The sequence below is a fragment of the Chloroflexota bacterium genome (genome assembly GCA_018648225.1).
In the GTDB taxonomy this organism is placed as follows: Bacteria; Chloroflexota; Anaerolineae; order Anaerolineales; family UBA11858; genus NIOZ-UU35.
Window position 1 is genome coordinate 1 of the sequence record JABGRQ010000077.1, and the last position, 57671, is coordinate 57671.

45 protein-coding genes and 1 pseudogene are annotated in these 57671 nt (G+C 53.0%); 33 read left to right on the top strand and 13 right to left on the bottom strand.

All coding sequences use genetic code 11. From position 1 onward, the window contains the following. The 6 genes from HN413_06475 to HN413_06500 form a co-directional block, all read left to right on the top strand. A partial coding sequence (locus HN413_06475; GenBank protein MBT3390039.1) for a helix-turn-helix transcriptional regulator occupies nucleotides 1-218 on the top strand: 218 nt, incomplete at its 5' end. 242 nt (nucleotides 219-460) lie between these two features. Further along, entirely contained in the window at nucleotides 461-844 is a 384-nt protein-coding gene (locus tag HN413_06480) for a response regulator transcription factor (protein MBT3390040.1), read from the top strand. A gap of 29 nt (nucleotides 845-873) precedes the next feature. Next, nucleotides 874-6027 (top strand): GAF domain-containing protein, encoded by a 5154-nt coding sequence (locus tag HN413_06485; GenBank protein ID MBT3390041.1) that lies wholly within the window; start codon nucleotides 874-876, stop codon nucleotides 6025-6027. Nucleotides 6028-6191: 164 nt separating this feature from the next. After that, nucleotides 6192-7175, top strand: a complete 984-nt coding sequence (locus HN413_06490) for an ABC transporter substrate-binding protein (GenBank protein MBT3390042.1) — start codon at nucleotides 6192-6194, stop codon at nucleotides 7173-7175. A gap of 52 nt (nucleotides 7176-7227) precedes the next feature. Next, on the top strand, nucleotides 7228-9813 hold the full coding sequence (locus tag HN413_06495) for a PAS domain S-box protein (protein ID MBT3390043.1): 2586 nt from the start codon (nucleotides 7228-7230) through the stop codon (nucleotides 9811-9813). A 202-nt stretch (nucleotides 9814-10015) separates the two neighbouring features. Then, the gene (locus HN413_06500) at nucleotides 10016-10471 is read left to right on the top strand and encodes a response regulator (GenBank protein ID MBT3390044.1); all 456 of its coding nucleotides are present in this window, start codon (nucleotides 10016-10018) and stop codon (nucleotides 10469-10471) included. Nucleotides 10472-10474: 3 nt separating this feature from the next. Here HN413_06500 and HN413_06505 read toward each other — a convergent pair whose 3' ends face one another. Beyond that, nucleotides 10475-11392, bottom strand: coding sequence for an adenine nucleotide alpha hydrolase family protein (locus tag HN413_06505; GenBank protein MBT3390045.1), 918 nt, complete (start codon nucleotides 11390-11392; stop codon nucleotides 10475-10477). Nucleotides 11393-11394: 2 nt separating this feature from the next. Continuing rightward, nucleotides 11395-11589 carry a thiamine biosynthesis protein ThiS gene (locus HN413_06510; GenBank protein MBT3390046.1) on the bottom strand — a complete coding sequence of 65 codons (195 nt, stop codon included), beginning with the start codon at nucleotides 11587-11589 and terminating at the stop codon, nucleotides 11395-11397. A 76-nt stretch (nucleotides 11590-11665) separates the two neighbouring features. On the opposite strand from HN413_06510, the gene HN413_06515 reads away from it, so the two are divergent. Further along, nucleotides 11666-12085, top strand: coding sequence for a YjbQ family protein (locus HN413_06515; protein MBT3390047.1), 420 nt, complete (start codon nucleotides 11666-11668; stop codon nucleotides 12083-12085). A 62-nt stretch (nucleotides 12086-12147) separates the two neighbouring features. Here HN413_06515 and HN413_06520 read toward each other — a convergent pair whose 3' ends face one another. The 5 genes and pseudogenes from HN413_06520 to HN413_06540 form a co-directional block, all read right to left on the bottom strand. Beyond that, nucleotides 12148-13026: a phosphodiester glycosidase family protein gene (locus tag HN413_06520; protein MBT3390048.1), complete on the bottom strand. Its 879-nt coding sequence runs from the start codon at nucleotides 13024-13026 to the stop codon at nucleotides 12148-12150. A gap of 138 nt (nucleotides 13027-13164) precedes the next feature. Continuing rightward, a complete protein-coding gene (locus HN413_06525; GenBank protein ID MBT3390049.1) occupies nucleotides 13165-14202 on the bottom strand; it encodes a hypothetical protein in 1038 nt (345 codons plus the stop codon). A 251-nt stretch (nucleotides 14203-14453) separates the two neighbouring features. Continuing rightward, nucleotides 14454-15335: a DUF1385 domain-containing protein gene (locus HN413_06530; GenBank protein ID MBT3390050.1), complete on the bottom strand. Its 882-nt coding sequence runs from the start codon at nucleotides 15333-15335 to the stop codon at nucleotides 14454-14456. After that, complete coding sequence (locus HN413_06535) at nucleotides 15332-16714, bottom strand: dipeptidase (protein MBT3390051.1); 1383 nt, start codon at nucleotides 16712-16714, stop codon at nucleotides 15332-15334. Before HN413_06535 ends, HN413_06530 begins: the two co-directional genes overlap by 4 nt. Nucleotides 16715-17307: 593 nt before the next feature. Continuing rightward, nucleotides 17308-17400, bottom strand: a pseudogene (locus HN413_06540) (peptidoglycan-binding protein). A gap of 391 nt (nucleotides 17401-17791) precedes the next feature. Between HN413_06540 and HN413_06545 the strand changes: the two are divergent. The 26 genes from HN413_06545 to HN413_06670 all read left to right on the top strand — a co-directional run bounded on the left by HN413_06545 (nucleotide 17792) and on the right by HN413_06670 (nucleotide 50452). After that, a complete protein-coding gene (locus HN413_06545; GenBank protein MBT3390052.1) occupies nucleotides 17792-18676 on the top strand; it encodes a xanthine dehydrogenase family protein subunit M in 885 nt (294 codons plus the stop codon). A gap of 1 nt (nucleotide 18677) precedes the next feature. After that, the gene (locus HN413_06550) at nucleotides 18678-21515 is read left to right on the top strand and encodes a molybdopterin-dependent oxidoreductase (GenBank protein ID MBT3390053.1); all 2838 of its coding nucleotides are present in this window, start codon (nucleotides 18678-18680) and stop codon (nucleotides 21513-21515) included. 75 nt (nucleotides 21516-21590) lie between these two features. After that, nucleotides 21591-22076 (top strand): hypothetical protein, encoded by a 486-nt coding sequence (locus HN413_06555; protein MBT3390054.1) that lies wholly within the window; start codon nucleotides 21591-21593, stop codon nucleotides 22074-22076. Between the two features lie 59 nt (nucleotides 22077-22135). Next, entirely contained in the window at nucleotides 22136-23491 is a 1356-nt protein-coding gene (gene ssnA / locus HN413_06560) for a putative aminohydrolase SsnA (protein MBT3390055.1), read from the top strand. Nucleotides 23492-23577: 86 nt separating this feature from the next. Further along, entirely contained in the window at nucleotides 23578-24240 is a 663-nt protein-coding gene (gene npdG, locus HN413_06565) for an NADPH-dependent F420 reductase (GenBank protein MBT3390056.1), read from the top strand. 9 nt (nucleotides 24241-24249) lie between these two features. Then, nucleotides 24250-25038, top strand: coding sequence for a coenzyme F420-0:L-glutamate ligase (cofE, locus tag HN413_06570; GenBank protein MBT3390057.1), 789 nt, complete (start codon nucleotides 24250-24252; stop codon nucleotides 25036-25038). Between the two features lie 23 nt (nucleotides 25039-25061). Then, entirely contained in the window at nucleotides 25062-25445 is a 384-nt protein-coding gene (locus HN413_06575) for a PPOX class F420-dependent oxidoreductase (GenBank protein MBT3390058.1), read from the top strand. Nucleotide 25446: 1 nt separating this feature from the next. Then, nucleotides 25447-26049, top strand: coding sequence for a nitroreductase family protein (locus HN413_06580; protein MBT3390059.1), 603 nt, complete (start codon nucleotides 25447-25449; stop codon nucleotides 26047-26049). Beyond that, the gene (locus tag HN413_06585) at nucleotides 26046-26996 is read left to right on the top strand and encodes a 2-phospho-L-lactate transferase (protein ID MBT3390060.1); all 951 of its coding nucleotides are present in this window, start codon (nucleotides 26046-26048) and stop codon (nucleotides 26994-26996) included. Before HN413_06580 ends, HN413_06585 begins: the two co-directional genes overlap by 4 nt. A 52-nt stretch (nucleotides 26997-27048) precedes the next feature. Continuing rightward, entirely contained in the window at nucleotides 27049-27660 is a 612-nt protein-coding gene (gene cofC / locus HN413_06590) for a 2-phospho-L-lactate guanylyltransferase (protein MBT3390061.1), read from the top strand. An 18-nt stretch (nucleotides 27661-27678) separates the two neighbouring features. After that, entirely contained in the window at nucleotides 27679-28677 is a 999-nt protein-coding gene (locus tag HN413_06595; GenBank protein ID MBT3390062.1) for an LLM class flavin-dependent oxidoreductase, read from the top strand. Continuing rightward, on the top strand, nucleotides 28674-29141 hold the full coding sequence (locus HN413_06600; GenBank protein ID MBT3390063.1) for a PaaI family thioesterase: 468 nt from the start codon (nucleotides 28674-28676) through the stop codon (nucleotides 29139-29141). The genes HN413_06595 and HN413_06600 overlap by 4 nt, the downstream gene beginning before the upstream one ends. Before the next feature lie 19 nt (nucleotides 29142-29160). Continuing rightward, a complete protein-coding gene (locus tag HN413_06605; GenBank protein ID MBT3390064.1) occupies nucleotides 29161-29934 on the top strand; it encodes a hypothetical protein in 774 nt (257 codons plus the stop codon). Between the two features lie 76 nt (nucleotides 29935-30010). After that, on the top strand, nucleotides 30011-33040 hold the full coding sequence (locus HN413_06610; GenBank protein MBT3390065.1) for a molybdopterin-dependent oxidoreductase: 3030 nt from the start codon (nucleotides 30011-30013) through the stop codon (nucleotides 33038-33040). 302 nt (nucleotides 33041-33342) lie between these two features. After that, nucleotides 33343-34689: a hypothetical protein gene (locus HN413_06615; GenBank protein MBT3390066.1), complete on the top strand. Its 1347-nt coding sequence runs from the start codon at nucleotides 33343-33345 to the stop codon at nucleotides 34687-34689. Between the two features lie 44 nt (nucleotides 34690-34733). Then, nucleotides 34734-35534, top strand: coding sequence for an XdhC family protein (locus tag HN413_06620; GenBank protein MBT3390067.1), 801 nt, complete (start codon nucleotides 34734-34736; stop codon nucleotides 35532-35534). A 73-nt stretch (nucleotides 35535-35607) separates the two neighbouring features. Beyond that, nucleotides 35608-37026, top strand: coding sequence for a 2Fe-2S iron-sulfur cluster binding domain-containing protein (locus HN413_06625; GenBank protein MBT3390068.1), 1419 nt, complete (start codon nucleotides 35608-35610; stop codon nucleotides 37024-37026). Between the two features lie 89 nt (nucleotides 37027-37115). Then, the gene (locus HN413_06630) at nucleotides 37116-37406 is read left to right on the top strand and encodes a hypothetical protein (GenBank protein MBT3390069.1); all 291 of its coding nucleotides are present in this window, start codon (nucleotides 37116-37118) and stop codon (nucleotides 37404-37406) included. A 15-nt stretch (nucleotides 37407-37421) separates the two neighbouring features. Then, the gene (locus HN413_06635) at nucleotides 37422-37838 is read left to right on the top strand and encodes a hypothetical protein (protein ID MBT3390070.1); all 417 of its coding nucleotides are present in this window, start codon (nucleotides 37422-37424) and stop codon (nucleotides 37836-37838) included. 18 nt (nucleotides 37839-37856) lie between these two features. Continuing rightward, nucleotides 37857-38774, top strand: a complete 918-nt coding sequence (locus tag HN413_06640; GenBank protein MBT3390071.1) for a DMT family transporter — start codon at nucleotides 37857-37859, stop codon at nucleotides 38772-38774. Continuing rightward, on the top strand, nucleotides 38774-40486 hold the full coding sequence (locus tag HN413_06645) for a hypothetical protein (protein ID MBT3390072.1): 1713 nt from the start codon (nucleotides 38774-38776) through the stop codon (nucleotides 40484-40486). The genes HN413_06640 and HN413_06645 overlap by 1 nt, the downstream gene beginning before the upstream one ends. A gap of 107 nt (nucleotides 40487-40593) precedes the next feature. After that, a complete protein-coding gene (locus HN413_06650; protein ID MBT3390073.1) occupies nucleotides 40594-42786 on the top strand; it encodes a molybdopterin-dependent oxidoreductase in 2193 nt (730 codons plus the stop codon). A 67-nt stretch (nucleotides 42787-42853) separates the two neighbouring features. Further along, a complete protein-coding gene (locus HN413_06655) occupies nucleotides 42854-43738 on the top strand; it encodes an alpha/beta hydrolase (protein ID MBT3390074.1) in 885 nt (294 codons plus the stop codon). 96 nt (nucleotides 43739-43834) lie between these two features. Beyond that, nucleotides 43835-46951, top strand: coding sequence for a glycine cleavage system aminomethyltransferase GcvT (gcvT, locus tag HN413_06660; protein ID MBT3390075.1), 3117 nt, complete (start codon nucleotides 43835-43837; stop codon nucleotides 46949-46951). 83 nt (nucleotides 46952-47034) lie between these two features. After that, nucleotides 47035-49197, top strand: coding sequence for a hypothetical protein (locus HN413_06665; protein ID MBT3390076.1), 2163 nt, complete (start codon nucleotides 47035-47037; stop codon nucleotides 49195-49197). A 34-nt stretch (nucleotides 49198-49231) separates the two neighbouring features. Next, complete coding sequence (locus HN413_06670; protein ID MBT3390077.1) at nucleotides 49232-50452, top strand: PLP-dependent aminotransferase family protein; 1221 nt, start codon at nucleotides 49232-49234, stop codon at nucleotides 50450-50452. A gap of 80 nt (nucleotides 50453-50532) precedes the next feature. On the opposite strand, the gene HN413_06675 is transcribed toward HN413_06670, so the two are convergent. From HN413_06675 to gcvH, 6 genes are all read right to left on the bottom strand, one after another. Then, nucleotides 50533-50874: an FKBP-type peptidyl-prolyl cis-trans isomerase gene (locus HN413_06675; GenBank protein MBT3390078.1), complete on the bottom strand. Its 342-nt coding sequence runs from the start codon at nucleotides 50872-50874 to the stop codon at nucleotides 50533-50535. Nucleotides 50875-51036: 162 nt separating this feature from the next. Continuing rightward, nucleotides 51037-52386, bottom strand: coding sequence for an NAD-dependent malic enzyme (locus tag HN413_06680; GenBank protein ID MBT3390079.1), 1350 nt, complete (start codon nucleotides 52384-52386; stop codon nucleotides 51037-51039). 23 nt (nucleotides 52387-52409) lie between these two features. Next, the gene (locus HN413_06685; GenBank protein MBT3390080.1) at nucleotides 52410-54122 is read right to left on the bottom strand and encodes a nucleoside kinase; all 1713 of its coding nucleotides are present in this window, start codon (nucleotides 54120-54122) and stop codon (nucleotides 52410-52412) included. Nucleotides 54123-54243: 121 nt separating this feature from the next. Next, nucleotides 54244-55710, bottom strand: a complete 1467-nt coding sequence (gene gcvPB / locus HN413_06690) for an aminomethyl-transferring glycine dehydrogenase subunit GcvPB (GenBank protein ID MBT3390081.1) — start codon at nucleotides 55708-55710, stop codon at nucleotides 54244-54246. Next, complete coding sequence (gene gcvPA, locus HN413_06695; GenBank protein MBT3390082.1) at nucleotides 55703-57046, bottom strand: aminomethyl-transferring glycine dehydrogenase subunit GcvPA; 1344 nt, start codon at nucleotides 57044-57046, stop codon at nucleotides 55703-55705. Before gcvPA ends, gcvPB begins: the two co-directional genes overlap by 8 nt. Before the next feature lie 86 nt (nucleotides 57047-57132). After that, nucleotides 57133-57516: a glycine cleavage system protein GcvH gene (gene gcvH / locus HN413_06700; GenBank protein ID MBT3390083.1), complete on the bottom strand. Its 384-nt coding sequence runs from the start codon at nucleotides 57514-57516 to the stop codon at nucleotides 57133-57135. Between the last annotated feature and the right edge of the window lie 155 nt (nucleotides 57517-57671).

Here is a 57671-nt window from a genome sequence, read left to right on the forward strand (position 1 = left end):
CGGTGGTTTCGCCTTTGGAACAACTCAGTGCGCGTGAACGTGAAGTGATGCACCTGGCTATCGAGGGGAAATCCAGCGCCGAAATCGCGACACTCTTGCATATATCGCTGAGCACAGTGAATACCTATCGCAGCCGCCTGATGGGGAAATTGGGCGTATCGGATATTGCCAGTCTGGTGCGCTATGCGGCAGAGCATGGTTTGATGTCAGTGAGCTGATCTCACCCATACAAACGAAAGCGAAAGCCCAAAAAACAGGGTGTGAGGATGCGGCCGCATTCTCACACCCTGTTTTTTGGGTTCGGTTGCCAGAGTCAAACTTTTACTACATCCAGCGTCATCCTTTCGTGACAGACAAAAATTCCCGCTTGTTCTATAGTTGGCTTATAAAGATAGCTTTCTAATTCAGCTAATTCTCTCTGCGAAGGCGTTAGCCTGAGCAGTTATATGTGGAAAATAATATGAATCCAGCCTCTATCTTGATAGCCGACGATCATTTCATCATTCGCAAAACAATTCGTGAATGGTTGAGCAAGAAATACCCCTGGATTGTGATGCTTGAAGCCCGCAATGGGGAAGAAGCTACCCGGATTTTGGATGCGGTTACGGTTGATTTAATCTTGATGGATATCCATTTTCCTGGCATGAACGGCCTGGATACCACAAAAATGATCAAGGAAAAATACCCTGAGGTTCCGATTGTGATTGTGACCGTACAGGAGGACGACCATTATCGCATCGGTGCAGCCGCTGCTGGTGCAGATGGTTATGTTATCAAGCGGAATATGTATTCTGATCTTATTCCGGTAATTAAACCTTTTCTTGAGAAAACAGCCACTCCATAAACGCTGTCGCGCAAAACTACGCCACAATCATGATGAAAAAACCAAAAACCTGTATTTGCCTGATTGATGATAATCCAGGAGACGTGCGTTTCATTCAGGAAACCATGCAAGGTGAGCGCACAGCGAATTATGATGTGCTTGTTTTTTCGTGTTTAGCCGATGGAATTGCTCAATACGAACAGCAAAGATTTGATATTTTGCTGCTTGATCTGAACCTTCCAGATAGCCGGGGATTAGACACACTGATTTCAGCGCGTGAGGCATTGCCACAAGTGCCCGTTATCGTGTTGACCGGCCTCGAAGACGAAGCGCTGGCGTTGCAGGCTGTACAGAGCGGGGCGCAAGATTATCTGGTCAAAGGCGAATTTGACGCCAAATTTCTTGCCAGAGCCATCAGCTATGCGCACGAGCGGCACCAGTTAAAACAACGCTTGCTGGAAATCTCAATTACGGATGACCTGACCGGCCTGAATAATCGCCGGGGTTTCACGACATTATCTGAACAGCAGATTCGGGTTGCGCGCCGCGCACAAACCGATCTGTTGTTCTTCTTCATTGATGTGGATGGTCTCAAGAAGATCAACGACCTGCATGGGCATTCGATGGGTGACCGTGCCCTCTTGGCAACCGCTCAGATTTTGCGAAAAACCTTCCGCCAGGCCGATATTATTGGGCGTTTGGCGGGGGATGAATTTGCAGTTTTGGCGATTCATTCTCATGAAAATCATAAAGACCTGCTTCTGGATCGCCTGGAGCAGGAGCGGCAAGCCTACCATGTTGATTGTCGGGAACCTTTTCAATTGAGTTTTAGCATTGGCATTGCCGAGTGGTCGGTTTTGCTGCCGCGTTCCCTGGAAGTATTGATGGGTGAAGCCGATGCCGCCATGTACGCCCACAAGGGCGAGAAGAAACTGCGTTCAAATTTGGGGATCGATGGAAGTTTACTTGACCTGGCTGTTCAAGTGGAATCTGCCAGCGGAGCAACCCCCGCTGATGCCGAACCGTCCTCCAAGTTGATTCTGTTGGTGGAAGATAATCCCGCCGATGCGCGCCTGCTCCAGGTGTATCTGGAAGAAATTGCAGACAACGACTATCAACTGCACCATGCGGTCCGTCTGGCAGATGCCCGAGAGCTGCTTCAGCAGCATCATTATGCCATCATCTTGCTCGATTTATCGCTCCCCGATAGCCGCGGGCTGGAAACCATTGAAATAATGATTTCTGCCGCCGGAAATGTGCCCATCGTTGTGATGACAGGTCTGGACGACCAACAACTGGCGACGAGCGCTTTACAATTGGGCGCGCAAGATTATTTGCTCAAAGGCGGCTATGACGAAATATCGCTCAGCCGTTCGCTCACGTTTGCGATGGAACGCAACAGCTTGCGCACCCAAAACCTGAAATATGCGCGCCAGTTGCGGCAAAGTGAGGCACGTTTTCGCCGCATCATTACCGAGAGCGGCGATGGCATTCTGATACTCGACCAGCAGAAGACTGTTCTTTTCGCCAACCCCTCAGCTGAAAAAATATTCGGCACAAACGGCAGCAGTTTACAGGGCACATTGCTTGATGTCAGCTTGGAGGAAGGCGACATCATTGAGCTGGCGCATAACGGCGGCGCTCAACCGCCATTCTTTGTTGATGCCCGGTATGTAGACATTCCCTGGCAGGGTCAGCCGGCAATTCTGGCGACAGTGCGCGATATCACGGAATCCGTGTTAGCCCAAAAGGCTATTCAGTTGCAGGCGGAAGATTTAGGGCTAATTAATGATATTAACCACGCCCTCAATCAGGGCGCCACGATTGAAAACCTCCTGGGGGTGTTGAATGAAGGTACAAAGCGCATTTTCCAGGGCTATAGCGCCACAATATATTTACTGAGTGAAGATCGGCAATATCTTTGTCCGCAGCATTTTGCCCTTCCGGGGAAGATTGCCGAACGTATTTCCAGGTTCCTGGGCATCGACATTCCGGAAGTGCGGATTCCAATTCGCGAGGGTAGTTTGGTCGAAAAAATGCTCTATGGCAAGAAAATCAGTGTGCTGGATGGCGAAGATGATCTGCTCACTTACTTGAAAGAATATCTGAATACGCCAACGCTACCGGAGAGTGCGCGGGCATTGATTGGTAAACGGCTCCCGAAAATATTGAAACTCCTGGACTTGAAGGTTGCCGTCTTCGCGCCAATGATTTCGGACGGCGAAGTGATTGGCGCGCTGGATATTGGCGCGGCGCAACCGTTTTCAGCCGAAGAGATTGAGCGTGTCGCCATGATAGCGCGCCAAATTACTTCGGCGATCGCGCGCGTGCTGGCAGATGATCGCTTAAAAGAACTCAGCCAGCGTCACCATTTGATTCTCAATTCGGCTGGCGAGGGCATTATTGGCGTAAACCTGGAGAATACGATCACCTTTGCAAACGCCTCCGCAGCTCAACTTCTGGGGTACGCTCCTGAAGAACTGGTTGGGCAAAATCTGCATACGATCGTGCATCCTGCTTTGGCCGCTGGTGATACTTTTCCAGTATCCGCCCCCATCTGCATTTCAACTTTAAACGGGCGGCCAGTTTCCGACGAACAGGATGTCTTTTGGCGCAGCGACGGCAGCTCGTTTTTGGTAGCCTATGCCAGCAATCCGATCATTTTCAATCAGCAGATTTTGGGCGCCGTGCTCACCTTCAGCGATATCACCGAAAAACTGCATTCTGAAGAGCAATTGCGTTTGCAGGCGGCAGCTTTAAATTCGGCAGCCAACGCCGTTCTGATCGCAGACGCCCAAGGGGAAGTGATTTGGGCCAATCCAGCGTTCTCAGATCTAACGGGGTATGATGTGGCTGAAGTGCTGGGCCAAAATCCGCGTGTTCTGAAATCAGGCGAACACGACGAGTCGTTCTACCAGCAAATGTGGTCAACGATTACCGGCGGCAATGTTTGGGCGGGCGAAATTATCAACCAGAACAAGAGCGGAAATCACTACCATGAAGAAATGACAATTACGCCGCTTACCGATGAGCGTGGTGAAATTACGCATTTTATTGCCATCAAACAAGATATTACCGCCCGCAAGCGAACCGAGAGTACATTGCAGCAGCAATTGAATGAGTTGAGCGTTATGCACAAGATCGCCATAGCAGGTATGGAAGCCAACAGCGAAGAAAATTTAATTGCTCAGTTCGTGAATATTCTGGGAGAGAAAGTTTATTCGGATCATTTTACAGTGCTGCTCATGGAACCCGATCAGCAGCGTTTGCGAGTGTATGCGACGTATTGTGAGGGAGTTCTGACACAGGATGATGAAATATTTGTCAGTATAGGGAATGGCGTGGTAGGGACGGTGGCGCAAAATGGCAAACCCGGCCGCATTGATGATGTGCGTGAGTGTGAAAATTATATTGAGCTGAATCCCGATATTCGTTCAGAGCTATGCGTGCCCATGCTGGTGGGTGAACGTGTATTCGGCGTGTTGAACGCCGAGAGCGAAAAGGAAAGCGCATTTACGGCAGCGGATGAACGGTTTTTAATGACGACAGCCAGCCAACTGGCAATCGTTTTACAGAATTTGCGCCTGAACGCTGAAACCCAAAAACGGGCCTTCGAAATGGAGCGTTTGTATCGGGCATCAGGATCATTATTTACTACGGCGCCGAATGACCTGGAAAGTATAAGTCTGACGATTGTGGAAACACTGCGCTCGGAGTTTGGGCAATCGAATTGCAGTTTGTTGTTGATTGAACCCAAAACGAGAGCGCTAAAACGCCTGGCAGCCGTTGGCCCTTATGCGAAAGAAGTCTCGAGTGGCAAAGCGTTGTATTTAGATGGCCCTGGGCTGGCTCCGACCGCGGCTCGGGAACAGCGAATTATCAATATCGGCGATGTGACTCAGCAACCCAATTATGTGCCCAATTGGGCGGCGGCGCGTTCCGAAATGGCAATTCCGTTAATCGTCAACGGTGAAGTTATCGGGATAATTGATATTCAAAGCGCAGAGATCAATGCCTTTCAAAAAGACGATGAACGCCTGGTTTCTGTTTTTGCAGAGCGTGCTGCACTGGCGCTGGAAAATACACGTCTTTATGATGGACAACAACAGCAACTGGCTTTCCTGAACGCGTTGCACCAAATCGACCTGGCGATCACCGGCAGCATGGATTTGCAAGTTGTATTGGGCGTTGTTTTGCGCCACGTAAAAACAGAACTCGCCGCCGACGCGGCCAATATCATTCTGCTCGATTCGGCTACAGCTTCCTTTAAATTGGTTGCGCACGAGGGCTATCGGGAACGAAATTCTCACCTGCAAAATATTCGTTACACCAATAGCCTGGGTGCCGATATTGTCATGCAGGGAAAATCAATGCACTCAAAAGATATCCAGCAAGCGTGTGTAAACCCTGAGCGCAAAGCCATTTTTGAGCGAGAAGGTTTGCATGGTTATTATGGTACGCCCCTGATTGCAAAAGGTGAAATCAAAGGCGTGTTGGAATTGTTGTTTAAACAACAGGATTTTGAGCTTGACCATCAATGGCAGTATTTTGCTGATACGATCGCGACTCAGGCGGCGATTGCGGTAGATAATGCGAATCTTTTTGAAAAGCTGGAACATTCCAATATGGAACTTTCTTTGGCATACGATACTACCCTGGAGGGTTGGGCCAAAGCCCTGGAACTACGCGATCAGGAAACCGAAGGTCATTCCCGCAGAGTGACCGAATTGGCTGTGAAATTGGGACGCGCGATGAATGTGCAAGGTGCCGATATGATCCAACTGCGGCGGGGAGCGATCCTGCACGATATTGGCAAAATGGGTGTTCCCGACCATATCCTTCAAAAACCCGGCCCGCTGACAGATGAAGAATGGGAAATTATGCGTTTGCACCCCGTATATGCTTACGAATGGTTGCGTTCGATTCGCTATTTGCAGCCTGCCCTGGATATTCCTCATTACCATCACGAACGCTGGGATGGCAGCGGGTATCCGGAAGGGCTGCGCGGCGAGCAAATTCCTAAGGCGGCGCGCCTCTTTGCCATTGTGGATGTCTGGGACGCGCTGCGCTCCGACAGACCCTATCGCAAAGCCTGGACGCATCAAAAAGCGATTGAACATTTGAAAAAACAATCCGGTTCTCATTTTGATCCAGCGGTTGTCGTATCCTTTCTCGCGATCATTGATTCTCAACCTGAGATTTAAATGGTTCTCAGGGAATCCATCCGAGAATCATTTTGGAAAAAGCTCAAAAAAGGTCATTCTGACGAGTGCAGCGAGGAAGAATCCCTGAAAATGTACGAAAAGCTGGGTGGCGGATGTCATCCAACTCGAAGTTTTTCTATATACAGATGGATTTGGAGGAAGTTATGTCGAAATATTTTGTCGCTTCTTTGCTTGTGCTCTTGTTGGTTTTTGGGCTTGCGGCTTGCTCCGTTTTTTCACCCCCACGCTCAATTACCGTTGGTATGGTCAATTCCATTGAATCCGCAGACCCGGCCATTGAAGGATTTATGGCCGGGATGGAAAACCTGGGATTTACCAGCGGTGAAAATATAACCTACATCTACGCCGGGGTAATGGGCGAACCGGATGAAATGGCAGCTCAGGTTGAGGAATTCATCGCCGCAGATGTCGATATGATTTTTTCGGTGACCACAGATGCTTCGACAGCGGTGATGGAAGCGAACCAGGCCGCCCAAATCCCTGTGGTTTTTGCTGCCGTGCGAGACCCGGTCGAGGCTGGTTTTGTGGAAAGCCTGATCCAGCCGGGAGGCAATATGACCGGTGTGCTGGCCAGTGGCGACGCGATCGAAAGTGGTAGGCGTCGCCTCGATTGGCTGGTGACGATGGTTCCAATTGCCCAAAAAATTTGGGTTCCCTATGAAGATTCAGATACGCTGGCTCCCACCGTGGAAGCGCTGGGAATCACAGCCGCCGACCTGGGCGTGGAACTTGTTTTATCGGCTGTTAGCACCCCCGAGCAGGTACTGGCTTTACTTGAAAATATTCCCGAAGATGTGGATGGCATCTACTATGTGGGTGGGCGCGCCTTTGTAGGTCTGACAGACCTGTACATCGAGAAAGCTCTGGCCGCGGGGTTGCCCATATCGGTCAATTATTGTAATGGTGCAAGGAATGGCGCGTTGACGGCCTTTTGTTCCGATTTTTATTCATCGGGCGTTCAGGCCGCGCGTATCGCCAGCCAGATTCTGGATGATATCGCGCCCTCGTCGATCCCGGTTGAACAACCGGAACTGCTGATGTTGATTAATTTGAATACAGCCAATCAAATTGGTTTGGATATCTCTGACGAAATCATCCAAATGGCAGACGAGATTATCCGCGAGTAGCGGATTGTGCGAGTCATTCCTGGTGAAAGTCACCGGATTGAGGAGTCTCCTTGTGAAAAAAAACATTCGCTTACGGCTGACATTTTCTTTTCTGATATATTCCATCGTTCCTTTGCTCATTGCAGGCGGGTTGATCGCGCTGTATAGTTACTCGTTCCAACTGGATCAGGCTATAGAGCACCAGGGCCATCGCGCCGAGGTCGTCGCGATCCGAACAACAGCTTTTCTTGAAGCATTGGAAATGCAATCGCATTTAGCCTTAAAGCTGGACTATTTCCCAACGATGAGCAATGAGGAGATTACCCAAAAGCTGCGCCTTTTACAGGCTGGTGAAGATGCCTTTGTGGAACTTAGCTTGTTGTCAGCCAACGGAGAAGAGCGAGTGCGTGTGGCGAATAACGATGTGCGGCTCGAATCTGATCTGCGCGATTTTTCACAGGATGAAATATTTCTGACGCCGCTCCAAACCGGGGAAACGTATTATGGGATGGTACATTTTCATTCTGAAACCGGCGAACCTTTTATGAATATCGCCATACCGATCCAGAACGTGCGCACGGGGCTGGTGGATGGCGTGCTCAGCGCGGAGGTGCGTATTCGCGCTATCTGGGACATGATCGCCGAAATGAATGTTTCGCCGGATAATAATTTCTATCTTGTGGGGCGCACGGGTGAAATGATTGCTCATCGCAACCCATCCATCGTTTTGCGGGGCACAACAATTGCTTTACCCGAAGACGATGGGATTACCACCGACCTGGATGGCTCCAGAGTGGTGAGAGGGCGCGCAAAGGTTATTTTGGGGGAGTCTGCCTGGACGGCGGTCTCGGAAAGCCCACTTTCATACGCGTTAAATCTAACCATTCGATTGGTGCTGGGTGTGGCTTTGCTCATGCTGATTGCCTTGTTAACATCAGCGTATTTGGGTTTTTCCATCGTGCGCCAGATCATTCGCCCGATTGAAAAATTTTCGCTGGCCGCGCAGCAGATTTCGGCTGGCAATTTCTCGCAGCGTGTTGATATTCATGGGGAAGATGAAATTGCCTCATTGGGCGTTTCTTTTAACAAAATGGCGACGGAGTTGTTAGGTTTATTTGGCTCGTTGGAAGAAAAAGTCGCCGAACGCACGCAGGCGTTGAAGGCCTCTCAACTGGCCGCCTTGCAAGTCAACGATGCGCTCAGGGCCAGTGAAGCGCGCCTGCAAGCGATTATGGATCATTCGCCCGCGCTGATATCGATTAAAGACCTGGATGGCAATATCATCCTGGCGAACCGCAAATTAGCCGATTTTGATATCCCGGCGCTGGATGATTATACCGGGCAAAATCTCTATGATCTATTTCATTTTGATACCGCCGAAGTGTTATGGCACAACGCCCTGGCCGCGCTGCAAGCCGGGGAGGTCGTTCAGGCTGAGGAGCGAATCCTTCATCGAGATAGCAGCGAGCATATTTATCTGACCACGAATTTCCCGCTGTTCCTCGAGCCGGATCAACCCTTTGGCGTTGGGGGTATTTCCACCGACATCACAGATCGAAAAAAGATGGAGCAGCGCATTGCCGCGACTCTGGCATTTAATCAAAAGTTGATCTCATCTTCACCTTTGGGAATTTCAGTTTATGATGCCACCGGCCAGTGCATTACGGCGAATGAAGCGGCTTCAACGATCGTTGGCGCAACGCTGGAGCAAATCTTACAACAGAATATATATCACATCCAATCCTGGAAAAAATCAGGCTTGTTAGAGACTGCGAAAGCCGCCTTGCAAACCGGTTCGGATACCCGGCAGGAAGTTCATACCGCAAGCTCTTTTGATCAACAAGTCTGGCTGGACTGCCGTTTTATACCTTTCGATCAGGAAGATAACCGGCAATTGATGCTCATCATGGATGATATTTCGGATCGAAAGCAGGCCGCCCAAAAATTAGCTGAAAAAGCCCAGGAACTTTCTCGCTCGAACGCCGAACTGGAACAATTCGCCTATGTGGCCTCCCACGATCTTCAGGAACCCCTGCGTATGGTCTCCAGTTATTTGCAACTGATTGAACGCCGCTATACCGATAAACTGGATGAGGCGGGTCTTGAATTTATTGCTTTTGCTGTGGATGGGGCGGCGCGCATGAAACAGCTTATCAATGATTTACTCGCCTTCTCGCGCGTTGGAACGCGCGGGGCACCACTAAAGAAAACACATCTGGATGATGTTTTAGGGAAAGTGCATATTAATTTGCAGCCGTTACTGGAAGAACACCGCGGCATTATTTTAGTAGAAGAATTGCCCATAGTTTATGCCGATGAAAACCAGATGACGCAACTTTTCCAGAATATGATTGGGAATGCACTCAAGTTTCATGACAGCACCCCCCCACGCATTGAAATTGGCGCTGAAAGGAAGGCCGATCACTGGCAGATTCATATCAGGGATAATGGCATTGGGATTGATCCCCAGTATCAGGAACGCATTTTTGCCATTTTCGAGCGATTGCATACCGCGCAAGAATACAAAGGAACGGGCATCGGACTCGCCATTTGTAAGCGTATCGTTGAACGGCATAATGGGCGCATCTGGGTAGAGTCGAACCTCGGAGAAGGGGCTACGTTTTATTTCACCCTGCCCATATTGCAGGAAACTGAATAAATGATGTCATTTCGAGCCGCTTTGCGGCGAGAAATCCCTGCACAACTGGTTGCTAAATCAGGTTCTCGGGGATTCTTCGGCCGCTGCGGGGTCTCACACCGTCCCGAGGCCGTCTCGCACCGGCGTGCTCGCGGCACGAACGGTGTCCTTCGGGAGCATGACAGTTTGAGCATACATTGTCAAGTTATGAAAAGGAGTAAAGATGAGCGAGAAATCTAATGGCCGTCCTGTAGAATTATTATTAGTCGAAGACAACCCCGGTGATGTGCGCCTGACCATCGAGGCCCTCAAAGAAGGCAAGGTGCGCAATAATTTACACGTTGTCGGTGATGGCACCGAAGCTCTGGCTTTTTTGCGCCACGAGGATAAATTTCAGAATTCAACTCGACCCGATCTGATTTTGCTGGATCTAAATTTGCCCCGCATGGATGGTCGTGAAGTGTTGGCGATCATTAAAGAAGACCCGCATCTCAAACAAATTCCCGTCGTGATCCTGACCACATCCAAGGCCGAGGAAGATATCGTTAAATCCTATAACCTGCACGCCAACTGCTATATTGCCAAGCCCGTTGATCTTAACCAATTTCTGGAAGTTATCAAAGCCATTGAAGGTTTCTGGATGACGATTGTGAAATTACCCCCGGAAACTGACAGTTAGGTTTTATGCAGCCACCATGCGGCAGAATGCACACAGATCAGGCGATGCGGTGGGCTGGCCGCAGTTGGGGCAGGCAGCCAATTCGCTGGTAGTGCGCTGGGGTTCTGCGAAGAGCCCCAGCTCGCGGGCGCGCAAAAAAGAAAGGTAGAAAATTAATTTCGCGCCAGGGCGGTCCGCCTCCATGCGGTTGAGAATTTCTTTATAGTAAATGCTCTTTGCGCCAATCGAAAAGGGGCATTCCTCGTAAATATAGTTGATGCCGCGCAAAAGTGCATAGGCAGCGGTTTCGCGTTCGTAAAAACGAAACAGGGGTTTTACCTTGCGCACCAATCCTGGATGCGCGGCCTCCAGCACCGGGCCTTGCCGTTGCAGATAATTTCCCAGCCAGAGCATCGTATTGCTGAATAAAATCGCGGCTTCATCATCCAGATTGTGGCCGGTTGCCAGTACATCGTAACCATGCTGGCGCGCCACGCGGTTCATAATATTGCGCTTGCTCACGCCACAGACAGCACAAGGTTTTTCAACCCCTTTCGGAGTGCGCTCGGCGATCTCGGGGATGCTGCTGCCGTATTCGTGTTGAATATCCACGGTGTGCAATTTGAGGCCGCGCGCCTCGGCAAATTTTTGGCTGAAGCGCAGGGATTTCCCCGAATAATTCAGACCACCATCAATGCCGAGTCCGATATACAGCCCATCGGCCTGATAGCCTGCCTCGTTGAGAATATCCCACAAGGCCAGCGAATCCTTACCCCCCGAAACCGCCACCAATATTTTATCCGCACGGCTGAACATTTTGTACTTGGTAATAAAACGCTCGGTTTGTTGCGGCAGCCATTGCAGAAAATGCGTTTTGCACAACCCCAATTTGTGCTGGCGCATATTGATCACGGCTTTTTGGTCACACTTGCGACAGTTCATATTTACCCGCCAGAGATTACCGAGATCAATTTAATCACATCGTTTCGCTCGATGATTTCATCATCCGTAAGTAGTTCGCCCTGGCGTGTCGCCAGCACGGCCTCATTGGGAATCTCAAGTTTTCTGAGCGCCGAGCGCACGGTTTGCCCGGCTTTGATTTCAAATTCCTGATCGCGTAATATAATCGTTGCAGACATAGACATACGCCCATTCTACCGCGGAATGGGATGATTATTTCGGCGAAGGCATAAGCCTGAGCCGTGAGGAGAGATGATGGCGGTTGAAACGATTGTGTTGAAATTGGAAACGCGGGGAGATGCCGATATTTTGGATATTACCCCCGAAGTGGGAGAAGCGGTGCGTCGCTCGGGGTTGGCGCGTGGAACCGTGACCGTGTTCTGCCCCTCGGCCACCAGCGCCCTGACGACCATCGAGTACGAATCGGGCTGTGTTAGCGATTTGCGCCGCCTCTTCGATGAAATTGTGAATCCCGAGCGCCAGTATCAGCATAATGAAAAATGGCACGATGGGAACGGTCACTCGCATGTGCGCGCCGCGCTGCTTGGCCCCTCGCTGACGATTCCCTTTGTTGAGCAACGCCTGACGCTGGGAACCTGGCAACAAATCATCTATGTTGATTTTGATAACCGGCCCCGGCGGCGCGAATTGATTGTACAAGTTTTGGGGGAGTGAAGCCACAGAGAATACAGAGCGCCAAAAAAAGAAAAAAAACTCTGAGCTCTCTGTGGCTATTTTTACTTCAACAGCCTGGCGTAGACCCCCAGATGATTGCCCACCGGACGCTCGCGCCCCGGGATGCTGTTGTTAATTGGAGAATTGAGTACATCCGCACCGAGCGCGCCTTCCACCACCATTGTGGACGAGCCCCCCCCATCCAGATTCATGGCTGTCCAGCCGCCGTGGTAGGCGATGATTTCAGCCAGTTCCAGCAATGTGGCTCCTTCGGAATAACCCGGTTGGCGTCCATCCACAACCACGAAGATCAAGTAGCGATTGGCGCGATCCAGTGCCACGGCTGTGCGCGGCTCGGGGGAACCTTCCAGCCCGGCGATAGGCTCACCTTTATTGAGCAGCATTAAATTGCCCGAGATGGCATTATAGATTTTGCTGGTAGGGGCATTGAAGCGCGCCCCGTTGTTGATCGCCAGATACAGGGTTGGTTCTTTATCAGTATCTTGCGAATAGGTGATTTCCTCAGAAGCCGCAAAACCAATTGGGGCCACGCGGTCGCCCACATGGGGGTAGTAGTCTAAAAAAGTGCGTGAATGCCAGGGTTCAAAACCATCGCCGTTGATGGCGATTTGCAGATCAAAATTATTCAGAAATTGGGAGGTGGTGCGTGCCTTGAGGGGTAATTCTTCCTCGGGATTTCCCGGCGTAACCAGCAGGCGAATGCCCTCGGCGCGCAAGTCGATTTTGATAACGTGGATCACCATGCGCCGCGGCGAACTGCGAATATCACGGATATATTCCACGCCTTGATAGAGCATTTTCTGTGTGGGTTGCGGGCGCACGCGCCGCACGTACCACATCCCGCCGATGATGGCTAAAATAACAAACCCTAGCGCAAATATCGCGCAACAGGGCGTAAAAACTCTCTTGACTTTATTCATAACACTCTCTAATTATGTCATACTGAGATCGCAGGCCGAAGCATCTAGCGCAGCGAAAAACTCAATACTTTGGCAATTTTGCGCTTTGCAGGACCCTTCGCGATCGCTCAGGGTGACGACTTATCCTTGTTGTCTTTGCTACTGTTCCCACTCCAGAAACGCTTCAAGAATGCGGAAATTTTGTTCGAAATCCGTATCGCGGTGATTGGTGAGTTCAATATCCACCGCGGGGATGCCCGCATTTGAAGCCCAGTCGATCAGTTGCCCAGTGAATGTGCAGCTCGTATCGATGGGTGGATACGGGTAATTGCTCACTGCGGCAAGGGATTCTGCCAGGCGGATTGAGTCTGAATCTGGGGGTTGTCCGCCTGCAAAGATGCCTAACGCTGCGCTGTGATAACTGATAAGCGCTTCGATTCGATGTGTGAGCATAAAATCCATCAGGGCAGTGGTTTCTGGCTCCGAAGCGGCGCGTGGCCCGGCGCTGATCGGTCCATAATCCCAACAGCCGTTGCGTGACCATTCGGCTTGCCAAAGGGCGGGGAAGTTGCGATTGAGGTCAACCCCATTGGCATTGGCGCGGCCATCGACATTGTGGGAACGCGCTTCGCCATCCGGGTTGAAGGCGCGTAATATATAGAGCCGCATGTCCGCAGGGATGATTTCGGGATGCTGCCCGATATAGGCGATTAACTCATCCGCCAGCGCAACGGTATTCCATTCGTAGCCGCCATGAATCCCGGCAATAATCAAATGCTCGCGGGAGCCAGAGCCAAAGGCAAAGATTTCCAGCGGACGGCCATTGACAGAGTGCCCGATCACGGTTGGCAAAGTTGTGCGCGGCGTGGCCGATGGGTTGCGCGTACGCGTGGGAAAATTCAGGGTTGCGCTGGGTTGCGGGGTACTGCTGGGAAGTGGCGTTGGGCTGGGAACGACGGTATCGCTTGGAACGGGAGTAGGGCTGGGTTCAAGCGTTACAGATGCAACGACTGGGGTAATTTCTACGTTATTCTGTGTGGAAGATAGCTGCATTGGCTGTTGCGATAAGACTGCATTGGTTCCGTTTTGCCACCAAATCGCCGCGCCTAGGCCAACGAATAATATCAGCACCAGCCCCCAAATTGAGGACACAATCACACGCAGGGAGCGGTTTTTGTCGTTTCTGCGTTTTTGCATTAGCACTTCAATATTGGTAACTGCTCAGGCTAACGCCTTCGCAGATAGAATTCCAAAAAAGGGGGTGTGCCTGGGGGCGTACGCCCCCAGGCACACCCCCTTTTTTGGCCTCTTTTTGTTTGAGGCTGAGCAGTCACAAATAGTGACCCTAAAAGTTTTCGGCTGAGGACCCATCCGTTCAGCAAATTTGGGGCCGTATGAACAGAGTAGCACGGCTCTCTTTGCAAACCTTTGGGCTCGACTTCAGGGAGTCAGACGACAATATCCAGTTCTTTAGCGCGCATCGCCTCAAAGGCTGCGATACCTACTTCAATAATCTCCAGCGAAGGCTCGCGCGTGGTCAGGCGTTGCAAGGCCAGATTGGGTTTTATCATCCAGCGCACGAACGCCGAATCGAGGTGATTGGCTGTCCAGCGGATATATTCATAGGCAATACCTGCCAAAACCGGAATCAACGCCACACGGCTCAAAAGCCGCGCTGCCAGGGTCTGATTGCCGAGCAACGAGTAAATCAGCACCGAGAGCAGCATGAGCGTGAGTAAAAAGGCGGTGCCGCAACGCGGGTGCTCAATCGATTGTTGGGCGACATTTTCTGGCGTTAGTTCAATATTACATTCAAAGGCGTTGATGGTTTTGTGTTCAGCGCCGTGATACATGAAGACGCGTTTGATATCCGGCATCAGGCCAATGAGACCAACATAACCGATCAATAGCGCCAGCCGCACAAACCCTTCGGCCAAATTGCTCACCCAGGGTTGCACGCCCCACCACCGCTCTACCAAATTCCCCACCGTGGCCGGGGCGATGAAGAAGAGCACGATCGAAAACGTCAGCGAGAAAGCCAGAGTCAGGTACAACGCCGGGCCTTCGAGTTGTTCATCCTCCCCGGTTTGGGCGTTTGCCGAAATCGTCAGGGCGCGCATGCCCAATCCCAGCGCATCCCAGAGCAATATCAGGCCGCGCAGAAAGGGGATTTTTGAGATTTTACTTTTATAGATGCCGCCAAGCTCTTCGGTATGGATGATGATTTTCTGATCGGGATCGCGCATGGCAATCGCCACTGAGCTTGCTCCGCGCATCATCACGCCTTCAATAACGGCCTGGCCCCCGTAGCTGGGTAATTTATCGCTCATGATCCCGCCAGATTGAAGAAAAAGTGAATGAGTGCATTAATGCCGGTGTACCAAGTAGGCAAGTGCAACTTTTCGTTGGGGCCGTGCATATTGTCGGAAGGCAGGCCAAAACCAATATTGACCGATTCGACGCCCAAAATTTCCTGGAAGGATGTGACGACCGGAACGCTGCCGCCTTCGCGCTTGAAGAGAGGTTTGACATTCCAGGCGGATTCGGCGGCTTGCAGATAGGCCTGCGCCCAGCGGGAATCACGGCTGCTGATTGATGCGGGCGCGCTTGCCATCTCGACGACTTCCCACCTAACCGTGGGGGGCGCGTGTTCCTCAAGATAGTGCCATAATTGTTGGTGAACCTCATCGGGGTCCTGATCGGGTACCAGACGGCAAGAGATTTTCGCCATCGCATAGGCAGGCAGCACTGTTTTCGAGCCTTCGCCGGTGAAACCGGAGACCATGCCATTGACTTCCAATGTGGGGCGGGCACCAACTTGTTCTACGGGGGTGTACCCCTCCTCGCCAAACAGGGCAGGCGCGCCCGTATTGTGCATAAACCACTCAGCGGTGATCGGCAGGCGGGCCAGTTCGGCGCGCTCATCTTCAGAGAGCGGACGCACACTGTTGTAAAAATCCGGCAACGTAACGCGCCCTTTTTCATCATGCATCCCGGCGATCAGGTCGGCCAACACTTGTGCGGGGTTGTGTACAGCGCCGCCAAAAACACCTGAATGCAAATCGTGTGCAGGCCCCCACAAACGCAGTTCGAAATAGGCCAGCCCGCGCAGCGCGTAGGTGATGGTTGGCAGGCCTGGGGCGATCATACCGGTATCGGGGTTGAGGGCGAAATCGCAAGCCAGCATGTCTTTGTATTCTTCCATGAACTTGGGTAAATTCGGCGAGCCGATTTCTTCTTCGCCTTCGATCATGAATTTTATATTGACGGGAAGTTTGCTGGTACGAATGATCGCTTCAGCCGCGTTGATGGTGGCGTCAACCTGGGCTTTCATGTCGGAAGCGCCGCGGGCATAGAGATTTTCGCCGCGTATTTGTGGCTCAAAGGGGGCCGAATCCCATTTGTCGAGCGGCTCGGCGGGTTGTACGTCATAGTGGCCGTAGATCAGCACCGTGGGCGCATCCGCTCCGGCAGAGAGATTTTCAGCATATACAACCGGATGGCGTGCCGTGGGGTAAATCTTGATATTCGCAAAATCCAGCGCCTTCAGGCGGTTGGCAACCCATTTGGCGGTTTTTTGCACGTCAGCAGCCCGCTCTGGGTCAGTGGATACCGAAGGAATTGCCGAGAAGGCAATCAGATCATCCAGAAAGCGTTGTTTTTGTTCCTGGGCATACTTTAGCGCAGCATTGCGCAATTCTGTTCTCATGTATAAATCTCCATTAACTCTATATTGAAAAAAGCTAACGCAAGGGCGCAAAGTGACAAAGCCGCAAAGGGAAAAATACCGAATTCTTTGCAACTTTGTTTCTTGGCGGCTTTGCGTATTTATATTTAATCGTCCTCGTCGCCTTCGCCTGCTCCTTGCGGGCGGCCATCCGTGTGAATGGATAGTAAATCGCCCAGCAACTTTGAGCGCACCCAGGGGGTAAGATTGCTGGTTACTTCATCAAATTGCATTGCCGTTGCCCACACCTGTGACCGGTAACGGCTGGCGTCGCAGCTATCCACAGGAACAACATAGTTGCCATCCATGTGAATGGCGGTGTGTTTACCATCAAAGATGATCTGAGTCACCTGCAAATTGGATGGGTACGTAGCGTTATATAGACCGCCAGAATATTGCCCCGCCCGGAACAAAGTATTGATTGCGATCGTAAGATCGGCAGCGAGATCGCCACTGCGCACATGCCCCGACCAGAGTTGAATTAACGTATCTCCGCAGCCGATTATGCCGCCGGTATCTCGCGCGACTAAATAAATCAAAATTGCGTTTTCGGGGATGAAATTTGCGGGCAGCAGCGTAGGGGTCGCCGTAGCTGTGGGTGTAAACGTCTGTGTGGGTGTATAGGTCAGCGTGGGGCTGGGCGTAAAGGTGACTGTTGCCGTTGATGTTGCTGAAAGCACTACCATTTGGGCCGTTTCGGTCAATTCGGTTGAAACAGTTTCCATGGCTTCGGCGACAGCCGTTTTCATATCAGTTGTGGCAGTTGGGACAACCGTTGGCTCAGACAGCGAAAATGAACATGCTGTAAGAAGCAACGATAATGTCAATATGAAAAAAAGAGACTTTTGTGAAGAGTTTTTCATCGAGCTAGATTATATCGCTTTTTGGAAATTCGGCGTTTATTTTCAAAAATTCTCCCCGCAACGATCGAAACATGCTAAAATAGCCCTAATATTGGATCGGCGGTCGTCGCAGACATTTTCTGTGGCGGCGTCGGGTTCCGACCAGCCTGGACGAAAAGTGCCGCCGGATTTATTATATTTCTGGTCGCCGATCCCTATGAACCTTTGGAAAAACTATCATAACGCGCGTTCCGTGCAAGATGCGTTACAGGCTCTCAGCGCCGCACCCGGTGATGCCAGCCTGATCGCAGGAGGTACCGACCTGCTGCTCGACCTTCAGCAGGGCCGTCATGCCCCCGTCCACACGCTTGTGGATATAACCGCCATCCCCGAAATGACAGCACTCGAAATTCGAGAAGGGGAACTCTATATTGGTGCTGCCGTCCCTCACGCCCAGATTACCCAATCGAAAATTGTAAACCAACACGCCGCCGCGCTGGCTACAGCCAGTGGTCTGGTTGGCGGCCCCCAGGTGCGCAATACTGCCACTTTAGGCGGCAATGTTGCCCACGCGCTGCCCGCTGCCGATGGCACGATTGCCTTAGTCGCGCTGGATGCACAGGCTGTGATCGCCAGCTCTGCCGGGACTCGCCGCCTCCCGTTGGAAGAACTCTTCCTCGGGCCGGGACGCTCAGCCCTAGAGCCGCGCGGGGAACTCCTGGTTGGGTTTTATCTCCCCCTCAAGGGAATCCAGCAAGCCTCGGCCTTTAAGCGTATCATGCGCCCTCAGGGAGTTGCCATTGCTATCTTAAATACCGCCGTCTGGCTTCATCGAGAAGGGGACACCATCGCCGATGTACGTATCGCGATCGGGCCATCGGGACCAGTGCCGCGCCGCTTGCGTCAGGCCGAAGACGCCTTGCGCGGACAAACCTTTGGCCCAGAAGCCATCCAGGCTGGGATTGACGGGGCACAAGCTGAAGCCAATTTCCGCACCAGCCGCCACCGCTCGACGAAAGAATATCGTCAAAAAATGGCGGGCGTTTTGCTGGAAGATACATTGAATATGGCCTGGCGCGATGCCGGGAAAGCGGGTAACTGAGATGAATTTAACCGTAAATGGAAAACCAGTTCAAATTGAAGCTCAGCCGGGCGAGACCCTGGCCGATATGCTGCGTAAACGCCTGAAATTAACCGGCACCAAAATTGGTTGCGAAGAAGCCGAATGCGGAGCCTGTACCGTGCTGGTGAATGGCGATCCGGTAGTATCTTGCACCTACCCCGCGGCGCGCGCCGACGGGAAAGAAATCTTGACGATTGAAGGTTTGGCAGCCTTCACCTCTGTGCCCCTCTCCCTGCCCCCTGCGGGGGTGCTCCGCGAGGAGAGGGGTTGGGGTGAGGGAGAAAATCTCCACCCCCTTCAGGAAGCCTTCATTACCCACGGCGCGGTCCAATGCGGATTTTGTATTCCCGGCCAAATTATGACCGCACATGCTTTGCTCGAAAAAAATCCCAAAGCAACCTCCAAAGAAATCCGCTACGCGCTCAAAGATACGCTCTGTCGCTGTGCCGGGTATCCTTCTATCGAAAATGCGATTCTGGCCGCCGCCCATTCGCTGCGTACTGGTGAGCCGGTTCCTGAACCCCAAATTGACATCTCTGCTGAACCGCTGCACACCGTTGGCGATCTCAACATCCGCCCGGATGCGGTAGAAAAAGTGACCGGCGAGGCCATCTACACCGACGACCTTGTTTTTGACGGGATGCTCTTTGGGCGTGTCAAACGTGCCGATATTCCGCACGGCATCCTCACCCGCCTCGATGTTGACGCGGCGCGTGCCCTCCCCGGTGTCCTGGCTGTGCTGACCGCTGCCGACATCCCCGGCGAAAAGCGGCATGGCATTGTGATTACCGATTGGCCGGTGCTAGTTGATGTAGGGGAGCGTGCCCGTTATGTCGGTGATGCCGTCGCGGTTGTGGCTGCCGAAAGCGAAACAATTGCCGAACATGCTCTCAGCCTGATCGAGGTGGAGTTCGAAGCTCAGGAAGTCATTGACAACCCCGTGCGCGCCCGTCAGGACGACGCGCCGCACCTGCATGAAAAAGGCAATCTACTCAAGCATATCAAAGTTCGTAAGGGCAATATGGATGCCGGTTTTGCTGAGGCAGACCATATTTTTGAACACACTTTTTATACACAAACCACCGATCACGCTTTCCTTGAGCCAGAATGTACTGTGGCGCGCCCACTCGAAAATGGGCGCATGGAAATCTATGTCGGTTCCCAAATTCCCTACGCCGACCGTTCCCAGGTCGCCGCGACGTTGGGCTGGCCTGACGAGCGCGTGCGTGTACGTGGCCAACTCATGGGTGGCGGCTTTGGCGGCAAGGAAGATATTGCTGGGCAGATTCACGCTGCGCTGCTGGCGAATGCTACTGGCAAGCCCGTCAAACTGCTTTTTGACCGCCACGAAAGCCTGATGGTGCATCCCAAGCGCCACGCCACGCAAATCCATGTCAAGGCCGGTGTGATGAACGATGGGCGTCTCTTGGCTGTTTCCACCGAACTTTATGGCGATACCGGGGCTTACGCCTCACTCGGCGAGAAGGTCATGGGGCGTGCCACCACGCACTCCTCCGGGCCGTATGATGTCGAACATATGCGCGCCGACTGCTACGCCATGTACACCAACAATCCTCCCTCGGGTGCGTTCCGCGGTTTCGGCGCGTTGCAAGGCCAGTTTGCCATCGAAAATTTGATGGATCGTATTGCCGAGGCGCTGGATATGGACCCTGTGGAAATTCGCCGCAAAAATGCTTTGCGTGTAGGCAGCACAACGAACACTGGTCAATTGTTGCGCGAGAGTGTTGGATTGGAAGAGTGCATTGATAAGGTAGATGCCGAAATGCGCCGCCTTGCCAAAGCGGATGGCTATGAATCGCCATTTAAGCCCAAAGTTGATTCTGCTGAATCTGGAAAAGTTCGCTCCTGGGGTTTTGCCGTGGCCTATAAGAACACCGGCCTGGGTGGGGGCGCGCCCGATAAAGCTGGCGCCGAAGTTGAGTTATTCCGTGACGGCACCCTCGAAGTGCGTACTGCCTCCGCTGAACTCGGTCAGGGTTTGGTGACGGTATTGCAAATGGTCGTCGCTGAAGAATTTGCTCTCACCCCGAAAAATGTCAAAGTTCTGGTCATGGATACTGACCTGACCCCCGATGGCGGCCCGACGACTGCCTCGCGTCAGACCTATGTGACTGGCAACGCGGCGCGCTATGCTGCCAAAACCTTACGCGAAGCGATTGCTACCTCGCTGGCCGAAAAATACGATCAGCCGCCCGATAATATTCGTTTTGAAGAAGGGTTGGCGCGTGTGAACGGGCAGCAAATCCCGCTGGGCGATGCCGTCGAAATTATGCAGGCTGAGGGTCGCCAGGCCAAAGCCATGTACGAATATTGGGCGCCCGATACCCTCCCGCTGGGCGAGGGCGGCGATATGCACTTCGCCTTCTCATTTGCGGCTCAGGCCACCGAAGTGGAAGTAGACAAGCGCACCGGCGAAGTAAAAGTGCTGCGCGTCATCGCTGCCAATGATGTTGGCAAAGTTATCAATCCGTTGGGATTGCAAGGCCAAATCGAAGGCGGCGTTGTAATGGGCGTCGGCCACGCCCTGACCGAGAATTTCATCGTTGAGCAGGGCATCCCTTTCACCGACTATTTGGCGCGCTATCGCATGCCCAACATCACCCAGACTCCAGAGATCATCTCATATGTGGTTGAACACCTCACCACTGATGGCCCCTATGGAGCGAAAGGGGTTGGCGAAATTGTCAGCATCCCCACCATCCCGGCAATAACGAATGCCATCTACAACGCTGTGGGTGTGCGCATCGATCGTTTGCCGGTCGATCAAGAAGAAATTGTGAAGGGAATAGGCGTTTAGGTAATCAGGTAATTTGGGGTTTGGTTCTCTCAAATTTCTAGTTACCCAATCCATAAGCACCTGTTATATATTTCCATGACCCAATCCCCTCTCACTGAAATTTCAGTGAACTTGCCAGGCAAAATCTACCGCAGCGCGATGCCGTTTAGCAATTACGATCGGCTGGGCGAAGTTTGGCTTGCTTATCAGACCGCGAATGTCAAAGTTGTGGTTGTACTGACCGAAAAGCAAGAATATCTAGTACGCGCGCAGCGCGATTTACCTGCGTTCTACCATCAGGCTGGTATGGAAGTCATCGCGTACCCCATTCGCGACTATCACACCCCGGATGATCCTGAAGCATTTGCGGCTGTATTGCAAGCAGCCCATGCATATCTCATTGCCGGGCGCAATGTTGCCGTTCACTGTATGGCTGGCATTGGCCGCACAGGTATCTTCCTGGCGTGCCTCTCCCGGCTCGTACTGCAACTCGACGGTTCGGCTGCCATCCAATGGGTACGCGGCTACATCCCCGAAGCTTTGGAAAACGAAGAACAAGAAAACTTTGTACTGAATTATTAGGCCACAGAGCGCACAGAGAGAAAACCTCGGTGTTGTCTGTGGCAAACTTGGAGAACCCTATGCTGATTATCAACGGAAAATTAATCACCTGGGAAAAGGAAAACCGCATTCTGGATGACGATCAAGCCATTCATATTGAAGATGGCGTAATCGTTGAAATCGGTCCGCAAAGTGAGTTGGAAGCGCGTTACCCCGATGTGGAGCGCGAGGATGCGGGCGGCCAGTACGTGATGCCAGGCAATATTTGCGCGCACACCCATTTTTATGGCGCCTACGCCCGCGGAATGGGAATCCCCGGGCCTGCCCCCAAAGATTTTCCTGAAATTTTAGATAAGCTCTGGTGGCCGCTGGATATGGCCCTCGATGAAGATGCTGTGCGTTACTCGGCGCTGGTCATGCTCGTAGATGCCATCAAACACGGCACCACCACCCTGATCGATCATCACGCTTCGCCCAACTTCATCGACGGTTCGCTGGATGTTATTTCTGACGCGGTCGATAAATCTGGACTGCGAGCGGTGCTGTGCTACGAAGTCACGGATCGCAACGGCGAAGAAGGGGCAAAGGCGGGGATCGAGGAAAATGTACGTTTTATCAAGAAGGTTGCTGGCAAAAAATCTCGTTTGCGCGCCACCTTCGGGATGCACGCCGCGCTGACTTTATCAGATGTCACCCTCGAGCGCAGCCGAGCAGCCATCCCCTCGGGTACAGGGTTCCACATCCATGTAGCCGAACACGAAGCCGATGAGTACGACAGTTTGCAAAAATATGGTATGCGCGTGGTGGACCGTTTGCACAAATTCGATATCCTGGGGCCAGATTCCATCGTTGGTCACGCCATCCATATTGATGCTCGTGAAGCCATATTACTCGCTGAAACCAATACCTGGGTGACGCATCAGGCGCGCTCGAATATGAACAACGGTGTTGGCGCGGCGCAAGTAGAGTCGTTGCTGCGGTTGGGTGTGCCGGTTTGTTTGGGAACGGATGGCTTCTCATCCACGATGTGGGACGAGTGGAAAACAGCCTATCTGCTGCATAAGGTGATGACACGTGACCCGCGGCGCATGGGCGGTGGCGATATTGCCCAGATGGCGGCCTATAACAATGCCGCGCTGGCCGGACATTTCTTCAACGAAGCCCCGCTGGGTGTGCTGACCCCTGGTGCATTCGCCGATATTATTTTTGTGGACTATCATCCCCACACACCCATGAATGCTGGAAATTTGCCCTGGCAGATTATTTTTGGCTTCAACGAGAGCATGGTTACAACGACCATCGTACAGGGCAAAATGCTCATGCGTGATCGCGAATTGCTCACTCTTGACGAAGCTGCTATCGCGGCTGAAGCGCGTGCTATCGCACCGGATGTTTGGAAGCGCTATGAGAGTTATGTAGGCACATATTCCCGTTGAAGGTTATAGGTTGAAGGTGGAAAGCTAATTGAACACCCAACCTTCAACCTTCTACTTACAACTTTTAAACCGATATTGGAGTACAAATGGCACAAGAGAAACTCGTCATCGCCGTCCTCGGCGGCACCGGCAAAGAAGGCCCTGGTTTGGCAATGCGCTGGGCGCACGCTGGATACAAAGTTATCATTGGCTCGCGCAAGGCAGAGAAAGCTGAAGCCACAGCGATAGAGCTTAATGAAAAGCTGGGCATCGATACGATCACTGGGTTGGCAAATGAAGATGCCGCTCGCGTGGCTGACATCAGCGTTCTGACCGTAGTCGCTACGGCGCACCAGCCCGCAGTGACCGGGTTGAAGGATGCACTCAAGGGCAAAATCATGGTGGATGCCACGGCGCGTGTGGATTTCCGAGATCCCAAACCACCGGCAGCCCCTGCGGCAGCCATCACCGCTCAAGAAATTCTTGGCCCCGACGTGCGTGTTGTGGCCGCTTATCAAAATGTGCCCGCTCACACGCTGAAGCACAACCTCGGCGGGAAGATCGCCACCGATGTGATGATTTGCGCTGATGATGTCAGTGCTGCCGAGCAGGTGATGGCACTTACCGAAGCCGCCGGGATGCAGGCTTACTACGCCGGTAGTTTGGCGAATGCCCTGACAGTGGAAGGGTTGACGGCCATCTTGATTAGCATGAACAAATATTACAAAGTGAAGACAGCCAGTATTCAGGTTTCGGGGCTGAGTTTATAATTCCTTGAAATGCGTCTTACCCTCACACCCCTTCCCGGTTATCCCCTCATACAGCCTGGCGATGACCTTACCTTGATGATTCTTGACGCGTTGCATTGTGCCAATGTAGAACTTGTCAACGGTGATGTGCTTGTGCTAGCTCAGAAGATTGTTTCTAAAGCCGAGGGCCGGATGGTGGATTTATCTACAGTAGAACCTTCACAAACTGCACAAGATTTAGCCGCAGAAACCCATAAAGACCCGCGTGTCGTTGAGTTAATTCTGCAAGAGAGCCGCGAAATCGTGCGCACGCGACCTGGTCTGATCGTAGTCGAGCATAATCTGGGCTTTATTTGCGCCAACGCCGGGATTGACCATTCGAATATAAATTCCCCTTTCCCCGCGGGAGAGGGGCCAGGGGTGAGGGTTGATGAATTTGCCTTGCTCCTCCCCAAAGACCCCTCGGCCTCTGCCGCTGCGCTGCGTCAAAAATTGCACGCGACCACCGGCGCGCAGATCGGCGTGCTGATCATCGACTCGCATGGGCGCGCCTGGCGTGCGGGTACCGTCGGCATGACGATTGGCCTGTCGGGTATCCCCGGCGTGGAAGACCTGCGCGGGCAGCCTGATCTGTTCGGGCGTACGTTGCTAGTCACGCAGGTGGGTGTGGCCGATGAATTGGCCGCCGCGGCATCCCTGATGATGGGGCAGGCCGCCGAAGGCACTCCCGTTGTGCATGTGCGCGGTTTTCCCTATCCACTGCGCGAAGGTCAGTTTAATGAGTTGCTGCGTCCTAAAAACGAAGATTTATTTCGATAATTCATGCAGGATGGAGAGTATCTGTGAAAAACATCCCCGAAGAATATCACGACCTGTTACAAGACGACCGCAAAGCCTTTGCCGTACTCGCCACCATCATGGATGACGGCACGCCGCAGGCTACACCGGTTTGGTTCAGCTACGATGGCGAGTACATCTTGCTCAACTCGGTTAAAGGACGTATCAAAGATCGCAATATGCGCGCCCGCCCGCAAATTGCTCTGACAATCTTCGCCCCCGCCGATATGTACCGTTTCGTGCAGGTGCGCGGCCGTGTGATCGAAATGACAGAGGCAGGCGGCTGGGATCATATCCATTACCTGGCGCAGACTTATATGGGTGTGGAGCGTTGGGAGCATGGCTCCCCCGACGACGTGCGCGTCATTTACAAGGTAGCTGCCGAATAGCATGAACGACGCCCACCGCTTTCTGCGCTCGCGCCGCTCGGTGCGCCGTTTCGAGCCGCAGCCCGTGCCGCGGGCAACTCTCCATCGCATTCTGGAAACGGCTACCTACGCCCCTTCGGCGCATCATCGCCAGCATTGGCGTTTTGTGGTGCTGGAAACCCCCGAAGCGAAAACTCGCTTGGCTGATGCGATGGGCGCAGAATTTGAGCGCGATCTGACCGTTGACGGGCTGAATCTCGCAGACATGCAAGCGCAGGTGGCGCGGTCTCGCAATCGAATTTTGGGCGCACCGGTTGCGATTGTCTTATGTTTTGACTCCTCCGTCGGTGATGATTATGCAGATGCAGACCGTCAGCGTGCAGAATGGCTGATGGGCGCGCAGAGCGCTGCTCTGGCTGGATTACAGCTCTTACAGGCGGCTCACGCGGAGGGCCTGGGTGGGGTGTGGACCTGTGGGCCTTTATTTGCCCCCGAAGCGGTACGCCGCGCGCTGGGGATTCCATCCCGATGGGAGCCACAAGCCCTGATGTTGATCGGCCACCCCGCACAGATTCCCGCGCCGCGGCTGCGCAAACCGGTTGAAGAAGTAACGGTGTTTTTATGAAAGTTGTTGCCCTTGCTGGCGGTGTCGGTGGCGCAAAGCTGGCCGATGGATTGGCACAGGCGCTGCCCCCCGAAGATTTAACTATCATCGTCAATACCGGTGATGATTTTGAGCATTGGGGCCTGAAAATCTGCCCCGATCTCGATACGGTTTGCTACACTTTGGCAGGTTTGGCGAATCCGGAAACCGGCTGGGGCCGCGTGGACGAAAGCTGGCAGGCTTTCGAGAATATTGCCACGCTGGGCGGCGCAGACTGGTTCAGGATTGGCGACCGCGATCTGGGCACGCATATCGAGCGCACGCGGCGATTGAACGCCGGAGAAACTCTCAGTGCAGTGACGGCCGCTTTCTGCCGCGCCTGGGGCATTGGACCGCGCGTCCTGCCAATGAGCGATGATCCCATCCCGACGATGGTTCTCACCAATGATGGCGTTTTGCCCTTTCAGGAATATTTTGTCCATCAGCGTTGCGAGCCGCGCGTCAGCGGCTTCCGCTTCGAAGGTGTTGAGCAAGCCCAACCCGCTCCCGGAGCGCTGGAAGCCATCGAGAATGCCGATGCGGTTATTTTTTGCCCGTCCAACCCGTGGGTGAGTATCAACCCTGTTTTGGCCGTCCCCACTCTGAGGTCTGCTCTCGCCGCTCCCCCAACTTTGGGAGAAGGGGACCGGGTGAAGGTCGCCGCGGTCTCTCCCATCATCGGCGGGCAGGCGCTCAAAGGCCCGGCGGCCAAAATGTACGCCGAACTGGGTATTCAGCCCTCGGCGATAGCTGTCGCACAGCACTATCAGGATTTGCTTACTGATTTTATCTTTGACACGCTCGATCAGGAGCAAGCGGCGGCGATCGGTTCCTTAGGGATGCGTGCGTTGGTGACAGATACGGTGATGAAAACAAAAGATGATCGAAGACGTCTAGCAGAGGAAGTTCTTCAGTTTTTGACCAGGTAACTTTTGATACAATTGCAGCAAGGAAAGTTCAGGAAAGGACACTAAATACTCGATGACACTTTGGGCAATTGTCCCCGTAAAACCGCTCCGCCGTGGGAAATCGCGACTTTCCGCGGTCTTTTCGGAAGATGAGCGCACAGACTTGAACCGGTATTTATTAGAGAATACCGTCCGCACGTTAAAAAAAATCCCCGATATTGAACATGTTTTAGTCGTTAGTCGGGATCCGAGGGCTTTAGCAGTAGCGCGTGATTTGGGCGCTCGCACAGTTCAGGAGAATGGGCAGCCGCATCTGAATGTGGCGCTCACTCGTGCAACTGTTGTGGCAAAAACCTATGCCACGCGTGGTGTTCTGATCTTGCCTTCCGATTTGCCGTTGGTTACTGAAGAAGATATTCAGGTGATGCTGGATCGGGCCGTTGACCCCCCTGTTGTTGTGTTGGCTCCTGATAGGCACAGGCAGGGCACGAATGCCTTGCTGGTGTGCCCGGTCGGGTTGATTGAGTATCATTATGGTGACGATTCGTTTGAAAAGCATTGTGCACTGGCGCGCGAAAAAGGCGCCCGCGTAGAAATTTGTGAACTCCCCTCGCTAACGCTGGATTTAGATCGCCCGGAAGACCTGGTTTTACTGGAAGAACGTTTGGATATCAAAATTGATTAACTTTTTTGGAGGCTGATGATGTTAGACCGTGTAGCTTTGTACTTGCAAGATTCCCATGATTTGCGTGATGGTTTGGACTACGTGAAATACGCCGAAGAGCGCGGCTTCGAGGCTGTTTGGCAGGCAGAATCGCGGCTCGTGCGTGACGCGATTGTCCCGATGGCGGCTTACGCCGCAGTGACCGAGAAGATTAAAGTTGGCTCCGGCGTACTCAACAACTGGACGCGCAATGTGGGCCTGTTAGCGGCGACTTTTCTGACGCTGGATGATTTGGCCCCCGACCGGGCAATTTTGGGCATTGGCGCCTGGTGGGATCCGTTGGCGCAAAATGTAGGTATCACGCGCCGCAAACCGCTGCTGGCGATGCGCGAAACCATTGAAGTGGTACGGCGTTTGTTGGCGATGGAACGGGTGACGTTTCATGGAGAATTCCATCACGTAGATGGTATTGAACTGGACGTGGTGCATGGTCGCCGAGAGCCGCGCAATGTGCCGATTATGATCGGCGCCACCGGCCCCAAGATGATGGAGCTGACCGGCGAAATTGCGGATGGCGCAGTGCTGAATTATTGTGTGGATCCGGAATATAATCTCAAAGCGATGGATTTGCTTGAAAAAGGCGCCAAGAAAGCTGGCCGTTCTATTGACGATATTGACCGTCCGCAGTTGATTGTTTGCTCGGTGGATTACGATCATGATAAAGCGATTGAAACCAGCAAAATGCTGCTCTGCCAATATATGGCGCAGCAACCGCATATTGCCAAAGCTTCCGGTGTTTCGGATGACGTAGTAGCCGAGATTCAATCCATTTTGGGTTGGCCTGCCACGCATGAACAAATTGATAGCGCCAAGCACCTTGTTCCGGATGATTTGGTGCATCGCATCACTGCCTCGGGTACGCCCGATGAAGCTCGCGCCAAAGTGCAGGAATATGTAGATAATGGCGCTACCTGCCCGATTCTGTACCCGGTGGGCGGGGATTTCAAACTCCTGATTGATGCGTTTGCAACCAAATGACCAAACAACCCAACTCGAAGAATTGTTTTGTCTGTGGCGTAGAAAATGAACACGGCTTGAAATTGAATTTTTATGAAACGGCTCCGGGCGAAATCAGCGTTGACTATATCGTCCCGGAGCATTTTCAGGGCTATCCCGGTGTTGTGCATGGCGGTATTGTCGCATCTTTGGTAGATGAAGTCCTTGGACGTGTTCACATGGGCAGCAAACCGGAGAACCCGCGATTTATGTATACCGTCAAACTTTCTGTGCAGTATCGCAAGAATGTGCCTACCGGCGAGCCGATTAAGATCGTTGGCTATGCCGAAGAAAGCAAACGCCGCACGGCCAAATCAACCGCTAAAATCTTCAACGCCGCAGGTGAAATATTAGCCGAGGCTGAAGCTGTTTTGGTGAATGTGCCTGCTGAAAAACTGGGTGATGTTGATCTGGAATCCCTTGGCTGGAAAATATACCCCGACTGATAAACCGAATGGAACGAATATGATTATAGAATATCATCGTCCTGAAACAATCGAAGCCGCGCTGGCCTTGTTGGCGCGCAAAGAGCCGCGTACCGTCCCGCTGGGGGGCGGATCGGTACTCAATCAGCCATCAGATATTCCGGTGGCCGTGGTGGATGTGCAATCCCTGGGGCTGAATCAGATCGCCGCGCGCGGCAACAAGCTCGAAATTGGGGCCGCGGCCACCTTACAGGCGTTGTTGGATACCCCGGAAGCGCCACTCGCGCTCAAAGACGCCATCCGGCATGAGGCGGCCTATAACCTTCGTAATATGGCTACCGTGGCCGGAGCTATAGTCGCTGCCGATGGGCGCTCGCCCTTTGCCGCGGCCATGCTGGCGTTGGGCGCAGAACTGGTCTTCGCCAACGAACGTACATTGGCGCTGGGTGAATTTTTGCCCTTGCGCGCGAACGCTTCAGCCAGTGAACTCATTTCGAAGATTTCCATTCCCCTGAATATAAAGCTTTCTTATCAATACGTCGCCCGCACTCCGGCAGATTTGCCGATCGTATGTGCTGCTGCGGCGCAGTGGTCTTCAGGGCGCACCCGGTTGGTCTTGGGCGGATTTGGCAACTCCCCATTACTGGCGCTAGATGGCCCCAATGCCCTTGGCGCGCCCATCGCGGCGCGGGATGCGTACCGCGAAGCGGGTGACCAATGGGCCGGTGCGGCCTACCGCAGCGATGTGGCTGAGACATTGGCGAGGCGTGCCATTCAGGCTTTCGGGGCTTCGGAAAAAAAAGAACAAAATTAACGCAAAGACGCGGAGACGCAGGGACTAACCGATTTTTTGCGACTTTGCGTTTTGCTTGTAGCAGGAGACTGCGCGTATGAAGATCAACTTACACATCAATGGCATTGACCATTTTCTAGAAATTCTCCCCGGCGACAGCCTGCTCAAGGCGCTGCGCGGGTTAGGCTATCACAGCGTCAAATTTGGCGACGAACAGGGACTGACTGGTTCGGATACAGTGCTGCTCGATGGCCGCCCGATCAATGCGGGTGTCTATCTCGCCGCGCAGGCCGAAGGCCATCAAATCGCCACGTTGGAAGCCCTCGGGGAACATCCCGATCAGGGTTGGAAGAAAACTGACGGCCTGCACCCCTTGCAGCAATCGTTTATCGAAACCGGTGCCATTCAGTGCGGATACTGCACCCCGGCGCAAATTCTGGCCGCCAAAGACCTCGTCGAGCGACAAGCCAACCCCACCGAAGCCGAAGTGCGCGATGCTCTCTCCGGGGTTTTATGCCGTTGTACCGGATACAAGAAACCCGTCCAGGCGGTGATGCGTGCCGCGGCGGTTTTGCGCGGTGAAGATGTTGAGCCGATTGACACCCCCGCGCCAATCCCCGCTCCCACGGAGTGGTTGCCTGCTCCCGAAGATGGTGCCGCGTCTGCTCCTTTTAGGGGTGATCACGGTATTCCCCAGGTGGATACGCGCACCCGCGTGATGCCACAAATCACCATTGCCCCCCAGGAAGAAGAACTCCGCATTGTTGGTAAACCCGAACCCAAAGTGGATGCTATCAAACTGGCGCAGGGCAAACCCGCTTTCGCCGCTGATGTGGAAATGCGCGGCATGTTATATGCCAAAGTGCTGCTCAGCCCGCACGCACATGCGCGCATCAAAGCTATTGATGCCAGCGCCGCGCGTCAACTACCGGGCGTGGCTGCCGTGCTGACGCATGCCGATATTCCGCGCGTAGTTTATTCCACCGCCGGGCAATCGCACCCCATCCCGGGGCCGCTGGATTGTTTCTCGCTGGATACCAAAGTCCGTTTCGTTGGAGACAGAGTCGCCTTTGTTGCCGCCGAAACCCCCGAGATCGCCGATCACGCCCTGAGTTTAATTCAGGTAGATTATGAAGTTCTCGAACCGTTGCTGGATACACGTCAATCCATGTTACCTGGCGCGCCCATCCTCCACGATGAACCCGATTATGTGAACTTCGCCGATTCGGACCCCTCCAAAAATTTAGCGGCTGAAATTCGCATTGATATTGGCGACCTCGAAAAAGGTTTTTCCGAGGCCGACCGAATTTTCGAAGCCGAGTACGAAGTCTCCAAAGTGCAGCAGGCGCATATTGAACCGCATGTCGTCGTGACCTATTGGGACGAAGACGACCGTTTGGTGATTCGCACCAGTACGCAGGTGCCTTTCCATGTGCGCCGTATGTTGGCCCCGGTGCTGGGTTTGCCAGTCAAGCGCATCCGTGTGATCAAGCCGCGCGTCGGTGGCGGATTTGGCGGCAAGCAGGAAATGTTGGGCGAAGATATTGCCGGGCATCTGACCATTGTTACCGGACGGCCTGTGTTGTACGAATACACGCGTGAAGAAGAATTTATCGCTTCACGCTCGCGGCATCCGATGCGTATTTACATGAAAACCGGCGTCAAGAACGATGGCACGATTACGGCCAATGCCATGTATGCCCTCAGTGATACCGGTGCTAATGGGGCGCATGCCCTGACCGTGACCGGCAACACCGGGCACAAGGCGATGGCGCTGTATGTGGGTGATGGTGAGTATCGCAAGGAACCCAATATCCAGTTTAATGCCGATATTGTCTACACCAACCATCCCCCCAGTGGAGCCTACCGCGGCTATGGTGTGCCGCAAGGTTTTTGGGCGGTTGAGCGTCATATGGACAAGATCGTGGACGCGCTGGGTTTTGACCCGATTGAATTTCGCTTGAAGAATGCCCTGCGCGCCGGGGAACTGCACCCCTTCAGCACCGCCTGGAGCGAGGGACGCGAACCCCGCCCGGAGACGATTGAAACCAATGGTTTGGAAGAATGTGTACGTCAGGGTAAGGCCGCGGTTGGCTGGGATCAGAAATTTGGCAATCCCGAATGGCAGGCGGTTCCTGGTAAGCCGCATCTGCGCCGCGGTATTGGTATTGCGATGATGATGCAAGGTACGGCTATTCCGTACCTTGATATGGGTGGGGCGAGCATCAAAATGAATGATGATGGCTCGTTTAATCTGCTCATTGGGGCCACCGATCTGGGCACCGGATCGGATACCGTGCTGGGGCAGATGGCTGCCGAAGTACTGGGCTGTACTCTGGACGATATGATTGTCTACTCATCGGATACAGATTTCACGCCCTTTGATGTAGGCGCCTACGCGTCTTCGACAACCTATATTTCGGGCGCGGCGGTGGTCAACGCGGCGCAGAAGGTGGCCGAGCGCATTAAAGTGCGTGCGGCGGGGATGTTTAATAATCTTGAAGGTTCACAGGTTGAAAGTAACCTTCAATCTGCCAACATTCAACTTGCAAACCGTCAGGCAATCGCCCCCGATGGCAGGACGCTTAGATTATCCGAAATCGCCCTCCACACACTCCACGCCGAAGATCAAGAACAGATTATGGCGGTGGGCTCATATTACTCGCCGGTTGCGCCGCCACCCTTTGCCGCACAATTTGCTGAAGTGACTGTGGACATGGAGACTGGTCAGATCGTGGTTGACAAACTGGTTATGGCGGTTGATTCGGGTGTTATTGTCAATCCGATTACAGCCTCCGGCCAGATTGAAGGCGGTATGGTGCAGGCACTGGGATATGCGGTTTGCGAAGAAATGGTGTATGATGAACTCGGTCAACCGCGCGAGCGCGATTTCCGCGATTATCATATTTTTATGGCGCACGAGATGCCCGAATTGGACACCATCTTTGTTGAAACCTACGAACCGAGTCATCCCTTTGGGATTAAGGCCGTGGCTGAAATCCCACTGGATGGCGTGGCCCCCGCAGTTGGGAATGCTGTTTTCAACGCTGCCGCCGTGCATATAGACGCTAATCCTGTCACCCCCGAGAAAGTTTGGCAGGCGTTGCAGGATAAGAAGAAAAATTAACGCAAAGCCGCAAAGGAATAAGGACGCGAGAAGAAAATTTTAAAATATTGTATGGGTCAATAGTAGCTTGAACAGCAAAACCATCATTGTCATTCCGAGCGCAGCGAGGAATCCCTTTGAAGCAGTATGATTCATCACTTGCATAGGCACTGTTCAACATTCCGGTTAAAGATTCTTCACTCCGCTGCGCTCCGTTCAGAATGACGAGTGTTCAAGCTTTTGTTGACAATTTTAAAAATATCTTTCCGACTTTGCAACTTTAAGCCCTTGCGTTGATGTTTTGTGCGCCCGGAGACTACGTTATGAATAATCGCACCTATGTTATTGGGCACGTCAATCCGGATACTGATTCGATTGCTTCGGCAATGGGATATGCCTGGTTGTTACGTGAGCGCGATGAGATCGATGCTATCGCCGGGCGGGTGGGATCGATGAATCCGCAAACGCATTGGGTACTGGATCGGTTGAATTTGGAAGCGCCATTGCTGTTGCCAGATGCCTCGCCGCGCTTCAAGAACGTGGCTCGTCGCATGGATACTGCGTTGCCGGATAGCCCGTTGCGAGATGCCTGGGAAATCGCCAATCGCACCGGCGGTGTTGCGGCGATCATCAATAGCGATGGCACGCCATATGGCCTACTAACGGGGCTCACCCTATTTTCGTTTTTTGAAGAATATGTCGGTCCGCACCCCAATCGCCAGGAAATGCGCATTTCGGATTTGCTGGATGTGCCTTGTCACCAGGCCACGGATACTGGCGTGCCGCGCTTCCCGGCTAATGCTCGCATCCGCGATGCACTGCCGCGTATTTTTCGTGAGGAACGTAATAACTTCCTTGTAACGGATGAAAATGGTTTATATATTGGCGTTTGCCGCCAGCGCGATTTGCTCAATCCGCCGCGCCTGCGTGTGGTTTTGGTGGATCATAACGAAGCTGAACAGGCCCTCGGTGCGCTGGATGAGGCTGATCTGGTTGAAATTATCGATCATCATCGTCTGGGGAATCCGCCCACGCGCGAACCGATCCGTTTTACGGTAGATGTGGTGGGCAGCACCAGTACACTGGTCACCGAGCGTATCGAGGAAGCTGGATTGAGCGCGCCACCTGAAATTGCGGGTGTGCTGTTGGCAGGCCTCATCTCAGATACGTTGATCTTGACATCGCCGACCACCACCGAGCGAGATCAGCGCGCCGCTGAGCGTCTGGGACGTTGGGCTTTCTCCTGGGGGAGTCCCCTCAAAGATGAGGATATGAATTCCTATGGAAAATTGGTTTTGGAATCCGGGGCGGGTCTCTCCACGCGCGATCCCGAAGAAATAGCAAGCGGCGATATGAAAACCTATGAGACCACTGGGTATAAATTCTCGGTGTCTCAGGCAGAAGTGACGGATTTAATGCAACTCAATAAACACCTGGAGTCACTTTCAAACGCGTTGGATCAATTACGTATTGCCCGCGCTTTGGATTTTTCGCTGCTCATGGTTACCGATGTGGTGCGTGGCTCCAGCCGCATTTTACTGAGTAATCCGCCCCCCATTCTGGATGATTTGCCGTACCCGCGGCAAGATGATGGTACGCGTCATGCCAAAGGGGTAGTCTCACGCAAAAAACAATTATTACCTGCGGTTTTAGGCTTATTGGGCAGTTAGGATTATGCAAAAGACCACCGAAATATCGGAGGTCTGAGGTTCGAATGACGACAATTTATCAGGCTTTAGCCGAATTGGAAGCACGCGCTGAAATTGGCGCATTGTGTACAATTGTTGAGACACAAGGCTCCACGCCGCGCAACGCGGGCAGTAAAATGCTGGTCTACCCCGATGGGCGTTTTGTCGGTACGGTAGGCGGCGGCGAGCTAGAACAGCGCGTGATCGCCGAAGCACTGGCCGCGTTGGATGATGGTGTGCCGCGCAAGCTTTCGTATCAGATGAACGACCCCGCTCAGGGCGACCCCGGTTTGTGCGGCGGGCAGTTAGATATTTTTATCGATCCGATTGTCCCCAAACCAAAGCTGGTTGTAATTGGCGGGGGGCACGTTGGCAAAGCTGTGGTACATTTAGCGGCCTGGCTGGGCTTTCATGTGATTGCCAGCGATGATCGCCCGGAATTTTGCACCCCCGAAGCCGTTCCGGGCGCACATGCCTATGTGGCCTGCCCGATGGCCGAACTGGCTCAACAGGTGGCGATCAATGACTGGACGTATATCGTTCTGACCACCCGCGGCGCGGATGTTGATGCTGTTGGGCTGCCCTCGCTCTTGGAGCGAGAATCCGCCTATATCGGTGTGATTGGCTCGCGCCGCCGTTGGGCGACGACGAAAAAACTATTATCCGGAGCTGGTGTTTCGGACGCGCAAATTGATCGCATCCACTCACCAATTGGCCTGGAACTGAACGCTGAAACCCCTGAAGAAATCGCTGTCAGCATTTTGGCGCAATTGATTATGAAGCGCCGGGGTGGTGATGGCGCTGTGATGTCGGTGAAATCAACGTAGATGAGTGCGTCATGCTGAGGCAAGCCGAAGCATTTGGCGCAGCGTAGAAATTACGCTTGGAAGTGGAGCAGCTATGTGGCAAAAATATGTCAACGCAACGAACGTAGAAGAAGTTCTTAAAGTTCTTGCCGAATATGGCGAAAAAGCGCGCATTGTCGCGGGCGCCACTGATTTGATTCTGGAAATTGAGCGCGGTATTCGTAAGGGTATCGAGGTTGTGATCGATATTACCCGCATCCCGAATCTGGATCAGATCGTATTGGATGAAGACGACTGGATTCACCTGGGGCCGATGGTCACGCATAATCATTGCGTGAGTTCCAAATTGGTGCGCGAGCGCGGTTATCCGCTGGCGCGCGCCGCCTGGGAAGTCGGCGCGCCGCAAATTCGCAACCGCGGCACCGTGGCGGGTAATCTCATCACGGCCTCGCCCGCCAACGACACCATCACGCCGCTGATGGCGCTGGGTGCCCAGGTTACGCTGCGCTCGATTTCTGGCGAGCGTGTGGTTCCGCTGAGCGAGTTTTATCTAGGCGTGCGCAAAAACGTGATGCAGGCCACCGAAATGCTGGTCGATATTGCTTTCCCGGCGATGGCTGACAGGCAGCGCGGGACATTTCTCAAATTGGGATTGCGCCGCTCGCAGGCCATCTCGGTCGTGGATGTGGCTATGCTGCTCACCTTTGATGGGGATGCCGTTTCCGATGCGGCGATCACCCTCGGGGCGGTTGCCCCAACCATTATCCACGCCCAAAGCGCGGAGGCCTATCTGAAAGGCAAACCACTTTCCGGGGAAACGATTGAAGAAGCCGCTCGTTTGACGATGAATGATTCCCGCCCGATTGATGATATTCGCGGTTCAGCGGCATATCGCCGCGAGATGGTGCGTGTGCTGGCGGCCCGCGGATTGGGTGCCATTGCTCGGGGCGAGGAACAACTCGAATTCCCGCCCGACCCGGTTTTGCTCTGGGGGCAGTCCACCCCCGGAGATGCCGCCAAAAACGCCGCGGGCAGCACCTTCCCCGAGGATGGGATCATCCACACAACCATTAACGGGCAGGCTTACACATTTGCATTCGGCCACGACAAAACCCTGCTGCACCTGCTGCGCGACGATGCCGGACTGATCGGCACCAAAGAAGGCTGCGCCGAAGGTGAGTGCGGCGCGTGTACAGTCTTTTTAGACGGTATAGCGGTGATGAGTTGTCTGGTTCCGGCGGCGCGGGCGCATGGCGCGCAAGTGACTACCGTGGAGGGCCTGGCACAGCCTGAGCGTTTGCACCCCGTACAAGATGCGTTTATCCATGAAGGCGCGGTGCAATGCGGTTATTGTACGCCGGGCTTTGTGATGTCGGCAGCCAAATTGCTGGAAGAATACCCGCAACCCTCGCGCGAACAAATTCAGCATGCTATTACCGGAAATTTGTGCCGCTGCACCGGATATTACAAAATTGTCACTGCAATTGAAACAGCCAGTCAAATGGAGGTCTGAGTATGGGACGCTATGATCGTTTCACAAGCGCTCAATCCAAACCACGCCCCTGGAGAGTTCACCCCGTCTGGCGCGGAATTGGTTGTGCCATGCTAGTTATCCTGCCGGTGATGTCCTATGCCGGTGCGGTTGAGATTATGCGCATGAATATCGAGAAGCGTTGGGTAGCATTGCCCGCGGCTTTCATGCAGACGATTCAAATCCCTTACCTGTTTGGCGTGCCGCACTTATTCGCGAATTTGGCTGTGGCGCTTTTGCTGCTGGTGATCGGGTATGGAATTTTAGTGATTGTTTATTCAGCCATTTATCGTATGGTTGGGCCAAAGCGCAGCCCGTTGGATGCCCCGCCGCCCAAACGTCCGAAAAAACGTCGCAGATAATATACGGAGAAAAAAATGACAGTAACCAATGTAGTTATTCTATCCATTCACAATTTTTTACGCTGGGCGATTTTAGCTTTATTCCTGGTGGTTCTTTTCCGCTCTTTTACAGGTTGGCGCGGTAAACGCGGCTGGCAAGCTCAGGACCGCATGTTGGCGCTTGTGCTGACGATTTCAATTGATATTCAATTAGTGCTGGGTTTGGTATTGTATCTGATCAAGGGTTTTGCAGCACTGGAAACCTTTATTGTGATGGAGCATATTCCGCCCATGTTGCTGGCGGTGGTATTGTCGCATGTTGGCAGTGCCAAAGCGAAGAAAGCCGATCCGGATAGCGAAAAGTTTCGGCAAATTGCGATCTGGTTTTCGATTGCATTTTTGCTCATTCTCGTTGCCATCCCGTGGGCGCGCCCGTTGATGCGTTTATTCTAGCCCGCTGAGGTAGACCCCGTGGAAAAACGAAATCCCGTTCCAATTATCAAAGTTACCTTTGCGGTAATTATGTGGGGCGCGTCATTTATTGCCACGAAAGTCGCTTTGCGCGACGTTTCGCCGGTAACAGTTATTTGGACGCGTTTTCTACTCGGGTTTTTGGTCATTGGCGCGGTAGTGGCCTTGCGCCGGGATTTCGTTCTGCCGCCAAAGCGGGATGCTGCCTATTTTGCGTTACTAGGCTTTATCGGGATTACTTTTCATCAATGGTTGCAGGCCACCGGACTTCAAACCGCCTCGGCATCTACCACATCTTGGATTGTCGCGACCACCCCGATTTTTATGGCGCTATTGGGGTGGATATTCTTGCGCGAGGCTCTGGGGTGGGTGCATATTTTGGGCATTGGGCTGGCAACCCTGGGTGTGTTGCTGGTAATTACCAAAGGCGACTTTTCCATGCTGGGGTTTGAGCGCAGCGGAATGCCGGGCACCCTGTATATTCTACTGAGCGCCCCCAATTGGGCTGTGTTCTCGTTGCTTTCGCGGCGCGGCCTGGAGCGTTATCCGGCGGCGCGCATGATGCTGTATGTGATGGGCTTTGGCTGGCTGTTCAGTTCGGTGATGCTTTTCTCCGGGCCGGGACTCACCGAAATTGCATCGCTCACCATTGATGGCTGGATGGGCATCCTGTTCCTGGGTGTGTTCTGCTCCGGGGTGGCCTACATTTTTTGGTATGACGGTCTTCAATCCGCTTCGATGTCACAGGTCGGCGCGTTAATCTATTTGGAACCGCTGGTCACAGTGATTGTCGCCGCGCTGATGATAGATGAACGGATTTTGCCGGTGGCGATGCTGGGTGGCCTGGCAATTTTGATCGGCGTCTATCTGGTGGATCATGCGGCCAAACACGCGTTGCCGCAAGGAGAACACATCTGATGGAACGCACGGTGCCGTACACTGCTTCCGAAGAAGTGGAACTTTATTTGCGCACGTATTATTCGCTGCTACGTTCCACTTCGGATGTGCAAATTCGCACGCTGGAGGAAGTCCATTCGGCGACAAATTCGCTACTACACCCTGGTGCGCGTTCTGAAGCCCCAGACCTTTCAGCCTTTATTTACAGCATTTTGCGCCTGCCCGCTTGTATTCAGCAGGTCAACACGGTGATTTTGGGGCAAAGCTCCGAAGTTTTTCGGCGTGAAGGTGTTGGCGATGTTGAAAGCTGGCAACACGTTGCCGCCCGGGCGCGCCGCCGCCGCTGTTATTTTGATGGCGATGAAACCCTGGCTTGTATTATTGCCAGCGGGTCTGATATCGACGATGTTGTGCCGCTGCTGACCGCTTATCAAATCGAATGGCGCAAGTTATACCGTCTGCTGCGCCAACTGCCCGAATCGATTGCGCTGCGCGAGGCTGAAAACAGCCCGGTGGTTTTCAACGAATTGGCCGCCGCGCTGGCAATGGATGTGGAAGATCTAGCCCGCCTGCGATTGGTGTGGGGGGCGTCTTTCATCCCTAATTTGGAACATATCGCCCAATCTTCGCGGCGCTTGCAAATTCGTTTGTTAAGTGGCACGCTCAGCGAGTATCGCCGGGCGACTCATGCTTGGTGGGAAAATATCGAACGTGCGTTTCCATCTGTCCGAGAGCGGCCTGTGTATTTCGTTTCGAGTAATACGCATAGTTTGGTCAATCTTGTTTCGGGTTTTGCTTTGCGGCAGCGAGAAGGACTGGCTCGCTATTTAGAAGAGACCGACGACGCGGATCTGGCTCGTGAGTGGCACGATATTCAGGCGCAAAATGTGCTATCGAGCCAGGAAAATTTTCTATATTATGTGATGAAAAAATTCATGCAAACTCCACAAGGCGCGGAACTCCATCAGATGCGCCGTGAGTATGAACACTCGGTTGGGGTTTGGCGCGTGGATAGCTCGCATTATTTTGATGTGGATGCGCAGATCATCGAATTATCCAAAGTGAATACCGCCTGGATGGATCCGCGTATTTGTGACCCGCAGTTGACTGCTCTTGCCAGTAGCGACGCGTTGATTTTAAATATTGACTATCCCCTGGGGATGGCCGCCTATAATATTCTCACTGAGATCGCCACTCATGCCGGAGATGTGCTGGGGGTGTATATTATGGGGAAAGCTGCCACCCTCAATGGCGTCATTGGCGATGTGATGCTCCCCACTGTGATTCACGATGAACACCATCGCAATACGTTTATTGTTCCCAACGCTTTCAAGGCTGCCGATGTCGCACCTTATCTAGTCTACGGCACTGTACTCGATAATCAAAAAGCCGTTACTGTACGGGGAACTTTTTTGCAGAATGCCACCTATATGGATGTTTTCTACCGTGAGGGCTATACCGATATTGAGATGGAGGCCGGGCCGTATCTCTCGGCAATTTATGAGATGTATCGCCCCAAGCGTCATCCGATGGATGAGATTATTTATTTGCAGCAATTGCCCTTTGATTTTGGAGTGTTGCACTACGCTTCAGATACGCCCTTGAGCAAAGGCAAAAATCTGGGCGCAAGTTCGCTTTCCTATTTTGGCATGGACCCGACCTATGCGACTTCACTGGCGATTTTGCGCCGTATCTTGAAACTGGAGCAAAATCGCATTTCAACTTACGTATAATGATTACAAAGAACCGCGGATAAACGCTGATACACGCGGATGAAACGACAAACAATCAGCGTTTATCCGTGTTCATCTGTGGTTTCTTGAAAGCAAAAGGAAATACTATGACTGCCGTTGGAAAATCTGTTAAACGATTGGATGTGCAAGATAAAGTTGCTGGCTCGGCATTATATCCCGGCGATCTCAGCCGCCCCGGCCAGGCCTATATGAAAATTCTCTTCGCCGGACGTCCCCATGCGCGCATCCGCGCCATCGATACGCGTAAGGCCGAGGCGCTGGAGGGTGTGATTGCAGTTTTCACCGCCAAAGATGTGCCTGTCAACGAGTATGGCCTGATTGAATCCGACCAGCCGGTGCTCTGTGGCCCAGGTTCGCCAAAACTTTTTACAGACCGTGTGCGTTTTATTGGCGACCAGGTTGCTTTGGTAGTTGCCGAGAGTGAAGCTATCGCTGCGCATGCTCGCGACTTAATTCAGGTTGACTTCGAAGATTTGCCCGTCGTCACCGATGCCGTCAAAGCCATGCAGGACGAAGCAACATGGCTGCACCCTGAACGCGAAAGCAATATTATGGTGCATTACCGTATTCGTAAGGGAGATGTTGAAAATGGATTCTCAAAGGCGGATGTCATCATCGAGGGGGAGTATCACACTCCGGTGCAGGAACACGCCTTTCTCCAGCCCGAGGCCGGTTTGGCCTATATCGATGAGGCCGGACGTGTCACGGTAGAAGTCGCCGGGCAGTGGATTCACGAGGAGCGCGAGCAAATTGCCCACGCCCTCGGCATCCCCGAAGAGCAGGTGCGCGTCATCCACCCGGCCATCGGCGGCGCATTTGGCGGGCGTGAAGATATGTCTGTGCAGATTGTGCTGGCGCTGGCGGTTTGGCGTTTGCACCAACGCGGCATCAATCGGGCGGTAAAAATCGTTTGGAGCCGCGAAGAATCGATGATCGGGCATCACAAACGCCACGAGTACATCATTCGCACGCGTTGGGGCGCCAGTAAAGAGGGTAAGATTTTGGCCGCAGATGTTGAAGTGATTGCCAATGGTGGGGCATATATTTACACCAGCGGCAAGGTGCTCGGTAATGCCACCCTGATGTGTACCGGACCCTATGAAATTCCCAACGTCAAAGTTGATTCGTATGCTGTTTACACTAACAATATTCCCGGTGGGGCTTTCCGCGGTTTTGGCGGCCCGCAAGGCGCTTTTGCCGCCGAATCGCAGATGAACAAACTTGCTGAAGCTCTGGGGATAGACCCGGTTGAGCTACGCCGCCGCAATGTGGTCCATGAAGGCTCGCTGCTCTCGGTCAATTCGCCGCTGCCAAAGGGTGTCTCCATGCCCGAAGTGGTGGAGAGATGCGCTCAAGAAGCTGGCTGGGAGGACCGTAAACCATCCCTCGTCACCGGTCTTACGTCCACCGTTCGCGGTCGCGGTTTCGCTTGTGGCTTCAAAAATGTTGGTTTTTCCTTCGGCGCGCCGGAGAATTCCTGGGCAACCGTGGAACTCTATGGCGATGCGACGATTGAGCGCGTAATTATACGCCATGCCGCCGCTGAGGTTGGACAGGGAACCCATTCGGCGATCATTCAAATGACCGCTGAAGCTGTCGGCGTGCCCTTTGCGATGGTTGAACTCATTTCTGCCGACTCTGTCGAAACCGATAACTCCGGCAGCGTTTCAGCCTCGCGTATGACCTTTATGGCGGGCAATGCCGTCAAGGGAGCCGCGGAACGCGCCCTCGAAAAATGGCAGGCCGAAGAGCGTCCGGCCATCTCGCGTTATCAATATCGTCCTCCGGCGACTACGCCCTATCACCCCGAAACTGGCGAATGCGACCCCAATTTTGCCTATGGCTATGTAGCCCAGGCCGTGGAACTCGAACTCGATACCGAAACCGGCCAAATCCGTCTTTTGGATGTGATCTCAACCAATGATGTGGGTAAGGCGATCAATCCCCAGCAGGTTGTTGGGCAGATTGAAGGCGCGGTTGTGCAGGCCGCCGGATATGTTGTGCTCGAAGATTTTGTTCAGAAAGATGGCTATACCCTCACCCCGCATCTTTCCACCTATCTTATTCCTGGTGTACTCGATATTCCCGATAATGTCAATTCGGTTGTTGTCGAATATGCCGACCCCATCGGTCCGTTTGGCGCGCGCGGCATGGGCGAAATGCCCTATATCCCCCTGGCGCCTGCCATCACTGCCGCTCTTCACGATGCTACTGGCGTCTGGTTCGACGACTTCCCCCTCACCCCGGAGCGCGTCCTTAAGGGTTTGGGAAAAATTTAGTATATGAATTAGGAAGCCGGGAAATCAGGAAAAGGAACTTCTTGACTTCCTGGTTTCCTAATAAACAATGTCCTTTCCCTACTTTACCGAAACCCTCACTCTCGATGCCGCCGCCCGCGCCACGCTCCCCGGCGAATTCGTTCAACTCTCCGCTGGTTTCACGCATTACGAGTTGAGCGGCCCTGCCGACGCCCCCTTAGTCGTGCTGGTGCATGGTTTCTCCGTGCCGTACTTCATCTGGCAGCCCACTTTCGAATTTCTCACTCAATCGGGTTATCGCGTTTTGCGTTATGACCTTTACGGGCGGGGATATTCCGACCGGCCGCGCACGTGCTACGATCTGGATTTGTTCGACCGACAGTTATTGGAACTGATCGACGCGCTGGAACTTCGGACTCCTTTCAGGTTGATCGGCCTCTCCATGGGAGGCGTCATCGCTGCTAATTTTTTGCGCCGTCACAAAGAATGCCTCTCGAAGTTGATTCTGGTAGACCCGGCAGGATTCCCTATGCCGCGCACATGGTATTTCAACCTGATCTTGCTCCCTGGCATGGGTGAACTTTTCTTTGGCTTGCTTGGGGACGGGATGCTGCTCAAAAGCATGGCCAGCGATTTTTACGACCCGCAGCAGATAGAACACTTTAATGCCCGCTATCGTCCACAGATGCGCTATCAGGGCTTCAAACGTGCATTGCTCTCCACCTTGCGCGCCGAGATGCTCACAAACCAGAGTGCTGTCTACCGTGCCGTTGGGCAGATGGATACCCCTGTGCAACTCATCTGGGGTAAGCAAGATACCACTGTGCCTTATAAATTCAGCGCCGACCTGATGCAGATGATTCCCCGCGCCGTGTTTCATACCATCGAAGATGCCGGGCATATCCCGCATTACGAACGACCGGAGGAAGTCAACCCGTTGATGATTGAGTTTTTGCAATCATGCCATTCATAACTTGACCCCCGCATTTCCCAGGATTACAATTCTAGTTGTCTGACAACTAACTATTTTGACTAACTGACAATTTGACCCACGAACCAGGAGCACTCCATGTCCGACTTTCTCTTCCGCGGTACCATTGCCGATTTAGACCCCAAACTTGCTGATTTAACCGAAATTGAAGCCGAGCGCCAATATCGCAAGCTAATTTTGATCCCTAGCGAAAGTACTTCGCCGATGGCTGTGCGCGAAGCCCTCTCGACAGCCTTCCACAATATTTACGCCGAAGGCTATCCCTCCGAGCACACCCGCTGGCAAACCGAAGACGAAATCTTCGATTATGACAACCGTCTCGCTGAAGATCGCCGCTATTCCGATCCGCGCTACTACAAAGGCGTGGAATACGCCAACGTGGTCGAAGCGCTGGCGCGCCGCCGCTGTGCCGAAGCCTTCGCCGCTACTGCCGAAGGTGTTGATGCCGATGATGTCTACGTTAACGTGCAGGCGCTCTCTGGCGGCCCGGCCAATAACGCCGTGTATCACGCCCTCGTGCAGCCCGGCGATACCGTCATGGGCATGGATTTGCTCTTCGGCGGTCACCTGTCGCACGGTTCGCGTGTCAACCGTTCGGGCAAATACTATAATATTGTCTCCTATTCGATTGACCCTGAAACTGAGCAAATCAATTACGATAACGTTGAAGCCATCGCCCTCGAGCACAAGCCCAAGATGATTATTGCCGGGGTCTCATCTTACCCCTGGCAGATTGACTGGAAACGCTTCCGCGAAATCGCCGACAAAGTTGGCGCATACCTGCTTACCGACATTGCCCACGTCGCTGGGCTGGTGGCCGCGGGTGTCTACCCCTCCCCGGTGGGCATCGCCGATGTGGTCTCATCCACCACGCACAAGACCCTCAACGGGCCGCGCGGCGCCATCCTGATGACCACTGACCCCGTCATCGCCCGCAAACTCGACCGCGCCGTCTTTCCTGGTGAGCAAGGCGGGCCGCATGTTAATGTTTTCGCGGCCATGGCGCTGGCCTTCAAGATTGCTCAAACGGATCAATTTAAAGAGTTACAAACCCAGGTCGTGGCGAACTGCAAAGCCTTCACCGACCGCCTTGCTGAGCGCGGCTTCACAATCCCCTTTGGCGGCACCAATACGCACCTGATGAATCTCGATACCAAATCCATCAAGGGCGCGGGTGGTGCCACCCTCAGCGGTGATCTGGCGGCTCGCCTACTCGATCTGGCGGGCATTACCACCAATCGCAACACCATCCCTGGCGACCGCTCGGCGCTGCGTCCTTCGGGCGTGCGCATGGGTATGCCCTGGGTCACGCAGCGCGGCTTCAAGGAAAAAGAATCCATCGCCCTGGCCGATGCCATAGCCGATATTCTTTTGGCAGCCACGCCTTATTATCAGGGCAAGGCGCTGCGTGCCAAAGTTGATTTCGAAGCTTTCCAGAACGCCAAACTCAAAGTGCGTGAGCTTTCCACGCTGGCCGGGATTGACTTTGAACCCGGTTCGGCTGGGTATCCGCATTTTTATTATTTGGATGATGAATATTCTGGCGACGTGGTGGCCTTCGATTTGGGCGGGGAACGCGTCCGGCAGTTTTTACACACCGTCATGGCGAGTGACGTGGACTCGCTCGGTGTGGGTGAGGCGCACTTCACGCGCTTTACTGCCCCCGGCGGCGAGATTCTCGCCACCCTGCGCTGCCTGGAATCGAAACTCTATCGCCTGAGCGTACCGGGCGAAAAGGCCGCTCTCACCGCCGCGTGGCTGCGCGATCTTTCGGATGGCTATGTCAAGTTTGATGACGACCTGCTGCGCAAAGTGCAGGGTCCGGTTTGGGTACGGCACTCCACCCAGCAGGCAGATGAACTTCCTGTCGCGGGTGTAGAAATCCCTGACAGTGGCAAACCTTGGTTTATCGGCGTCACCTCCGGGGCTGGCGATCCTTTACCCGAATTCAAATGGGAAGAGAAAGAAGGCCCGATCCGCCGCACTTCGATTTATGATTTGCACGTTGAATTGGGCGGGCGTATGGTTCCGTTTGCCGGGTGGGAAATGCCCGTGCGCTACGGCTCGGTGATGGAAGAGCACATGGCCGTGCGTGAAGCCGCCGGGATTTTCGACGCCGCCCACATGGGCGTGTATCAGGCCGAAGGCCCCGAAGCAGCGGCCTTTTTAGACAGCGTGTGTGGCAACGATGTCACTTCGTTGGGCGTGGGCCAATCGCTGTATACGCATTTCCTGACCCCCGATGCCGAAGTGATCGACGATCTGCTGATCTATCGCCGCGCAGATGAAGTCTATCTGGTGGTGGTCAACGCCTCCAATGACGATAAAGACTGGGCCTGGCTCAACGCTGTGCGGGAGGGCAAAGTGAAAATTGACAACGCCCGCCCGTGGGCGCTGGCCTTTGGCCGCGGCGTGAACTTGCGCAACCTGCGCGACCCCAAGGAAGGCGCAGATATGCGTGTAGACATTCCTCTACAAGGCCCGCGCTCGCGCGACATTCTGCTGGCAATGGGCGTGAGCGATGCCGACCGCAAGAAAATTATGAAACTCAAGCGCACCGAGTTGTGTGATGCCGTAGTCGGAGGGATTGATTTAATCGTCTCTCGCACCGGTTACACCGGCGAAAAGATGGCCTTTGAATTGTTTGTACATCCCGACAAAGCCCAGGAACTCTTTAGAAAACTACTCGAAATTGGCAAGCCTTTTGGCCTGGTTCCGGTTGGTTTGGGTGCGCGCGATTCGCTGCGCACGGAAGCTGGTCTGCCGCTTTACGGCCACGAAATGGCTGGCGATTTAGGCAACGGTGTCGCCGAAGGCGGTTTTGGTTCTTATGTGAAGACCTATAAGCCATGGTTCATCGGGCGTGATTCTTTCCTGGCTCGTGAAGCCAAACGCAAGGGTATTGTGGTGCGCTTCCGCTTCGATGAGCAGCGCGTGCGCATGGCGCATCCCGGCGATCCGGTGGTAGATGACAAAGGGCGCGTGATTGGCACGGTCACAAGCTGCGCCGCGGATAGCGAAGGTTATTTGCTCGGTCAGGCTTTTGTGGATATGAAGTTCGCCAAGATGGATACGAAAATTTTCATCTATCAGGGTGCTCCGGACAAAGCCAGTAAATCGCCTGCTGAGTTGAGTGCGGGTGACCGCGTAACATTACCCGGCGCGGCAACGGTTTTGCGCCGCTTCCCGAAATAATGAATAGTAGACCTCCGAGGTTTTCGCGAAGCACTTCAAGTGTCGCGAAGAAGCAAAACCTCGGAGGTCTTGATTTATTCTGAATGATTTATCTCAACGGCTTGCTGATTGTTTTTCTCGTTGCGGGCGGCGGGTTGTTTTTTGCGCACGCAGTCCGTCGGCGCGATGGGTTTGCAGTCGCGCTATCAGCCGCATTGATGGTGCTTGGCCTGGCTGAGGTCTTTGAATTAACACTCAGCGTTAAATTTTTTCCCTTCGCACTGAAAAGTTGGTATTTTCTGTCAAAAATTGTGTTTTGGGGGCTAATGGGGATGGGGGCAGTACTGAAATTCAAGTTCAGAGCTTCGATAAAGAAGGTAGTTGCTGTTAGTACACTGTTAGGGTTGACAGCTGGTCTGGTTTTGCTGTTGCTTACCCAGATTACCGCGGCGGTAGATTGGTTTGCCCCTGAGCAATCCGTCTTTGTGCAATATGTGGATTTGATGGCTCGCAACCGCCCCATGCGCTGGCTTACAGATTTATTGATGCTCTATGGCGTTGTACTCCCTTTGGGTTTTGCGGGATACGCGTTGTTCAAGCGTCAAACGGGCAAGTACGCCTATGTTGTGGTGAGTTTGGGCAGTCTCCTGTTAGCTGGGCAGGAAATTCTCTATAATCGAATTGGTGAAGTGCTGGGAGATAGCTTCCATTTGTTGGGGGGTACGATCTTATTTTTGGCTGTTTGGTATTTATTTCAAGGGCTTGAGCCGATGCCAGCGCCGCGTTCAAAGTTCACTCAAATCTTGAGTTGGATTGCTGTAATTGCAATATTGGTTATTGGGGCGCGTATTCGCCTGAATGCGTATGGCAATATATGTGAGGCGCTGCTTACCAGCGATTCGGAGAAGTTCATCGCTCTTTCTGGTGAAAATGTATTTTCATCCGATTTCTTTACCTCAAACCGGCCTGCCTTCATCACTTTGGTCTATAAACTGGGGGGAGTCAATCCAGAAATGCTTGTCCCAGAGTATAGCAAGCCTGAAAGGCTCATTCCCCGACTGGTCTACGCGGATTTGAATTGCCTTTCGGGCTTGCAAGCGGCACTGTCTATTCTTTCATGGAGTGTTCTGTCAGTTATTTTAGCCAGCAAATTACGCTCAAATTGGTTGAGAGTAGTTATCGCAGCACTTGTTCTGGGATTTGTCTTTGTGCCGCAACTGGCCGACTGGGATCGTGTGGTTCAGTCTGAATCGCTGTCTTTTTCCATGTGGGCGCTGACCTTTGCCTTGAGCATCGAATTTGTTGCGCGCATTGCGCGCGATAAAAAAAATATCCGCTGGTCCACCTGGCTTCTTTTTGTACTCTGGGGTATGACGCTGGTCAGTTGGGGATTCTCGCGTGATACGAATGTTTACATGATCCTTTTGATCGGCGTAAGTTGTACACTCGCGTTGGTTATTCCTGCAGCACGTAGAAGCACGTCGGTTCACCTGTTCTTGGTGGTTGCATTATTTTGTCTGGCAGTATTTGGGTTACAAAATTCTCTTCTCTATCGAAGTGACCGCTGGATGAATTCATTTTTCAATAACCTGTATATGCGGATTCTTCCATATCCGGAGCGCGAAGCCTGGTTTATCAAGCGCGGCCTGCCTACCCCGGAACCACTTTATAAGTATGCTAATTTACTGGGCGGGTCTTATGATTATGACCGGGCAGAGATTGCAGACCTGATTGTCTGGACGGCTGAAAATGGTTCGGGCCTGTACACACAATATTTGCTGACTCATCCTGGCTGGGCACTTTCCCATGCCTGGAAGGTAGCCCGCATTCCTTTTATTGAAAATTTGCAGCCATATTCTAAACCCGATTATGAATTCGTTTCCCCCTATGTATATTCGATCGGTGATGTGCTCCACCCGAAAACCAGTGTAGTGGTCTGGGTGCAGTTGGCGATGCTGTTAGGCTGGGCCGGGCTGGTTGTTTTCAAGCCTTCCAACCAACATCAGCGTGGCATCCTGATTGTGTTTAGCCTGTTCTTTGTAGGGGAATTGGGGATGTTATTTGTTAGTATTCATGGCGACGCTTTAGGATTAATCCGCCATGCGCTTGTCTCAGTCATGCCATTGCGTTTAAATCTCTGGTTGCTGGCAGTATGGTTGCTGGATACCAATCTGTACGGTGAAGTGTCGATTAATGACCCCCCCGCGGTTATTTTAGATCATATTCACGCCAATCCCCAGAGATTTCCGACCTCTGGCTCGAAATGACAATCCAAAGCTTGTAGATCGTAAAGGAGAAAAAATGCAAACACTCTGGGAGAAAAAGTTCTCAAATCAGGCGCAGCGAATGAAAAGTTCGGTTATTCGCGAAATCCTCAAACACTCCAGCGCGCCGAATGTAATTTCGTTTGCCGGTGGATTACCCGCCCCAGAAGTCTTCCCGCTAGAAGCGTTTAAAGAAGCCACCCAACTGATTTTTGAAGAAGCGGGCGCAGTATCTTTGCAGTATAGTATTACCGAGGGCTTTGTCCCCTTGCGCCAAATGATCGCCGACTATTCTGAGCAATTTGGCATTCAGGCCGACCTTGCTAATATTCAGATCACAACTGGTTCGCAGCAGGCGCTCGATTTTTTGGGACGTTTATTCATTAGCCCTGGCGATAAAATTGTGGTCGAATCGCCCACTTATTTGGGCGCGCTGCAAGCTTGGGATTCCTACGGGGTGGAGTATCTCACCGTGCCAATGGATGAGCAAGGCATGCGTACCGATTTGCTTGAAGATGTGCTGAAACAAGATCCTAAATTTATCTATGTGGTGCCAAATTTCCAAAACCCCAGCGGTGTGACCATGTCGCTGGAGCGACGCCAACATCTCGTCGAGTTGGCCGACCGCTACGGCGTGCCGATTGTCGAAGATGATCCCTATGGTAAGTTGCGCTATCGAGGGGAGCCGATTTCCCCGGTGATGGTTGTAGATCGAAAATATCGCCGCATCACCGGTAAGGAATACACCGGCAATGTGATTTATCTGAGTACGTTCTCCAAACTGTTGGCCCCAGGCATTCGCGTAGCTTGGATGATAGCCGATAAGCCGGTCATTGCCAAAATTGTGCAAGCCAAGCAAGCCGCCGATCTACATACCTCCTCCATTAATCAGATGGTGGCCTATGAAGTGGCTCGGGATGGTTTTTTGGACGAATATAATAAGGTGATTCGTGAAACCTATGCGGAACGCCTGGATGTGATGCTGGCAGCCCTTGAGGAACATTTCCCGCCGGGGGTGAGCTGGACTCGGCCCGAAGGTGGTATGTTCCTTTGGGTGGTGCTACCCAAAGGGCTGGATGCTACTGAATTGCTGCCAAAGGCAGTTGAGTTACGGGTAGCCTTTGTTCCCGGAGGCCCCTTCCACCCCGATGGGGTCGGCGCAAATACCATGCGCCTGAACTTCTCTAATGCTTCCCCCGAAAATATTCATATCGGCATCGCCCGCCTTGGCAAGCTGCTTGAAGCTGAATTGGCATAATCTAAATTTAGACCTCCGAGATTTTTTGCGTAGCACTTCGAGCCGGGCGAAGAAGCTAAATCTCGGAGGTCTTTTTTGTGTTAGGGGTTGATCACCAGCAACTCCACCTCGAAAATCAGCGTTGCATTAGGTGGAATCACCCCTCCAGCCCCGCGGGCGCCATAGCCTAACTCTGGGGGAATCACCAGCTTTCTTGTGCCGCCAACCTGCATCCCCGCAACCCCCTCATCCCATCCCTGAATCACCATGCCCGCGCCTAGCGGGAATTCAAAAGGCTCATTGCGGTCCACGGACGAATCAAATTTGGTGCCATTTTCCAGCCATCCGGTGTAGTGAACCTGTACCTTATCGCCAGTTTGTGCCGCCGGGCCAGTGCCGGAGACAGTGTCTTCATATTGTAACCCCGATGTGGTTTGTGTCATATTTTCTCCTAGAGTAATTGTGGTTTGTGGCCTGCGTTTTTGGCTGCCATAAATGATGAGAATTGTTGAAATAATTAATATGGCAATCAGGACAATGCGCTGAATGCGCAGTTTCTTTTCGCGTTGCACGCGGCGTTCTTTGAATTGTTGGCTGGTCATTCGTTAATCCTCCATATAGGTAACAAATTCAGCTTTGCAAAGGCCTTCCTGAATGGCTTGTTCTACAACAGCACGCGCCACAGCTTGATGAACATTTTTGTCCAGAGGATTGGGTACCAGTTCATCACCATTTGCCAGATCAGCAATCGTTTTTGCCGCGGCGAGATACATTTTCTGGCTAATATAGGGAACTTGGGCATCTACCGCGCCTCGCAGAATCCCAGGAAAACCCAGTACATTATTGACAGAAGTGCCATCGGCCGCGAAGGCCGCGCCTGCTGCAAGCGCGGCATCGGGGGCGATCTCGGGGCTGGGGTTGGAGAGCGCCAGAATGATCTGCCCGGCGCGCACCATTTCCGGCTTAATCAGGCCCGGTGCGCCGGTTGTGGCAATCACAATATCGGCCTGCGCCATAATCTCTGCCAGGGTGGATGGTTTTCCGCCCAACGCTTCCAGGCGGGTTAGCGCGTTGAGCGACAGGTCTGCTCCGAGCACAGGGCTGCCAGTATGACTCATCAGCATTTTGCAAGTTGCCAAACCGGCAGCTCCTAGCCCAATCTGGCCGACCACAGCCTGCTTGATATCCATATTGGATTGGCGGCAGGCGTTTGTCAGCGCGGCAATTGTCACCACAGCGGTGCCATGTTGATCGTCGTGCATCACCGGGATGTTGAGCCGCGCTTGCAGTTGAGTTTCGATCTCGAAACAGCGCGGCGCGGAAATATCTTCGAGTTGGATGGCGGCAAAGGTGGGGGCGATATTGGCTATCGTATCTACAATTTCATCTGTATCTTTGGTATTGAGCAAGATGGGGACGCCTGATAGGCCAACCAAGGACTCCATCAGCATGGCTTTGCCCTCCATCACCGGCATCCCGGCCACGGGGCCAATATCACCCAGCCCCAGGATCGCCGTTCCATCGGTAACAATCGCCACCAGATGGCTGATCGCTGTGTAGGTGCGCGCCAGTTCGGAATCTTTGGCAATCTTCAGGCAGACTTCGGCCACACCGGGGGTGTAAACTCTCCGCATGGTGTACAGATCGTCTATGGTGTAGCGGCTGCGGATGGCAATTTTCCCCTGCCGGTGGAGTTCCAGCACATCATCGCGTACTTCCAGAATACGTGTGCCGGGATTTTCTGCCATAATAGCTAAAATGCTCGCCAGTTGTTTTTCGTCATCTGCGTAAATTGTTATATCGCGCACAACGGCTCGCGAGCTTTCTTTAATCAGTTGAATTGCACCAACAACTCCACCCTCATCGGCGATGGCTGTTAGCAGGTTCGCCAGAGTGCCGCGAGTTTGAAGATTGCGACAACGCACTGTACGCATAAGTTTATTTTCCCAGGTCATAGCAAATCCTTGTGTTGTTCGTGCTAACGTTTCCAGATTTTGAAATCTTTAAGAATGGACGAACCAATAAATTCTCGCAGCAGCGAGTTGTCCGGAATGAACTCGCTTTCGATGGGCAGGAACCATTCGAGCATGGTTAGCAGGCGTTTGGCTTCAATATGCTCCGGGGTTCCATATGGAACTTGCCGCAGAACGGGTTCAGCAAGGGGTTTTAGCGCTGCGAGTTCGTACACCATGGCTGAGTTGAACATGATATTGGCGTTGTTTTGATAGGGGAAGATATTCCGTTTTTCGCCGCGACGGACAGATTCCCACCGGGCTATTGTATCCTGGGCAGAATATCCACGTTCGCGGGCATCGCGCACAATGCGCCGAATCAGGCGAGTATCCGTGGTGGAAACGCGATTGTGCCAGTCTAGGTTTAATTGTGTGAGCGCAGATGTGTAAATGCGGAAGGTGTGTTCCTGAGGCGTCTTGGGGATCAATTCTGGATTCAACCCGTGGATGCCCTCCAGGATGACGATTTGCCCGGGGTGAAGTTGAATCACCTCGCCGGGGCTGCTGACGCCGGTTTTGAAATCGAAATGCGGCAATTGAACACTTTCTCCGGCGATGAGTTTTGCCAGTTCTTCGCCCAGGCGTTGCGTATTGACCGCCTTGATGGTTTCAAAATCAAATTCGCCATTCTCGTCGCGCGGCGTTAAATCGCGATCCACAAAATAATTATCCATTTCCAGCGGGAAAGGGGAAATACCGCGTGCGAGTAACTGGATACTAAGCCGTTTTGAGAATGTTGTTTTTCCCGATGATGAAGGTCCGGCAATCAGGATGACGCGTATTTGGTCAATTTGTTGCGCAATTAGGCTGGCAATCTCAGCGATGCGTCCTTCGTGGAGCGCTTCGGCAACCAGAATTAATTCGCGGGTGCGATTTTCGAAGATTGCCTGATTCAAAGTGCCAACATTGTCGATATTGAGACGTTGCAGCCAGTCGCCATATTGACGAAATGTATTCAGCAGTGTGCTGAAATCTGGCATGGGTAAAATTTCTGTAGGACGATGGCGGCGTGGAAAACGCATTACAAAACCGTCGCCCATCGGCGCAATTTTGAACCATTTCAGATAGCCGCTGGAGGGTACCATATAGCCATGATGATAGTCGCGATGATCGTTTAGATTGTATAAGACCAGATAATCTTTTTTGCGATGTTTGAGCAATTGAACTTTATCGCGGTAGCCTTTTTTCTCAAAGTAGGCAATCGCATCACGGATGGGGACTCGCTCGCGAATAAAGGGAATATCTTGTTCGACAATTTCCCTCATGCGTGTTTCCAGATTGGCGAGGTGTTCTTCATCCAGCGTAGCGTTATTGAAGACCTGACAAAAATAACCCCCCGAAGCGATTGAATGATCGATGGACAGGATAGCCCGTGGAAAAAGTTCGTGGAATGCTTTTTCGAGCACAAATGTCAGTGATCGACGATAAAAACGCATACCATCAGGATCGTGCAGTGTGATCGGGCGAATCTTGGCATCGAAATCGAGTGGATATGTTAATTCGCGCAGTTGACCGTTGATAACCGCGCCGACAATCGGTACCGTAAATTCGCCTTGAATCGCATCAAGAAATAAACCCGCAGTAGCACCGCGTGGACCCGATAACACACGTCCATCTGGTAGATGCGCCTCGATAGTGCTGCTAGGCTCAACGAAATGAACATTTTCTTGAGATGTCATGCAAATTTCCTTCCATGATGGATTTTGGAGCAAGCAATTTTACCACTGCAAAAAAGAGAAGGCATGGCAACATTGCGTTGCCATGCCTTCTCTTTTATAAATCTGTGGTTAGGGGTGGGGCTTATTCCATGTTTTCGGGCAGCCAACAACAGAGCACTAACTCGCGGGCGGCTTTCACTTCATCCAGTCGTCCAAAGGGCGTGTTATGGGGTGCCGTTTGTAACAACTCAGGATTTGTGCGTGCTTCATCGGCAATCTGAATCAGCACATCGGCGAAAGCATCCAGGGTTTCTTTGCTCTCGGTTTCGGTTGGCTCGATCATCAGGGCTTCGGGCACGATCAACGGGAAGTAATTCGTGGGTGGGTGGAAACCGAAATCCATCAGCCGCTTGGAAATATCCAGCGCGTGAATGTCGGGCACATCGTCCCAGTGGCCTTCCATGACGAATTCGTGCATACAGATGCGGTCATGTGGAATTGTATAGGTATCGCGCAAGCGCGCCTGCAAGTAGTTTGCGTTGAGTACGGCATGTTCCGAAGCCTCACGCAGGCCGCTGCCGCCGAGCATCATCATGTAGGTGAACGCCCGCACCATGATGCCAAAATGACCGTGGAAGGCTTTGACGCGCCCGATACTTTGCTCGGGGGTCACGAAGCCGTAAAACGGCGGCTCTTCATCCGAGCCTTCATCCAAAACAGCTGCAATTGGGCCGGGCAAGAAGGGGGCCAGTTCAGCCGTGACACCTACGGGGCCGGAGCCAGGGCCGCCGCCGCCGTGGGGGGTGGCGAAGGTTTTGTGCAGATTGAAGTGTAAAACATCCACGCCGCAATCGGCAGGGCGCGAGATGCCCATCATTGCATTGAGATTGGCTCCATCGCCATAGACCAGGCCACCGGCCTCATGCACCATCTCACAAATCAGCTGGATATTCTCATCGAATAACCCCAGTGTGTTGGGATTGGTGATCATGATACCAGCCAGCGTGTCGTCGCATTCAGCTTTGAGGGCTTCCAGGTCTACGTTGCCGCGCGCATCCGAGGGGATTTGCACAACCTGCAAATCGCTCATGGCCGATGTGGCCGGGTTGGTGCCGTGGGCTGAATCGGGGATCAGCATTTTCTTGCGTTTGTGATCGCCGCGCGAACGATGGTAGGCATTAATAATTAGAACGCCGGTCAGTTCGCCGTGGGCGCCTGCCGCAGGTTGCAGCGTGATGCCAGCGAAGCCGCTGATCGCGCCGAGCCACTCTTGCAATTCGTACATCAGGCCGATAGCGCCTTGCACGGTTTCAATGGGTTGGAAGGGGTGAATCTGGGCGAAGCCGGGCATGCGGGCAGTGACTTCGTTGATTTTGGGATTGTATTTCATAGTACACGACCCCAGAGGGTAGAATCCGGTATCAACACCGTGATTCAACTGCGAGAGCCGCGTGTAGTGCCGCACCACATCGATTTCGGCCATCTCGGGGAGGGGTAAATCCTCACGTAGCAGCGCATCCGAAATTGGCTTGACAGGAACATCGGCTTCAGGGAAGTAGGCTCCCTGCCGTCCGGGGGAAGAAAGGTCAAATACAGTCGGCTCAGGCATTGGAAACCTCCTGGAGGGCGCTAACGAGCAGGTCTATCTCTTCGCGGGAATTCATTTCGGTTACGGCGACGAGCAGGTGATTTTCCATGCCGTCGTAGGCGCTGCTGAGTTCAAAACCGCCCAGAATATCATAATCGAGCAAGTCGGCGTTGATTTCGACAGCCGATTTGGGGCAGCGCAAGGTGAACTCGTTGAAGAAGGGTTCGTCGAAGGCTAGTTCAAAGCCGGGCAATGCCGCGATTTGCTCAGCGGCGTAGTGGGCTTTGTGGTAGTTGAGTTCGGCTACCTGGCGCAGCCCGTTTTTCCCCAACAGGCTCAGGTAGATTGCCGCAGCCAGCGCCAGCAAACCCTGATTGGTGCAGATATTGGATGTAGCCCGTTCGCGGCGAATATGTTGTTCGCGGGTACTTAGTGTGAGCACGTAGCCGCGCTGACCGCGTGTATCGGTGGTTTCGCCCACAAGACGCCCAGCCATTTTGCGTACGTATTTGTCTTTCGTGGCGAAAATACCCAAATAGGGGCCGCCAAACGAAAGCGGGATGCCCAGGCTTTGGCCTTCGCCAGTGACGATGTCGGCGTCGAATTTGCCAGGGGGAGTGAGCAGGCCCAGCGCAAGTGGGTTGACGTGAATGGCAACCAGCGCGCCAGCTTCATGCGCTGCCTGGACGAGTTTCGTATAGTCGTAGATGCGGCCAAAGAAATCAGGGTATTGTACTGAGACCAGGGCGGTATCTTTATCGATGAGCGCCATCAACGCTTCGGGGCCAGCCTCGGGAGGAGTATCTTCGCCAATAAGCTGGATATTCGCACCTTCCACATAGGTATGAACTGTTTCACGGTAGTGGGGGTGCAGCCCCGGGGAGAGTACGATCTTCGCGCGGCGCCCGCGGAAGTTGTGCCAGGCCATATTGACAGCTTCGGCCACGGCGGTTGCGCCATCATAATGCGAGGCGTTGGAAACATCCATGCCGGTCAGGGCTGCGATCATGCTCTGATATTCAAAAATGGCTTGTAAAGTGCCCTGGGAAATTTCTGGCTGGTAGGGTGTATAAGCCGTATAAAATTCACCGCGGCGTAGAATTGAATCAACCACGGATGGCGAATAGTGGTTATAGGCCCCAGCGCCCAAAAATGAAACTAATTCGGCGGTTGTTTCGTTGGCCTCAGCAATCTGTGTGAATTCGGCCAAAGCTTCCATTTCGGTGATGCCATCGGGCAACCCCATTGTAGGGAAGAGATCACAGGCGGGCAAATCTGTGAAGAGGTCTTCCATGCTTTTCACCCCAATTGTGCGCAGCATGGCTTCCCGGTCGGCATCGGTATGCGGTAAGAACATTGTTACTCCTTTGATCAGGCGATTAGGGATTAGGCGCTTTGGTAATTCGTAACCGGATGCCTAATTCCAGATACCTAATTACCAGTTTAGTGATCCCGTTCCATTGCGGCATAAGCATCCGCATCCATCAAGCCGTCAAGTTCAGCAGGATCGCTGAGTTTGATCTTGACCATCCAGGCTCCAAAAGCATCGCCATTGACCGATTCGGGGGCGTCGGGCAGGTCTTCATTGACAGCGATGATCTCGCCGCTCACGGGCAGATATACATCCGCAGCCGCTTTGACGGATTCAACCGTGGCACATGCATCGCCTTTGGCAACCGTATCGCCTCCATCTACCAGATATTCGACGAAAACAATATCTGAGAGTTGGTCCTGGGCATAGTCGGTAATTCCAACTTCGCCAATATCACCGCTAACACGGATCCATTCGTCATTCTCTGTATATTTCAAATTTTTGGGGGCGTTCATGAGAATCTCCTTATCAGAAAATTGATTTGTAAAAATTGACTGACATCTCCAGCGTTCATGCGCTGGAATGGCGAAAGAGCGAGTGGAAGACGCTATTTCGCACAAAAAAAACGCACGCGTAAATACTCAGCGTGCGCTCTGTCGTAGACCTGAGA

What these genes read in the sequence shown, in the direction of transcription:
- HN413_06480 (MBT3390040.1), top strand. Translation starts at nt 461, where the DNA reads ATGAATCCAGCCTCTATCTTGATAGCCGACGATCATTTCATCATTCGC.
- HN413_06485 (MBT3390041.1), top strand. Translation starts at nt 874, where the DNA reads ATGATGAAAAAACCAAAAACCTGTATTTGCCTGATTGATGATAATCCA.
- HN413_06490 (MBT3390042.1), top strand. Translation starts at nt 6,192, where the DNA reads ATGTCGAAATATTTTGTCGCTTCTTTGCTTGTGCTCTTGTTGGTTTTT.
- HN413_06500 (MBT3390044.1), top strand. Translation starts at nt 10,016, where the DNA reads ATGAGCGAGAAATCTAATGGCCGTCCTGTAGAATTATTATTAGTCGAA.
- HN413_06505 (MBT3390045.1), bottom strand. Translation starts at nt 11,392, where the DNA reads ATGAACTGTCGCAAGTGTGACCAAAAAGCCGTGATCAATATGCGCCAG.
- HN413_06510 (MBT3390046.1), bottom strand. Translation starts at nt 11,589, where the DNA reads ATGTCTGCAACGATTATATTACGCGATCAGGAATTTGAAATCAAAGCC.
- HN413_06515 (MBT3390047.1), top strand. Translation starts at nt 11,666, where the DNA reads ATGGCGGTTGAAACGATTGTGTTGAAATTGGAAACGCGGGGAGATGCC.
- HN413_06520 (MBT3390048.1), bottom strand. Translation starts at nt 13,026, where the DNA reads ATGAATAAAGTCAAGAGAGTTTTTACGCCCTGTTGCGCGATATTTGCG.
- HN413_06525 (MBT3390049.1), bottom strand. Translation starts at nt 14,202, where the DNA reads ATGCAAAAACGCAGAAACGACAAAAACCGCTCCCTGCGTGTGATTGTG.
- HN413_06530 (MBT3390050.1), bottom strand. Translation starts at nt 15,335, where the DNA reads ATGAGCGATAAATTACCCAGCTACGGGGGCCAGGCCGTTATTGAAGGC.
- HN413_06535 (MBT3390051.1), bottom strand. Translation starts at nt 16,714, where the DNA reads ATGAGAACAGAATTGCGCAATGCTGCGCTAAAGTATGCCCAGGAACAA.
- HN413_06545 (MBT3390052.1), top strand. Translation starts at nt 17,792, where the DNA reads ATGAACCTTTGGAAAAACTATCATAACGCGCGTTCCGTGCAAGATGCG.
- HN413_06550 (MBT3390053.1), top strand. Translation starts at nt 18,678, where the DNA reads ATGAATTTAACCGTAAATGGAAAACCAGTTCAAATTGAAGCTCAGCCG.
- HN413_06555 (MBT3390054.1), top strand. Translation starts at nt 21,591, where the DNA reads ATGACCCAATCCCCTCTCACTGAAATTTCAGTGAACTTGCCAGGCAAA.
- ssnA (MBT3390055.1), top strand. Translation starts at nt 22,136, where the DNA reads ATGCTGATTATCAACGGAAAATTAATCACCTGGGAAAAGGAAAACCGC.
- npdG (MBT3390056.1), top strand. Translation starts at nt 23,578, where the DNA reads ATGGCACAAGAGAAACTCGTCATCGCCGTCCTCGGCGGCACCGGCAAA.
- cofE (MBT3390057.1), top strand. Translation starts at nt 24,250, where the DNA reads ATGCGTCTTACCCTCACACCCCTTCCCGGTTATCCCCTCATACAGCCT.
- HN413_06580 (MBT3390059.1), top strand. Translation starts at nt 25,447, where the DNA reads ATGAACGACGCCCACCGCTTTCTGCGCTCGCGCCGCTCGGTGCGCCGT.
- HN413_06585 (MBT3390060.1), top strand. Translation starts at nt 26,046, where the DNA reads ATGAAAGTTGTTGCCCTTGCTGGCGGTGTCGGTGGCGCAAAGCTGGCC.
- cofC (MBT3390061.1), top strand. Translation starts at nt 27,049, where the DNA reads ATGACACTTTGGGCAATTGTCCCCGTAAAACCGCTCCGCCGTGGGAAA.
- HN413_06595 (MBT3390062.1), top strand. Translation starts at nt 27,679, where the DNA reads ATGTTAGACCGTGTAGCTTTGTACTTGCAAGATTCCCATGATTTGCGT.
- HN413_06600 (MBT3390063.1), top strand. Translation starts at nt 28,674, where the DNA reads ATGACCAAACAACCCAACTCGAAGAATTGTTTTGTCTGTGGCGTAGAA.
- HN413_06605 (MBT3390064.1), top strand. Translation starts at nt 29,161, where the DNA reads ATGATTATAGAATATCATCGTCCTGAAACAATCGAAGCCGCGCTGGCC.
- HN413_06610 (MBT3390065.1), top strand. Translation starts at nt 30,011, where the DNA reads ATGAAGATCAACTTACACATCAATGGCATTGACCATTTTCTAGAAATT.
- HN413_06615 (MBT3390066.1), top strand. Translation starts at nt 33,343, where the DNA reads ATGAATAATCGCACCTATGTTATTGGGCACGTCAATCCGGATACTGAT.
- HN413_06620 (MBT3390067.1), top strand. Translation starts at nt 34,734, where the DNA reads ATGACGACAATTTATCAGGCTTTAGCCGAATTGGAAGCACGCGCTGAA.
- HN413_06625 (MBT3390068.1), top strand. Translation starts at nt 35,608, where the DNA reads ATGTGGCAAAAATATGTCAACGCAACGAACGTAGAAGAAGTTCTTAAA.
- HN413_06630 (MBT3390069.1), top strand. Translation starts at nt 37,116, where the DNA reads ATGCTAGTTATCCTGCCGGTGATGTCCTATGCCGGTGCGGTTGAGATT.
- HN413_06635 (MBT3390070.1), top strand. Translation starts at nt 37,422, where the DNA reads ATGACAGTAACCAATGTAGTTATTCTATCCATTCACAATTTTTTACGC.
- HN413_06645 (MBT3390072.1), top strand. Translation starts at nt 38,774, where the DNA reads ATGGAACGCACGGTGCCGTACACTGCTTCCGAAGAAGTGGAACTTTAT.
- HN413_06650 (MBT3390073.1), top strand. Translation starts at nt 40,594, where the DNA reads ATGACTGCCGTTGGAAAATCTGTTAAACGATTGGATGTGCAAGATAAA.
- HN413_06655 (MBT3390074.1), top strand. Translation starts at nt 42,854, where the DNA reads ATGTCCTTTCCCTACTTTACCGAAACCCTCACTCTCGATGCCGCCGCC.
- gcvT (MBT3390075.1), top strand. Translation starts at nt 43,835, where the DNA reads ATGTCCGACTTTCTCTTCCGCGGTACCATTGCCGATTTAGACCCCAAA.
- HN413_06665 (MBT3390076.1), top strand. Translation starts at nt 47,035, where the DNA reads ATGATTTATCTCAACGGCTTGCTGATTGTTTTTCTCGTTGCGGGCGGC.
- HN413_06670 (MBT3390077.1), top strand. Translation starts at nt 49,232, where the DNA reads ATGCAAACACTCTGGGAGAAAAAGTTCTCAAATCAGGCGCAGCGAATG.
- HN413_06675 (MBT3390078.1), bottom strand. Translation starts at nt 50,874, where the DNA reads ATGACACAAACCACATCGGGGTTACAATATGAAGACACTGTCTCCGGC.
- HN413_06680 (MBT3390079.1), bottom strand. Translation starts at nt 52,386, where the DNA reads ATGACCTGGGAAAATAAACTTATGCGTACAGTGCGTTGTCGCAATCTT.
- HN413_06685 (MBT3390080.1), bottom strand. Translation starts at nt 54,122, where the DNA reads ATGACATCTCAAGAAAATGTTCATTTCGTTGAGCCTAGCAGCACTATC.
- gcvPB (MBT3390081.1), bottom strand. Translation starts at nt 55,710, where the DNA reads ATGCCTGAGCCGACTGTATTTGACCTTTCTTCCCCCGGACGGCAGGGA.
- gcvPA (MBT3390082.1), bottom strand. Translation starts at nt 57,046, where the DNA reads ATGTTCTTACCGCATACCGATGCCGACCGGGAAGCCATGCTGCGCACA.
- gcvH (MBT3390083.1), bottom strand. Translation starts at nt 57,516, where the DNA reads ATGAACGCCCCCAAAAATTTGAAATATACAGAGAATGACGAATGGATC.